Here is a 57671-nt window from a genome sequence, read left to right as displayed (position 1 = left end):
GAAGAGACGACGGCGCGGCGCTGGTACCCGGTGATCGATTTCAGCCGTTGCACCAACTGCATGGAGTGCGTCGACTTTTGCCTGTTCGGCGTCTATGGAGTCGACGCAGCCGAAACGATCCTGGTCGAACAACCCGATAATTGTCGCAAGGGATGCCCTGCGTGCAGCCGCGTTTGTCCCGAAAACGCGATCATCTTTCCCCAGCACAAGGCGCCGGCGATCGCGGGTGCCGAAACGGGCGGAAGCGAAGGGTTTAAGATCGACCTGTCCAAGCTGTTCGGCGCTCCCGACGGCGGAGACGATGCGATCGCGACGGCGGCCCGTGAACGCGACGAACAGTTGCTGTTGGCCGGTCGCACCGCGGTCGGAATCGACGAGCAACTTCAGCGTCGCCAGCAAGACCTGACCGCCCAACCCAAGGACGACCTCGATCGGCTGATCGACTCGCTGGACGAATTGGACCTGTGATGTCGCAGGGCATGTTGTGCCTGCGACCCGTCATGCACGGAACGACCGACGGTCACCCCTTGACCACCAGATTCACCAACCGTCCGGGGACGGCGATCTTCTTGACGACGTTCTTGCCCTCGAGCATCGATTGAACCCGTTCGTCCGCCAGCGCGGCTTCGATCATCTGATCGGGTTTCGCATCCGGCGAGACGTGAATCTTGGTTTTGACTTTGCCGTTGAACTGCACCGGCACTTCGATCGAACTTTGCACCAGCGCCGACTCGTCCCACTTCGGCCAAGTCTGCTGCGCGATCACGCCGTCTTGACCGAGAATTTTCCACAGCTCTTCGCACAAGTGAGGCGCGTAGGGCGACAGCAGAATCAGGAACGACTTCATCGCGCTGATCGGGCGTTTTTCCGCGCGGGTGAAGAAATTCGTGAACTCCATCATCCGCGCGATCGCAGTGTTAAAGCTCATCGAGTCGGTATCCTCGGTGACCTTTTTAATCGTCGCGTGGAGCATCCGGTTCTGTTCTTCGTCGCAGGGCTCTTCGGTGAGCGCCGACTGCAACACGTAGTCATCCTCTTGATCGTCGACGATCATCCGCCAAACGCGATCCAGGAAATTGCGGACGCCGCCGACGCCGGCCATGGACCAAGGCTTGGTCGCTTCCAGTGGCCCCATGAACATCTCGTACAACCGCAGCGAGTCGGCACCGTACTCGCTGACAACGACGTCGGGATTGATCACGTTGCCGCGAGCTTTGGACATCTTGTGGGCGCGGCTGTCGACTTTGATCGCCGGATCGGCTTTCAGCACAAACCCTTCGCCCTTCTTTTCGACGTCCTCTTCGGGAACCGTCTTTGACACCACGACTCGACCGTCTTTCGATTGACGCCCACCATCGGGACTCTTTCGCACCTCGGCGGCGGAGACCGGATTGCCGGCTTCGTCAAAGAAGGCGCTGTATTCGACATCACCCAGGATCATGCCCTGGTTGACCAAACGGACGAAGGGTTCGGGCGTTGACACGTGACCGCGATCGAACAGCACCTTGTGCCAGAACCGCGAGTACAACAAGTGCAACACGGCGTGCTCGGCACCACCGACGTACAAGTCGACCGGCATCCACTCGGCCTGTTTTTGCGGATCGACCAGCGCCGTCTCGTTCTTGGGGTCGATGTAACGCAGGTAATACCAGCAGGACCCGGCCCACTGGGGCATGGTATTGGTTTCGCGACGATAACGTTTGCCGTCGATTTGGACATACAACCAATCGTCATCGGCCTTGCCCAGCGGCGGCTCGGGTTTACCGTGGGGTTTAAAATCTTCCAGTTCGGGCAAACGCACGGGCAGCTCAGCGGGGTCGACGCCGCGCATCCGTCCGGTCGGATTCCCGTCGTCATCGAGTTCGTGCAAGATCGGAAAGGGTTCGCCCCAGAAGCGTTGCCGGCTGAACAACCAGTCGCGCAGTTTGTAATTGACGGCGGCCTTGCCCAATCCGTCCGCTTGCAGCGAGGCGGTGAGTTCCTGTTTGACCTCTGCGGTCGACTTGCCGTTCATCGGTCCGCTGTTGATGGCGATTCCGACCGCGTCGAAACACGCTTTTCCGGCCAGGATGTCGTCGCGATTTTCGGCGTCCGCGGGCGGGTCGACGACGGCGATGACGGGCAATTCGTACTTGACCGCGAATTCAAAGTCGCGTTCGTCGTGCGCCGGGACGGCCATGATCGCACCGGTTCCATAGCCGGCCAACACATAGTCCGCGACCCAGACGGGGATCGGAGTTCCGTTGACGGGATTGATCGCGTGGCTGCCGGTGAACACGCCGGTCTTTTCGCGGTCGCCCTCGGTGCGTTCACGATCGGATTTGAACGACGCCTTCTCGCAGTACGCTTTGACCGCTTCGGATTGTTCTGCGGTGGTCAATCGATCCAACATCGGGTGCTCGGGCGAGACCACCATGTAGGTTGCACCGAACAGCGTATCGGGACGCGTCGTGTAGACGCGCAGCGCGTCGTCACCGGGGCTGGCCGGCAGGGGAGCCCCGGCCCGCTGGGATTTCCAAGCGTCAAATTCCCCGGCGTCGCCGATGAAGAAGTCGACTTCGGCGCCGGTGCTGCGCCCGATCCAATCCGACTGCAACTTTTTGATCCCGACGGGCCAGTCCAACGCGTCCAATCCGTCCAGCAACCGCTCGGAGTAATCGGTGATTCGCAACATCCATTGGCGGAGCGGGATCCGTTTGACGGGATGCCCCCCACGTTCACTCTTGCCGTCGATGACCTCTTCGTTGGCCAGCACGGTCCCCAGTTTGGGACACCAGTTGACCAGGGCGTCGTCCAGGTAGGCCAATCGATGCGCGTCGATGTAGTCGGCGACCGCCGATTCGCCTTGCGTTTGGATCTCATCGGGGATCGGCAGTTCGGCGATCGGACGACCTTTCTGCGCGTCATGGTCAAACCATGTATCAAACAGTATCAAAAAGATAAACTGGGTCCAGCGAAAGTATTCCTCGTCGGTCGTTGCCAACACGCGATCCCAGTCGTAGCTGAAACCGAGCATCTTCAACTGCCGGGTGAAGTTATCGATATTGCGTTGGGTTTGGATTCGCGGGTGTTCGCCGGTTTTGATGGCGTGCTCTTCGGCCGGCAACCCGAAGGCGTCGAATCCCATCGGGTGCAGAACGCTTTCGCCACACAGGCGGGCATAACGACAAACGATGTCCGTCGCGGTGTAGCCCTCCGGGTGGCCGACGTGCAACCCGTCGCCGCTGGGGTAGGGAAACATATCCAAGACGTAGCGTTTTTTGGGGCCCGGTTTCTCGGGCGTGGCGAACGTCTTATGTTCTTCCCAATAGGCTTGCCATCGCGGTTCGATTTCGGCGGGGTTGTATCGCGGCATAGGAGGTCGAGGAAAAAGGGGGAAATCGGCGTATCGGACGCGTGCAGAGCGAAATTCTAAGGATTGACGGGTTTGACGTAAGTCTTGGCCGGAAAATATCTGCGGCCGGCTTCGAAGACGCGGCCGCATTGGATGACAGAGCAACGAGCGAAATCGAGGTCAGGAGTCATGGCGAAACTGTATTTCTACTACTCAACGATGAACGCGGGGAAATCCACAACGCTGTTGCAGTGCAGCTACAACTACCAGGAACGTGGGATGAAGACGTTGATCTTGTTGCCCGAAATCGATACCCGCGATCAGGTCGGCAAAGTCACCAGTCGGATCGGGCTGGCCGCCGACGCCGTCACCTTCAACATCGCCGACAACTTGCTGTCAATGGTGCGTCACCATCATGACAGTGAAACACTGCACTGCGTCCTTGTCGATGAATCGCAATTCTTGACGGCTCGTCAGGTCAAACAATTGAGCGACGTGTGTGACCAGCTCGATGTGCCTGTGATGGCCTACGGACTGAGGACCGATTTCCAAGGCAACTTGTTCCCCGGAAGCGAGGTGCTGCTGGCCTGGGCCGATACCCTGACCGAAATCAAAACGATTTGCCATTGCGGACGAAAGGCAACCATGGTGTTGCGGATCGATGACGCGGGGCATCCGATCAAGGACGGTCGGCAGATTCAAATCGGGGGGAACGAACGTTATGTATCAGTCTGTAGAAGACACTTCAAGGATGGCATGTGTGAGCAAGCCGCCGACGAACTCCCGCTGCTGGACGCGCTGGATTGATCAGCCGGACCGTTCCAGGTGTGATGACGACCAGTGTTCAAATGACAGATCCTTATAGTCTCGACAAAAGAGGGGCGAGATAATAACAGCGAAATATTAACGGGCGTAAGATGCACAATTGCGATGCCGCGCGGCGCTCTGCGATGAAGGCCCTGCCGCAACGCGTGCGGTCACTCCATTATCTTTAATGCAACCGAACTTATTGTGATTGTTCTTTACGCCCCCTTGGCGAACCCGTGCAGACCGGCGCAGGGGGTCGCAGGGCTGACCGGGCCCACACGGCTCACTTTGATGATCGGGCTCGTGCTATTGAGTGCATTCCAGGCCCAAGGGGAGCCCCCACTCTCCTCCGTCTTCGAACTCCCATTAGAGCATCTCCCCGCTGCCGACCCTCTCTCGTTTCCGGAAACCCTTGAGACCGCAACCCTTGAGACCGCAACCCTTGAGACCGCAACCCTTGAGACCGCAACCCTTGAGACCGGAACCCTTGAAGAAGAGGAGTTGGCGACGTGGTTGTTCGAGCCGCGTGAACAAAGGGTTTCAGGATCAGACGACGCCGCGGCTTTCCCTGACTCAGTGACGGAGCATTCACCGGACACCGACTTCCAAACATCGCTTGCGTCGAGCCGACGAATCATCGACGCGACACCGGAGTCGATCAAGTTGATCACTGACATCGATCATCATTCAGGAGACCTGCTACCGAATTGGCCGGCGTTACGATTGGGCGGTTGGTTTGCTCAAGGGTTCACGGGCAACATCAATCGCCCGTCCAACGGACTAAACCGTCCCGTTGTTTTCAACGACTTGGCAAATAAGTTTGCCCTTCATCAAGCTTATCTTCATGCCCGAACAAACCTGTACAACGACGACGACGATTGGAACGTGACCGCGGGTCTCGATGCCAGTTACGGATATGATTCACAGTACTTGACGGTGCCTGGGTTAGAACGCCATCAAGACGGGACGCGCAAATTCAATTCCGAGGACAGCGATTACGGAATCAGTTTTCCGCAACTGTTCTTGGAATTGCGATCTGAACTCTGGGGCCATCCGATTTCCCTGAAACTGGGACGATTTCTTTCACTAACCAGTTCGGAAAGTTTGGCGGCCCCCGCCAACGCCCTGTATTCGCATTCTTACTCGTTTGCTTATGCGAACCCCTTCACCCAAGCGGGCGCACTGGCGTCTTATCAAACGGGGGCAAGGACGACCTGGTTCCTCGGTTACAACCAAGGCTGGGACAATTGGCGCGGCAGCTCAAGCCAGTGGGGGATACTGCCCGGCGTTGCCTTCCGCGACGCGGCCGACAAGCAGGAATTCAGATTCTTCGCACACGTTGGCGAAGACCTTACCAACGCACTGACGAATTCGGCACCGATCACCGGCAGCAGGAAATCGTTCCACGTCACTTATCGTCGATCGCTGCATCGACGACTGCGATATGTTGTTGATGCGGTTACCGGATCGCAACAGGACGCGGTCATTGTTGTTCACCCCGCGACCTCGCAAATCAGCTTTCGGGCGGCACGATGGTATGGACTGGCACAATATTTACATTGGACTGCATCGGATCGTACTCAAGCTTCTCTGCGAGTTGAATGGTTCCGTGACGCGGACCACAGCCGCATCGGGACGCCGGTCGAATTTGATCCGGGCGGCCTGGTTCTTAACGGCGGAGATTATTTTGGTATGACGGCGGGATGCCAAACCGAGCTCTTCTCCAATGTGTTGTTCCGCCCAGAAATCCGCTGGGATTGGTCGAACACACGCGGCAGCGGCACCGTTCCCGGGGGCGATCCAAGCGTACGTGCCTTTGGCGACCGAACCGATGCGGACCAACTCACTTTAGCCGCTGATTTAATCATTCAATATTAAAGTCGTGGGCGCTGACGCCTTCGATCGACCCCGTCGCAAAGCGACTTCTAATTGCAGATCCACTCGAGAAAGGAATCTTGATGCGTAGGAAGAGGAATTGTCGATCTCGACGCAACCGGTTTGAAATGCTTGAAGTGCGACTTCCCTTAGCGATCGACACCTACTTTGTCGATCTCTCCGGGCTCGGGACAACGGATATCTTTGGCCCGACCGCCGGAGGCGAAGTACAAGAAGTATTCGTAGATCATCCGAAGAGCGACGGCGGGGTGATCGGGACAGCACAGGACCTGGTGCGAGACAACGCCCAGGATGCTGCCATTCAGCTGCCCGCTGTCGAAGTGAACCTTCTCGCTGACAATCGCCCGATCGTCAATTCGCCCTCGGAATTGTTTTCGATCGCGTTGGAGATTCACGTCGGGCCGATTTCGGTGATCCCCGGAAACGTGACCAGCGTTCTTGGCGCGACCGTGACCCTGTATGCCGATGGCAGTTATCTCTATGACGCATCGACCAGTGAAATCGTTCTGGCATTGCAATCAGGCGAATTGGCGGATGACCAATTCGATTACGTGGTGGTCGACTCGGAGGGATCGACCACCACGTTCACGGCAAATCTACGAGTAATCGGAAAGAATGACGGGCCGTCACTGAACACGTCCGCTATCGTGACGGTGGGTGAAGGCAGGACAGCATCTTTGGCTGCGGTGGTGCTCGACGGCTCGGACCCGGACACACCGGCCGATCAGCTCGTCTATGAAGTGACCGACACGCCGTCCAACGGCCAACTCGAATTCATCGACGCGATCGGAGTCCAAGTCTCCACGTTCACCCAGGCTGATGTCGACAATCTCCGAATGGTCTACGTTCACAACGGAACCGAAACGATCGTCGATCAGTTTTCCGTCTCGCTCTCTGACGGTGGCGGCGACGGTGCGCCGCCGGCGACGGGGGCCGTGAATATCGTGATCCTGCAATTAAATGATCCCCCGGGGCGAACAGGCGCCTGGCCGGGCACGATTGATGTCCCGGAAGACGGAGCGGCTTACATCGACCTGAGCGCCATTGAACTCTACGATGCCGAAAACAGTGATTTAACGCTGACATTGGAAACGTCGGGCGGCGTCCTGATGTCTGATGCCCAGGCCAACGTCGTCGTCAACGGCAGCGGGACGACTGAGCTATCGATCGCGGGAAGCCCCACCGATGTGAATGAGTTCCTGGATCTCGCCAACGAGATTCTCTACGTGCCGCCAGAAGATGTCTCAGGCCCCGAAGCGGATCGATTGAAGGGTTCGTTATCCGACGGCCAGTCGACCTCGACGTTGGGCACTGCAACGATCAGTATCGCGGACGTCAACGACTTGGCCCAGGTCATCTCGCTCGAAACGACCGAATTAACATTCCAATCAGGTGAGATGCCGATCACGGTGAGCCAAACGATCGACGTCTTCGACCCTGACCACATCAGGATCCAGGGTGCCGCAATCGCGTTCACCTCGCTCTATGTTGGCGGAGAAGACGAACTGACATTCACCGCGCAGAACGGAATTGCAGGAAACTTCGACCCGGTCTCCGGAATACTTACTTTGAACGGGGACGCTTCGATCGAGGACTATGTCGACGCGTTAAGATCCGTTCAATACCAGAACGTAAGCACTTCAACGACGCCCGGAAAACGAACCGTTTCCTTCTCGGTCGATGACGGACAGGGTTTCGGACCGCAAGCAAGCCGAAACATTTCGGTATCGGTCGGGCCCCCTCCGATCCTGACGCTCGACGCGGATAATTCTCAAGGCGCGACGCCGGACGTGCATCTCAATTTTGTAGAAAACTCAGGCGTCCGCTTGCTTTCTGATCAAAGCGGTATTAGCGACGGCGACGACAGCCAACTCCAAGAGGCTGAGATTTTCCTCACCGATCGGCCCGATGGTAGCGACGAAGGATTGACGATCGCCGGAACACTTCCGCCTGGAATCGCGGTGGACTCCGTCTCCAGCGCCCAGCGAATCGTTCTCCGAGGCACCGCATCCCTCTCCGCCTACGAACAAGCCATCGATGCCGTCGGCTACTACAACACCTCCGAAAACCCGTCCACCAACCAGCGCCGCATCGAATTCACGGTCAACGATGGTAGCTCCGACGGTCCGAAAGCCGTTGCCTATCTGACGATCCAGCCCACCAACGATTTGCCTCGCAATGCCGGCGGATTGCCGAGCGAATTTTTTGTCGCGGAAGACGTTCAATCCTTCATTGACTGGAGTAGCCTCACGCTAGTCGACGAAGACGACGACCCACTGACGCTTCGATTATCGGCTTCTTCAGGCACGCTCGCTTCGGTAAACGCCAATAACGTTGTGGTCGGCGGCAGCGAAACCAACATGCTGACTCTCTCTGGAACGGCGAGCAGTTTGAACGCGTTTCTTGACCAGCCCAATCGCATTGAATATCTGGGGGCGGAAAATCTCTTTGGGACAAGAATCGACTCCATCACGGCCGCGGTGTCCGATCCCGACAACCTCGTGGTCATCGGATCAGCCGACGTGACGATCAGTGCCGTCAACGACCCTCCCGTACTGGCAACGAACAACGCGATTACGGTCTCTGAAGGGGAAGGCGTCACATTGAGCCGTGATGAACTTGCCGAGGATGACCCCGATGATGAAGGCGCTGAAATTCGCTACAGCATCGTTTCGGGTCCCGCCAACGGATACTTCGAGGCCACATCCTTTCCGTTCATCCCGATCAACTCATTCACCCAGGACGACATCGACAACGGACGCGTCACGTATCGACACGACGGTTCCGAAACGTCGTCCGATCTCGTTCGTCTCAACCTGGCCGACGGCGGAGAGGACGGGGCGACATCGGTTGATTTTGATTTCATCGTCAACGTCACACCGGTCAACGATGATCCGTACAACGCCGGCAGTACCGTTCCGGATGCTGCGGTCACCGAAGACACATTGAGTCCGATCAACTTAAGTGCCTTAGACATCGCCGACTCAGACGCACCGGTTAGCAATCACCAACTGACTCTTAGTGTCGAAGATGGTTTTCTCCAAGTCTCTGGAGTTCCCACCATCGATGTACTCGGCAACGGCACCGGAACCGTCACCTTGATCGGTTCACTCGATGACCTCAACTCGTATTTGGATAACCCGCTGAACTTGAACTACCTGAGCGGATTAGACTTATTCGGCGACGATGCCGACCTGTTGACCGTTACCATCAACGACGGGGGCAACACCGGCAATGGCGGTGGCAACGACGTCGCCCTTGCATCGGTCAACTTAGATATCTCAGCAGTGAACGACGCACCGACCAATATTGGGACACTGCTCTCCGACCTCAGCGTCACCGAAGACTTGCTCAGCCCACTTGACCTGAGCGGCTTGCAAATCGCCGACGTCGACGTGGGAACGGACGATCTGACCGTCACCGTCAGTGTCGCCAACGGGACACTGCAATTGGTTGTCGATCCGTCGCTGGTCCTGACAGGAAACGGAACTGGAACGGCAACGTTGACCGGAACCCTGACCGAACTCAACAACTACCTCGACATTCCGACCAACATCAGTTTCGTGGGAGCATTAAACGCCGCGGGCAACGATGCAACCCTGCTCAGCGTGACCGTCAACGACAACGGAAACACGGGCAGCGGGGGAGGCAGCGACGTCACCCTCGCATCGGTCAACCTGGACATCGCTGCAATCAACGACGCCCCCACTAACATCGGATCTTCACTCACCGACCTCAGCGTCATCGAAGACTTAGCCAGCCCGCTTAACTTGAGCGGCTTGCAAATCGCTGACGTCGACGCAGCGACGAACGACCTGACCGTCACCCTCAGCGTCGCCAGCGGAACGCTGCAATTGACCGTCGATCCGTCGGTGGTCCTGAGCGGCAACGGAACCGCTCTGGCAACGTTGACCGGCACCCTAACCGAACTCAACAGTTACCTCGACAACCCGAATAACATCCGCTTCTTAGGACCGCTAAACGTCTCAGGCAACGATGCAACCCTGCTCAGCGTGACCGTCAACGACAACGGAAACGGCGGCAGCGGAGGAGGCAACGACGTCACCTTCGCATCGGTCAACCTGGACATTGCCGCTGTCAATGACGCGCCCTTCAACGCCGGGGCAATCATTTCCGACCTCAACGTTACCGAAGATTTTCTCAGTTCACTCAATCTCAGCGGACTCGAAATCGCAGACAACGATGCCGGGACGGACGACCTGACTGTCACCGTCAGCGTCGCCAGCGGAACACTGCAACTGATCGCCGACCCGTCGGTAGACCTGACCGGCAACGGAACTGCAACGGCAACATTGATCGGAACGCTGTCCGAACTCAACAACTACCTCGACAATTCAACCAACATCCGTTTTTTGGGGACGCTCAACGCAAACGGGAATGACGCGACCGTATTAAGTGTGACGGCCGACGATGGTGCAGGCGACGTCACCCTCGCATCGGTCAACCTGGACATCTCGGCCGTCAACGATGCCCCCACCAACATCGGATCCGCACTTTCGGACTTGAGCGTCACCGAAGATCTGCTCAGTTCGCTCAACCTGAGCGGCCTTGAAATCGCGGACGTCGACGCCGGGACCAACGATTTGACCGTCACTGTCAACGTCGCCAGCGGAACGTTGCAATTGGTCGTCGATCCCTCGGTCGTCCTGACCGGTAACGGAACCGGCACAGCGACGTTGACCGGAACATTGACCGAGCTAAACAACTACCTCGACGTCCCGACCAACATCAATTTCCTCGGCGCACTCAACGCCGCCGGCAACGATGCGACGCTACTGAGCGTGACCGTCAACGACAACGGAAACACCGGCAGCGGTGCCGGCAGCGACGTCACCCTCGCATCAGTCAACGTGGACATCTCGGCGGTCAACGATGATCCCACCAACATCGGATCCGCACTTTCGGATCTGAGCGTCACCGAAGATCTGCTCAGTTCGCTCAACCTGAGCGGCCTTGAAATCGCGGACGTCGACGCCGGGACCAACGATTTGACCGTCACTGTCAGCGTCGCCAGCGGAACGTTGCAATTGGTCGTCGATCCCTCGGTCGTCCTGACTGGTAACGGAACCGGCACAGCGACGTTGACCGGAACATTGACCGAGCTAAACAACTACCTCGACGTCCCCACCAACATCAGTTTCCTGGGCGCACTCAACGCCGCCGGCAACGACGCGACGCTACTGAGCGTGACCGTCAACGACAACGGAAACACCGGTAGCGGCAGCGGCAGCGACGTCACCCTCGCATCGGTCAACCTGGACATCTCGGCCGTCAACGATGCCCCCACCAACATCGGATCCGCACTTTCGGATCTGAGCGTCACCGAAGATCTGCTCAGTTCGCTCAACCTGAGCGGCCTTGAAATCGCGGACGTCGACGCCGGGACCAACGATTTGACCGTCACTGTCAACGTCGCCAGCGGAACGTTGCAATTGGTCGTCGATCCCTCGGTCGTCCTGACCGGTAATGGGACCTCAGCGGCGACGTTGACCGGAACATTGACCGAGCTAAACAACTACCTCGACGTCCCCACCAACATCAATTTCCTCGGCGCACTCAACGCCGCCGGCAACGATGCGACGCTACTGAGCGTGACCGTCAACGACAACGGAAACACCGGTAGCGGCAGCGGCAGCGACGTCACCCTCGCATCAGTCAACCTGGACATCTCGGCGGTCAACGATGATCCCACCAACATCGGATCCGCACTTTCGGATCTGAGCGTCACCGAAGACCTGCTCAGTTCGCTCAACCTGAGCGGCCTTGAAATTGCGGATGTCGACGCCGGGACCAACGATTTGACCGTCACTGTCAGCGTCGCCAGCGGAACGTTGCAATTGGTCGTCGATCCCTCCGTCGTCCTGACCGGTAACGGAACCGGCACAGCGACGTTGACCGGAACATTGACCGAGCTAAACAACTACCTCGACGTCCCCACCAACATCAGTTTCCTGGGCGCACTCAACGCCGCCGGCAACGATGCGACGCTACTGAGCGTGACCGTCAACGACAACGGAAACACCGGTAGCGGCAGCGGCAGCGACGTCACCCTCGCATCAGTCAACCTGGACATCTCGGCGGTCAACGATGATCCCACCAACATCGGATCCGCACTTTCGGATCTGAGCGTCACCGAAGACCTGCTCAGTTCGCTCAACCTGAGCGGCCTTGAAATTGCGGATGTCGACGCCGGGACCAACGATTTGACCGTCACTGTCAGCGTCGCCAGCGGAACGTTGCAATTGGTCGTCGATCCCTCCGTCGTCCTGACCGGTAACGGAACCGGCACAGCGACGTTGACCGGAACATTGACCGAGCTAAACAACTACCTCGACGTCCCCACCAACATCAGTTTCCTGGGCGCACTCAACGCCGCCGGCAACGATGCGACGCTACTGAGCGTGACCGTCAACGACAACGGAAACACCGGTAGCGGCACCGGCAGCGACGTCACCCTCGCATCAGTCAACGTGGACATCTCGGCGGTCAACGATGATCCCACCAACATCGGATCCGCACTTTCGGATCTGAGCGTCACCGAAGATCTGCTCAGTTCGCTCAACCTGAGCGGCCTTGAAATCGCGGACGTCGACGCCGGGACCAACGATTTGACCGTCACTGTCAGCGTCGCCAGCGGAACGTTGCAATTGGTCGTCGATCCCTCGGTCGTCCTGACTGGTAACGGAACCGGCACAGCGACGTTGACCGGAACATTGACCGAGCTAAACAACTACCTCGACGTCCCCACCAACATCAGTTTCCTGGGCGCACTCAACGCCGCCGGCAACGACGCGACGCTACTGAGCGTGACCGTCAACGACAACGGAAACACCGGTAGCGGCAGCGGCAGCGACGTCACCCTCGCATCGGTCAACCTGGACATCTCGGCCGTCAACGATGCCCCCACCAACATCGGATCCGCACTTTCGGATCTGAGCGTCACCGAAGATCTGCTCAGTTCGCTCAACCTGAGCGGCCTTGAAATCGCGGACGTCGACGCCGGGACCAACGATTTGACCGTCACTGTCAACGTCGCCAGCGGAACGTTGCAATTGGTCGTCGATCCCTCGGTCGTCCTGACCGGTAATGGGACCTCAGCGGCGACGTTGACCGGAACATTGACCGAGCTAAACAACTACCTCGACGTCCCGACCAACATCAGTTTTCTCGGCGCACTCAACGCCGCCGGCAACGATGCGACGCTGCTGAGCGTGACCGTCAACGACAACGGAAACACCGGCAGCGGTGCCGGCAGCGACGTCACCCTCGCATCGGTCAACCTGGACATCTCGGCGGTCAACGATGATCCGGTCAACGTCGGTACGCTCCCTTCAGACTTGAACGTGGTGAGCGGTTTGCTCTCGGGCCTTGATATCGGGACGATCGAACTGGTTGATGTGGACGCCGCAGGTGGAACATTGAGTGTCACCATCGAATCGTCGCTGAGCCCGCTGACGGTGTTGACTGGCGGAGGGGTGACGGCAACGGGAAGCGGGACAAATGCGGTTTCATTGACAGGCACGGTGGATGCACTGAATACCTACTTCGATACGCCGACCAACATTTTACTGTTGCCGCTGTTCGGACTGCTCGGCGACAACCAAGACTTGCTTACGATCAAGGTCAACGACGGCGGCAACACAGGCACCGGCGGTGGATCGGACCTCACCCTCGGCACCATCAACATTGATGTAGTACTCAGCCCTCCCCCGATCGCCGCACTTTCCTCATTCCCAGACCAGGAGGTGGACGACGGCGAATCGTCGTTGCCGACTGCGGCGAAAAACACGATCGAAGCAGCAACTTCTCGAACGAACCAAAATGCCTCAGGCATTCCCAACACGGCTGCGATCGACCGCGATGCGTCCACTTCGGACTGGATTTTTGCGGCTTCACTTCCGGACCGTACAGTCTCGGAATCGCTCATTTCGCTACTTGCGGACAGTCGTCTTGCCGCTGAAAGCCTGGGCGAGACATAAAAGATCGTTGGAGCTCGAGTGCGAGTTCCGGCAATTTACTGGATCGGCCGGAGCTGTGGACACCTTCGCCGCCACAAGGTGATAGCGACGAAGCGTGCAGCCAGAGGATAGAACGCGTGAACGAAGCCCGAACGAGTGGAAAACCAGGCAATTGCCACAATTTAGAGGGCTCAGACGGGTGGCGACCGGCGTCCGATCAGGCCCCCAATTGCGGCCTTTGGAGAGATCCAACCGCCTCGCGAAAGTCGGCGAGAAATGGTAGAATTCTGCACTCTGCCGCAGGCGGTTCTGGGATGACCAGGATTGGGAACCATCCCTCGAAATGCGGCCTACTTTTACGCCCCGTTTCAGGTCTCAATGAGCGACGCCCCCTCTTCGGATCTCCCGGAATCTGACGCCCCAGACTCGCCCGATGAGGGCGCACAGGAAAAAGGCTCCCAGGAAGAAATGGACGCCCAGGAACTCGGCCCCGACGCGCCGGTTTCCTCGATTCCCGCCGCGAACCAGAAATACACCGACGAAGACCTGAAGCATCTTTCGGACTTGGATCACGTCCGAAAGCGCCCGGGGATGTATATCGGCGACACCGCGACGCGAGGGCTGCACCACCTGGTCTACGAAGTCGTCGACAATTCGATCGATGAAGCGATGGCGGGCTTTGCCAGCAAGGTCTCCGTGATCGTCCACACCGACGGCAGCGTGACGGTCGAAGACGACGGTCGCGGCATCCCGGTGACCAAGCACCAAGAGCTTTCGGCCGAACTGGATCGCGAAGTCAGCACGCTCGAGGGGGTGATGACGGTCCTCAAGTTCGGCGGCAAGTTTGAAAAAGGCGCCTACCAAACCTCCGGCGGCCTGCACGGCGTCGGCGTCACCGTCGTCAACTTCCTCAGCCAGTGGGCCGAAGCCGAAGTCAGCCGAGACGGATTCACCTGGAGCCAAGAATACGAACGAGGCGTCGCGACCGGGCCGGTCAAAAAGGGCCGCACGACCAGCAAGACGGGCACCAGAACCACCTTCAAGGCCGATGCGCAGATCTTTTCGGTCACCAAATTCAACTTCGACACGCTCTACAAACGCCTGCAAGAACTCGCGTTCCTCAACAGCGGTGTGCGGATCACGTTCCTGGACGAACGCAACGGCGAGGGCGGCGATTTTAAATACGAACGCGGGATCACCGAATTCGTCGAACACCTCAACCGAGCCAGCGACCCGCTGCACAGCGATGTGATTTCGATCGTCGGTGAAAAAGACGGCTGCCAATTCGAAATCGCACTGCAGTACAGCACCGAATACACCGAAAACGTCCAGTCCTACGTCAACAACATTCACACGATCGAAGGCGGAACGCACGTCTCCGGATTTCGCTCGGCACTGACGCGGACACTGAACAATTACGGCAAAAAAGAAAACCTGCTCAAGAACACCGCGCTGGGAGGGGACGACATCCGCGAAGGCATCACGGCGGTGATCAGCGTTCGCGTGCCACATCCCCAGTTCGAAGGCCAAACGAAAACCAAACTCGGCAACAGCGAAGTCGAAGGCATCATCAACGGCGGCGTCGGCGAGCAGCTGTCGAAGTACCTGGAAGAAAACCCGCGCATCGCCAAGTCCATCGTCCGCAAGGGACTGCTGGCCTCCGAAGCTCGCGAAGCGGCTCGCAAGGCCAAGGACTTGCTGCGGAAACGAAAAGACGCGCTCGGCGGTGGCGGATTGCCCGGCAAATTGCGGGATTGCATCAGCAAGCAGATGGAACGCTGCGAAGTGTACCTGGTCGAAGGTGATTCGGCAGGCGGTTCGGCCGAAGGCGGGCGAATGCGCGACTTCCAAGCGATTCTGCCGCTGCGTGGTAAGATCATCAACGCCTACAAGAGCCGCGAAGACAAGGTGCTGGCCAACGAAGAAGTCCGTTCGATGATCCAAGCGATCGGAACGGGCATCGGCGCCGACCAAGACATCTCCAAACGTCGCTACAACAAGATCGTGATCATGACTGACGCCGACGTCGACGGCAGCCATATCCGCACCTTGCTGCTGTGCTTTTTCTATCGCCAAATGTACCAATTGGTTGCCGACGGGCACGTCTATGTCGCACAGCCGCCGCTGTTCCGCGTCACCCACGGACGCAGCCGCTACTACGTCCAAACCGACGAAGAAATGAAGGGCCAGTTGCTCGATCGCGGTCTCAACGACACCGTCTTCGAAGCCGAAGACGGGCGACGGATCGAAGGCGAGGACATGCGAAAGCTATGCGGTTCGCTGGCCTCGATGGAAGATGCGATCGTGGCCCTGGAGCGTCGCGGCGTCAGCCTCCGCGTCCACGCCGTGCGGATCGACCCGGTCAAGAACAAGTTGCCGTCGTGGTTGCTGACCTACGGCAACGAAGAACACTGGTTCCACAGCACCGATGAAGTCGAGACGCATCTCAACGAGCACAACTTGGTCCTGGATGACGAGGCGGCCGCCGAAGAAACCGAGGCGGCGGCCGATGCCGCGGCCGATGCCGCCGGCGGCGAGGCCGAGTCAGCCCCAGAGGCCAGCACCGAGCCGACCAAGACGATTGCCCACCTGGCTGAACTGCACGAAGTCCGAACGATCAACAGCGGGCTGAAAGAACTCTCCGAACTCGGGTTCTCCCTGGAAGACCTGATCCCGGCCGACCGAACCGGTATGACCACGCCACGCTTCGAATTGGTCCGCGGCGAAGACACGCGGCGGCCGATGGTCGACCTGCGCGACCTGTTGCCCGAAGTCCGGGCGGCCGGCGAAAAGGGGCTGCAAGTGACTCGCTTTAAGGGGCTGGGCGAAATGAACGCCGAAGAGCTTCGCGAGACGACGCTCGACCCGGCCAACCGAACGCTGATCAAGGTCAACATGAAAGACGCCGGGGCGGCCGATGAAATGTTCCGGCTGCTGATGGGCGACAAAGTCGAACCACGACGCGAGTTCATCGAAAAACACGCCCTCGACGTCCGGAACCTGGACGTTTAATTGCCCCTCTCGTTCCCGGTCTTCGCCCTACGCCGTGAACGATTTTTTGGCATTGGGCTTGCGTCCAATGTCACGTCCTCTGGCTCTAAAGGTGTTAGCGGAACGGCGCGAGCCGTCCGGTTGCGCTTCAAAAATACCGTGAAAGACCGGAGGGCTCGCGCCCTTCCGCTAACAATTCGTTCACGGCGTAGGGCTCCACCTGGGAACGGTCTTCGCGCGAGGCTCCGCCTCGCCATCGCCGTGAACGAAGTGATAGCGCTACGCCGCCGCCTCCTCGGCCTCGATCTCACGCTTGGCGATCAAGAACTGCGCCGCGTCGTAGACCGCGTGTGCGACGATCGGGACGAGCAAGCTGTCGGTGGCGATCATCAGCGCCGCAAAGTAAACGCCCATCAAGGACGCGATGAAGACGTAGAGCTTGGTGATCGGATGCAGCAGGCCGAAGCCGATCGAAGAGACCAGGACCGCCGCGGCGAGCAGCCCCGGCACGGCCACGCTAAAACTATCCCCGACCTGGAAGGGGTTGTCGATCTGGCCGGTCGCGTCCTGCACCGCGGTCAACCACGGCAACAGGCAGCCGCGAAAGGCGAGCTCTTCACCGATGCCCGCACAGATGCTGACCGTCAACAACTCTGCCGGAGACAGCGACAACAGCGCCTTCATCGTCGGTGCATCGCTGAGTCGCTTGAGGGCGTCGATCGATTCGTGCCGAATTTTCATCAGCAGCGAAATCGCGACCAACATCGGGATCGATGCCAGTGCGCCGATCCCCAAGTCGATGGCGACGCTCTTCCACGCCAGTTTGTCGATCCGCCCCAAGTACGCACGCGCGTCGACCCCGAGCAACCAGGCGAGCAACAGTCCGGCCAGACCGATGGCGAGCTCGAAACCGCAGGCCCAGACGAACAACAGATCGTCCGGCGCTTCTTCGTGGGGAGGCGTTTCTTCGTTCAAGTCAATCCAGCTCGACGAATTCCAGCGGCTGTTCTTTGCGAACGTCCGCGACACGGATCGCCGCGTGACCGCTGAGTAGCTTTCGAAAGGTCTTTCCAACAATCTCGCCGCGCCATCCGGTCAACAACGAGGGTATCTTGTCGCCTTCTTTGGGATCCAGTTCAAAACCGAGCACTTCCTTGACGTCGTCGGCGTTGCCGACGATCGACGGGGCGAGCTTATTCTGACGACTGATGCAGGCCATCGAGGTCGACAGGAACTGGCTGAGCATCGGGGAGATGACGCCGCGTGATTTCCTGGTTCGCCGTGGCAGTTGGTCGTCGGGAACCTCAAGCGCCGCCTGGATCGCGGCCGAGATGTCGTCATAGTGTGCGCTATACCCGCGCCAATCCATGCCCCGGATGTTGCGGATCTTTTTGATCTCGGCCGATCCGCGTTTGGCGAGTTCGACCATCAGATCGTCACGCATCACGCGTCGCACCGGCCGATCGAGCGTCGCGGCGCGCTGGTCACGCCAGCGCCAAAGGTGGCGGATGATCTCCAGTTGTCGCGGCGTCATCCCGGCGCATCCGCTGACGCGCCGCCAGTTTTCGCTCGTTTCGTGTTGAATGACTTTTTGTTGACGGATCTCGGTTTCTTCTTCCAACCAAGCGTGGCGGTTCAGCTTTTCGATCGCCTCACGCTGCATCCAATACATCGCTTCCAGGTCCGTCACGTCTTGCAACGCATAGTTCAGTTGGTCGCGTGAGAGCGGACGATGCCGCCAATTGGTGCGTGACTCTCCCTTGGCAAGGGTTTTGCCCGTCAGCCGATTGACCAGATTGCCGAGCGATATGGGGAACTCCATGCCGCTGAATCCGGCTGCCAGTTGCGTATCGAACAGCCCGGCGATCGGCTGATTGGTGAACTGGTAACAGAACCGACACTCCTCCCGCGCCGCGTGGGCGATCACCGTGCGGCCGGGTTGGACCAACAGATCCCAGAACGGGGCGGTGCTGTGCATCGCCAAGGGATCAATGATCGCCAATCGATCTCCGGCGGCGACTTGAATCAAACACAACTGGGGTCGATAACGGTCTTCGGAAACAAACTCGGTGTCGAAGGCAATGATCGGCGCATCAGCCAGTTCATCACAGAATTGACGAAGATCGTCGATCGCACTGATCGATTCGTATTCCAAGGGTCGTTAGACTCTCTGCATGAAAAATGGGAGGGACGGTCACCCCGGGTTGCCCACTGGCCACCCCCGACGTTCTTTCTTTTCGGCCATCACTCTAACCGCCCGGCCCCCGCGCGACCATCCTGCATGCCCACGAACGCACCATCAAGCCGATTCCGGCAGGCCGCGAAAACGCCCCTCGCACCCGTGAAACCTGAATGGCTGGTCAGCGTGCGCGATCTGGCCGAGGCGAAGCGGGCGGTCGAATTTGACGTCGCGATCTTGGACTTCAAAGAACCACGCCGCGGCGCGTTGGCGCCCGTCGCCGTCCAAATCTGGCGCCAGGTCGCGTCCTGGGCGAGCGCCGGCAAGGACGGCCCCCTGCTTTCGGCCGCGTTGGGGGAATCCGATCAGGCGGTGGGGCTTGCCGATCAGCTGCCGCCGGAGTTCGCGTTTGCCAAGGCCGGCCCGAGTGGGTGCAACGATCCGGACCAGACCAGGGGCATGTGGGACGCCGTCCGGGCACGGTTGCCCGACCGGGTTGAATTGGTTGCGGTCGCCTATGCGGACCACCGATCGGCCGACTGCCTGCCGGCCGAACAGATCCTGGACTTGGCCGCCCGCCATGGTTTTCGACGCATCCTGCTGGATACCTGCGAAAAGAACGGCCGGTCATCGATCGACCTGCTGGGTTCCTCGCGACTGTTGAACCTTGGCCGCCAAGCCCACCAACAGCTCCTTTGGTGGTCGCTGGCCGGTTCGATCACACGAGACCAGGTCGCAGGGATGGCAAAGCTGATCCCGCCCCCCGAGTTTCGGCCCGATTGCTTCGCCGTCCGCGGAGATGTCTGTGACGGCGATCGAATCGGAACGCTGTGCCCGGACAAGATGCGGCAGTGGATGCAGATGCTGCACTAGTATTCCGTGTCAGCTCAAGTTTCGGGTAGAGCAAACTGGCGTAGGTCACGCTGTGCGTGACAATAAGGACGTCATGCACAGCATGACCTACCCGAAAACCAAGGTGACACGGAATACTAGACCCAATCGAGCCCGGTCAGTTTCTGAAGACGCTCCTCAAAGTTGCCGATCAGCCCCCCCACGAGAGTCCATTCGCCTTGCTTGCGCAGTTCGATTTCACCGAATCGGTTGATCCGAATGATCGAGTCGCTGGTCACGCCCGCTTGACGCAGTTCGTTGAAATCGACTTCCCCCTCGTTGATCACATCAAGCAACGTTTTTCCGGTTAATTCAATGAATTCCATGACTTCCTTCTCAGCCGGTGGCTGGACTACATTCGATCGACGCCCGCACCATTTCTAAGCGGTGGACGAATCTTCGACAACCAGAGTCAACGAAGCGACCGGGGACGCGATTGGGTCGCCAAGAAAGGGCCGCGCACGCCGAATCACTTCTGCTCCACCGGCCAGTCTGCTTGGAACGGTGGTGCAGTTCAAGTTGCCGCGATCCGGATCGAGCGCTATGCTACGGTAGGTTCGTTTGTGCTCAACGAGCTTGTCGATTGTAGGAATCGAGCTACCTATTCGCCTCCAACCCAGGCACCCTCCCATGCGTTTGCTCCTGTTCGCCCTGTTCGTCGTCCTCACGCTGGTCAACCTGTTCCTCGGGGCCGCCGCCAGTGTCGCCCAATCTGCAACGGCAGAGTCCCAACCGAAGGCCCAAGCAGACGCTGCGGAAAAGGAAGCGTCGGAAGCACCCGAAGCGTCTTATCTGCGGATCAAGAAAGACGACAAGGGCCGGAAAGTCGCGTTGCAGACCGCGATCGTCCGCTATCACGGCAAGCCCGGCACCCGTTACGACGGCGCCATCGTCGATCTGGTGGGTGTCGTTCACATCGGCGAAAAAGACTATTACAAGGATCTGAATGAACGGCTGTCGAAATACGATTCGGTGCTGTACGAACTGGTCGCCCCGGACGGCACCCGGATTCGCCCCGAAGATCTGAAGGAACGCCGATCGCTGGTCGCTTCGATGCAAACCGGCATGAAGGACATGCTGAAACTGGAATACCAGCTGGAATTGATCGACTACATGTCCGCCAATTTTCGACATGCCGACATGAGCCCCGAAGAGTTCAGCGAGGATCTGCAACGACGCGGCGACAGCGTGCTGAAGATGATCGCCAGGATGATGGGAGCCGGCTTGGCGACCCAGTCCAAAAGCGGTGGCGACCTCGGCGTGCTGATGGCATTGTTCAGCCAAGACCGTTCGACCGCGATGAAAAACGCGATGGCCAATCAGTTGATCGACATGGAAGCGGTGACGGCCGGAATCAACGATGCCAATGGTGAGAACACGCTGATCAAGGGACGCAATGCCAAGGCGTTTCAAGTCCTGCGCGAAGAATTAGCCGCCGGCAAGCAATCCCTGGCCGTGTTCTACGGCGCCGGACACCTCCCCGACATGGCCGAACGGCTGGAAAAAGACTTCGGCATGAAAGCCGGAAAGACGACCTGGCTCGACGCCTGGGACCTGGACGGCAAGTAGAGGCCTCTCGTTCCCGTCCGCTCTCGTTCCAAGGCTCCGCCCTACGCCTGGGCTGCGCGATGCAACGACGTGGGATAGGCTTCCAGATTGTCGATGCCGAAAGGAATGGCGGGACGCCGATCCCTCTCTGATCGATTCGATACTTAACTTACTTTCCACTCGATCCTACGCCGCCCGCTTCTTCGACCCGCCTTTGTCATTGAACAACGGCTTCATCGCGGCGTGAGTCTTTGCGGCTTCTTTCGGATCGTAGGTTGCCTCCAAACGCAACAACTCGTCCTGGATCCGCTGGGTAAACTCCCCGACGGACTCTCCATCACGCGGGTACATCAGGTCGCCGAACACGCCGTCAATGCGACAAAACGGAAGCGGAATCTGCGTGCGATCCCAGGTCCGCGACAAGACGATCCGTTTGGTGGGAATCAGGGACATCGGCAGGACAGGAGCGCCGGTTTTTTGCGACAACATCGCGATACCGGGACTGGCGATCCCACGTGGCCCCTTTGGTCCGTCCACGGCCAGACAAGCCGGTCTGCCGCCGGAGACATGGGCGACCAGCCCCCGTAGCGCCGCGACGCCGCCTTTTCGGCTCGCACCGCTGCTGCCTCGAATCGGAGTCACCCCCGTCTTCTCAAGCGTCCGGGCGATCAAGTCACCGTCTTTACTGCGCGACACCAAGGCGCCCGCCCCCTTTTCGGCGTGGACCACCATGGCAATTTGCTGTCCGTGCAAGCCGGCATAGAGATACGGCTGTCCGGCCGCGCGAAGCCGATCCCGAGAATCATTGATCGCGCGGACGCGACAGGTGGTTCGCAACAGCCAGATAAACCCCGTCACCAAGAAGGGCAGCACTCGATTCATTCCCAGATTCCATTCTGTTTGCTGTCAAAACGTTTCGCGTGTCGTGAAACCCGCAGCTCATTAGATAAGCTTGCCAGCCCCGGACGGCAAGATCGATTGCGATCTCCACCGGCCGCTCATTCGCCGCCGGCAGGGTTTTCGATCCAGACCTGAAAGCAGGGCGAACAAAGCAGCAGCCGCCGCCGACAGTGCACTTGGTTTTCTGCATCGACTTGAGGCGTCGATTCGAGTTGCTCGATGACTTTGCCCCATTGAGCATCCATTTCATCACGGTCCAGCGTTGCCGGGGAGTCCAGGATGGGAGGCGACGAATCGACGGTGGCCTGGATGTCAATTTCGTAAAACTCGCCCCGACCGCCGACCAGCTCTCTCAAACAGCGATCGCACAGACTGGGAGTATCCGATTCAAAGACATCCATCACGCTGACTCAACGAAAGAAAAGGAGACAAGAGACCCGCGGCGGAATCACCAGTATAACGCATCGCAATCACCGCCGCCGCCGCGTGAAAAAGGTGTCCGACACCTTTTTGGCAAGAGACGTATTTTTGGCAAGCGAGGGCAAATGGCGTTCATGGCGGATTTTTCAGCCAAGGGTGACACGATGGCGGATATCATGACAGCTGAGACGGCGTCGTGTTGCGTGATGGGGAGGAAACAGTTGATGGAATACCCTTGGATCACTGCCCCAGATTTTGATGCTTCAGGGACCGACGAATCGCCGACGGATTGGCGTCCGGGCGTGCGGGTAGCGGTCGTCCGGACCAGTGCGTTGCCGTGGGGCGCCATGACGGTGCTGGTCGCGGTTTTGCTGTTGGGCCTGATCGCCTGTGGCGGCGCGCTGGGGGCGATCAACGACGCGGCCATGACGGGGCTGAAAGTCAGCGTGGTGGTCGCCGGCCTTCTGGCGGGATGCTACGCCGCCTTGGTGCTGGCCTGCCATCTGCTGCTGGCCGACGGTGAGACCGTGATCGACTGGAACGAAGGCACGATTCTGCATCGTCGAAACCGATCCCAAAACACCTATCCGCTGGATCAATTGACGGAAATCCGCATCGCGCCGCAGCCCGATCCGAACCCGGAGATCGCCGAAGTCCAATTGGTTGTCGGCGGCCCATTGGTCCCCTTGCTGACGACGTATCGCTGTGATTCGACCGAGCAGGCCTGTCGATCGGTCGCAGTCGCAGCTCGACATCTCGCGACAACGCTCAACGTGCCTCTGGTCGCTCCACCGAACATCCCGCTGGACGACGTGACCAAAGACGATCGCGCGTGGTCGGATGAATATGTCGACACCGGGAACTGGACACTGATGAGCATGCGGGCGGCGGAAAGGAACGGGGATTCCGACGCGGCGGCCCGCCATCGACGCGAAGCGATCGATTACTTTGACATCGCCAACCGCATTGACCCCAGCAATCCCGCGCCCCTGCTGGAACTCGGCAAGCTGTCCGACGATGGCGATGCCAACAAACAAGCCGTCGAGATGGCGTTGGCCGCAGCGCCCGATTCGCCGGAGGCCTTGATCGAATTGGCAAAGATTCAGGATCGTGACGGCGAATTCGAATTGGCCCAACAGAGTTACGATCGTGCGGTAAGCATCGACCGCTGTGTCGATACATTGCAGGCGCGTGCGTTGTTCTTCCAGTTCAACGAACGCTTCCACGAGGCAGTGAACGATTTCGATGATGCGATGGAGCGGGCCGGCGACGATGACGAGCGGGCCCACTTGCTCGGGCTGCGATCGGACTGTTATCGCGACTGGTTTGAATCGTCCGGCAATCAACGCTACCTCAAACGGGCCATCGATGACGCGCGCGAAAACGTCGCCTTGGACCCCGAACAGTCCAACAGTCTGGCCAACCTGCTGATCGACGCGGAGGAATACACCGAAGCCATCGCGATTCTCGATGATTGGATCATGAACGAAGGGGAGGACACCTATGTGTTCGGCTTGCTGGGGCGGGCATTTCTGCAGCAAGGCATCGACATGGATTCCGCCATCTTTCATCTCACCCGCGCCATCGAAATCGAAGAGGCCGCTCCACCAATCAGCGACCCCGGATGGCAAGACATTCAACGTCGAAGCCTGTCGCATCTGTATTCGCTTCGAAGCGAAGCCCACCAAAAAAACAAAGACTCCGAAGCCTCACGCCGCGACATCGAAACGTCGCGAAAACTGGACCCGCGATAGCCGTTGTCGGTGCCCTTCGTCAAGCCGGGGATCGCACGAGGATCTGGGCTTGCGGAATGGTGGGCCGGAAGGGGTCAAAAAATGGGTTGGCCAGGTCGTCGCGGAAACAGTCTCTCGTCCTACGTGCCGGCGTTCCACCGATCCAGTTTGGTCGCGATAAAGTCGATCACGGCTTGTTGCTGCCGGTCGCCACGGCCTTCGATGGCGATCGGTTCCCCGAACGCAAATCGAACCGTCTTGCGCGGGTCGATCGGACCGAGATCCTTGATCCACTTGCCGTTCCCCCACGCATCGGTCTGCAGCGCGATCGGCACCACCGGGACCTTGGCCCGAGCCGCCAGTTTGACACCGATCGAGTTGAACGTGCCCGGATCAAAGCTGTCGCTGCGGGTGGTCTGGGGAAACACGACGATCGAGACGCCCTTGGCGAGACGCTCGGCTCCCTCCGTCATCACCCGCTTGAAGTCTTCACGCGGATTTTCGCGTGAGACGGCGATGGGGTCGCGTGTTCGCAAGATGTGACGAAACACCGGATAGTCCATCAAACTCTGCTTGACCACAAACGTCACGTCGCGAATCGGCTGGATGATGGCGGGCAGGACGATCGTCTCCAGCATGCTCATGTGGTTGCCGATCAACACGCAAGGTGTTGTCAGATCGCCCAAGTGCCGCAGACCGGTGACTTCGAATCGAACGCCGACCGATTCGAGAGACTGCATGACTTCGAAGCTGGTTTCGCTCCAGCGTTGGTTTCCATACTTTCCCTGCCGGGCGATCCGACTGGATCGATACACATTCCACGCGAACTGGCGATAGAAGCTGACGGTCGGAAAACTCCGCGCCATCCAGCGTTTCGGACCATCGGCGGTGCGGTAATCACCGTCCTGATCGGACAACAGTTCATTGCAGTGTCGAGAATCAATTCCAGTCATGGTCATCAACGCGGGCGGCTATCGATCATCCTGTGAAGCCGGGGTCGATGATGCGGGCTGGTGAACGCGGTCGTCGGTCGGTCGATCACACGATGAATCAGCATCCTGCGTCGTCGGTTCCCCCGGCTGCACCAGTTGAACCGTTCGCCGCTGACTTGGCAACGCCGCCGACTGCGATGTCGTTCCCGCCCGGTTGCCAAACAACTGTCGCGTCAAACCGGCCTTGGCTTCCAACAGCAAGCTGAACAGTGTCGGCACCAACACCAGCGTGAAGATGGTGGACACCAACAAACCGCCGAGCACGACGCTCCCCAATCCGCGGTACAGTTCGCTGCCTGCACCGGGGAACAGAACCAACGGGAACAACCCCAGCACCGTGGTCAACGTCGTCATGAAGATCGGGCGAATCCGGGTCCGCACGCTCTCCAGAATCGCCCCCCGCGGCGACATGCCGTCCTCGCGCATATGATTGAGCGACTGGTGCACGATCAGAATCGGATTATTGACCACCGTACCGACCAGGATCACGAAACCGAGCATCGTCAAAATGTCCAGTTGTTGCGTCAACTGTCCGGTCATCGACAGATAGACATTCAACAGGTTCAGCCCCAGAATGCCCCCGACCGCCCCCAGCGGCACCGTCAAAATAATCACCAACGGGTACAGCCACGATTCGAACAATGCCGCCATCAGCAGGTACGTGATCAGGATCACCAACACAAACTGGCTGGTCAACACGCTGAGCAAGCTGTCAAGATTCCAGCCCGACCATTGGCCCAAGAACGTCGTCTGCATCTTGCTCAATTTGTCCGCCGTCCCGGCCAAATTGACTTGATAGCCGCCCCCGAGTTGGCCGCTTTCGGTCAGTGGATCGACGATCTCGCGTTTGATTTGTGCCATCGCATCTTCCAACGCGACTTCGGGTGGTGGAGAGACTTCGATCGTGATCGCGCGGACGCGTTCGCGGTGATTGACCTGTTCGGGGCCGCTGGCCAAATCGACGTCGGCGAGGGCCGCGAGCGGAATCAGCTGTCCACCCGGCGTCGCGATCGGCAACGCTTGAATCTCTTGCGTCGTGTCGGCGTATTCCAGTTCACCCACGATCGTCAGGTCAATCTTCTTTCCGTCCAGGTAATAATCGCCGGCATACGCACCGTCGATCAGACAGTTGGCCGAAAACCCGAGGTCACGACTGCTGACACCCATCTCGGCCGCCTGGACCAATTTGGGCGTGATGTGGATTTCCGGGCTGGACAAATCCAGGCTCGGAATCGGCCGTGCCTGAGCGGTCGGCATGATCTGTTTGACCTTGCCGATCGTTTGTCCCCCCAACGCGACCAACTTGATCAAGTCCGGTCCGGTGATCTCGATCTCGATCGTTCGGCCGGCGGTCAACCCTTGTTCGAACAGACTTGATTGTTTGGCGACGGCAAAGGTTCCCGGCATCGAAGCGCCGACCTGCTGCACCAGCGGAACGAGTTCACCGGCACGCTGTCCATCGTAGGCCCGAATGCCCATGAACACCTGCCGTCCACGGGCGACAAAGAAAAAGTCGCCGATGGCGGGAAAGTCCAAGGCGGCGGCTTCGGCGCTTTCGGGATCCACATCCCAGTAGGGGCGCAGTGCGGTTTCCACAGTCTTGCCGGCCGCGGTCAACTGATCCAGGTTGTATCCCGGCGGCGGCAACAGGATCCCGAACACCAGGTTGCGGTTTCCGGTCGGCAGATACTCGACCTTGGGCCAAAACGACCAACTGATTCCGAGTGCCATCAGGACCAACGCAGCGGCCACACCAAGCCGCCGCAACGTGCCGCGTTGGATCCAGTCGTTGAATCCGACCGTGCCGCGAACAAAGGTTTCGCCAAACGCATTGACCGGCCACAGAATGAATTGCGTGATGCGATTGGTGTTTTGCGGCGGCGGCGTCTGCCCCGACGGGGCGTCTCGATCGGGCTGGGATTGAAACAGCCGCGATGCCGCGGTCGGAATCACCGACATCGAGATCACCAACGACAGCGCGACCGCGGCGCTGATCGCCAGCGCGATATCGCGAAACAACTGCCCGGCTTCTTCCTGAACGAAGACGATGGGCAAGAACACGGCAATCGTCGTGATCGTCGAAGCGGCGATCGCGCCCCAGACCTCTTGGGTTCCCCGCACGGCGGCGGTGACCGCGGATTCGCCCGATTTAAAATGCCGGTACACGTTCTCCAGCACCACCACCGCGTTGTCGACCAACATGCCCACCGCGAACGCCAACCCGGCCAAGCTGATCACGTTCAACGATCGGCCCAGCACGCCCAGCACCAGGAACGAAGCGATGATACTGGTCGGGATCGCCAACGCGACCACCAACGCGCCGCGGGCGAACCAAAACCCGGCGACCAGAATGATCGCGATACAGATCAAAAAGAACAGTGGCGACAGATAGGCCGCCGCCAACGAGCTTGCGACGATCAGCGGGATCGTTACGATCGTCCGCACACCCAAGTGCAAAAACAGCATCAACACGATCATCGTCAACGCACCGCCGATGAAGATGTTTTGTTGCACCAACTCGATCGACGAATAAATGTACTCCGTTTCGTCGTAGACCTGAGTCAGCTGCAGCCCCCGCGGCTCCAAGATGTTTTCGTCGATGTCTTGATTGGCGGCGCGCAAACCCTCCATCACGTCCAACACGTTGGCATCGGTTTCGCGCAAACAGTTGATCGCGATGCTGGACTCGCCGAATCGCCGCACCAATCCGTCGGGCTTTTTGTAACCCAATTCAACTTTGGCGACATCGCGGACAAAGACGGGTGCCCCGGCCGTGACCGACAACAACTGTTGCTCGACCTGTTCGGGGCTGCGGAATTGGCCCATCGCGCGGACGACCCAACGCCGTTTGCCCTCCCAAAAATCTCCCGCCGACGTGTCTTTGTTTTGCCCCTGCAAGACGTTGCGGACATCGGCCAACGTCAATTGTCTGGCGGCCAGTTTTTCGGGATCGACGATCACCTGCAATTCGTCTTCCAAACCGCCGATCACGTTGGATTGGGAAACGCCGGGAACCCGTTCAAAACGGGCTTCGATTTCGTCTTCGGCAAACCGTCTCAGCTTGGTCACGTCCAGATCATCCGGCGGCAACAGTTCCTTAACCTCGGGGTGTTCCTGGGCCAACAACCGCAGCCGCAACATGACCAGCCCCACGTTGTGGGCGTGGCGTGCCGGCGCGAGTTTTTCGACCAGTTCGGGATGCCGGGCTTCAAATGCCTGGAACTGTTCGTCGGTCGGTCGACGCGTGCTCAAGATGAACCAGGCGATCGGCCGGTCGGAGGCATTGGCCGTCGTGATCACCGGTTCGTCGGAATCCTCGGGATACTCGGGCACCTGTTGCAGCCGGCTGTTGACCTTCAACAAGGCCTCCTCCATGTTGGTGCCGACCAAGAACTCGAGCGTGATGGTGCCTTTGGAATCCGCGCTCTCGGACGTCATCTTCGTGACACCTTCGACGCTCTTGAGCTGTTCCTCCTGCTCCATCGTGATCTCTTGCTCCACCTCCTGCGGGCTCGCTCCGGGCCAAGTGGTCTCGATGGTGATCGTGGGGATCTGGACTTCGGGCGTCAATTGCATCGGCATCCGCGTCAGTGCGACGACACCGAATAGGGAGACCAATAAAACGGCGACGCTGACTTTGACCGGATTTTTGACGAAGGCTTCAATCAGTGCCATGCTCGTTGCCTCTGTTTGATTCGTTCGGGGCGGGCTGAGATTGAGGCTCCACGACGCGTGAGATCACGACACGTTGTCCCGGCCGCAAACGTTCATTCCCTTCCACGACGACCCGCTGTCCCGCTTCGAGCGGCCCGATGGCTTGGATCAGATTCGGCATCGCGACGCCGACCTCGATCGGGACCGGACGCACGCTGCCGCCACCCTGATCGCCGCCGTCGACGACGTAGACCAGCGGTCGAGGGCCTCCCAAGACCAACGCGTTCTTGGGCACCATGATCGCACTCTGTTTCGGGCCGATCGGCAATTCGACGCGGGCATACATCCCCGCCTTGAGCAGCGGCCCGTCGTCGGTGATCGTGTTCTTGACGCGAATTTTGACGGGAAAGGTCCTGGACTTTGCATCGGCTTGCGGAATGACGGTGGTGATCTCGCCGGTGACGATTTCTCCCGGCAGCGCGGGCACATCGACGCGGACGGTCGTCCCCGGTTTGATGTGTGCGGCATGCTGCTCGACGACATAGGCGTAGACTTCGACTTCGTCCAACGCCACCACCTCCATCACCGGGTCGCCACTTTGTACCCACGTCCCTTCGTCGACGTGCTCGGCGACCACGTAACCGTCAAACCGCGACATGACGGTGTACTTTTTGATCCGGTCCTTGATGCGGTCCACCATCGCTTGCTGAAAAGCGACCTGTGCCCGCGCCTGGGCGATTCGCTCCGGACGCGGCCCTTCGACGATCAGATCGTGCGCCGCCTTGAGCTCCTGGTAGACCTGCTCGGACTGACTGGCCCGAGCCTTGACCTGTTCAAATTCTTCCGGCGATGCGGAATTCGATGTCCGCAATTGTTGCAAACGCGTCAGCTGCGCCCGGCCGAAATCCATGTCGGCCTTGGCTCCCAACATCTTGGCCTTGGCTTGTTCAATTTCGTTGCGCCGCGACCCTGCCTCCAGTTCGGCGAGTTCTTGATTTCGCAGATCCAATTCGGCTTCGGCGGCGGCGAGTTCCAATTCGATCGTCGCGGTCAGCAACTTGGCCAGTGGCGCGCCCTTGGCGACGCGTTCCCCTTCGTGAACGACCAATTCGACCACCCGTCCGTCCACGGCACTGCCCACGATGGCACGTTTGAGCGGCATCACGGTGGCCACAAACGCTTGGCCGGCAGAGACATCCATCTGCACCACGTCGGCGACGGCCACCGGCGCAGGCGGCGGCTGTTGGGCGTGCGCGTCGTGAACGCCGGCAGTCACCGCCATCAAGAATGGGGCGAGCAAGAACAGGGCGAGACGAAAGACACAAGAGGGTTTCATATTCATCAGCTCGGACAATTCGGATGCGTCATACAACAGGCAACATGCCGACGTCGACGGTGGCGGGGAAGGTGTCGTCGGCTATCGGTCGGACAGCTCCGCCGGCGGTTGCAGCAACAGATTTTCATGGACCCGGCCGAGCAGCTTCTTGAGCGTGGCTTGCTGTCGATCGGTCAATCCAGCGGTGGCCTGTGCGCGAATCCCTTTGGCACAGTCGACGATCTTGGCCCAAACCGGCTTCGATTTCGCCGTCGCGCCGATCAACTTGCGGCGACGATCGGCCGGGCAGGGGCGACGTCGGATCAATCCGTCGCGTTCCATCCGATCGAGAATGCGGACCAAGGTCGGCGGCTCGATCATCATTTTGCCGGCCAACTCGGCTTGCGAAAGCTCGCCCTCCAAGGCCAGCCAACCGAGCACTTGACTCTGGCGGAACGTGATCCCGTAGGGCACCAGGGCGTCGTTGAAGGCGCGGTGGTAACGCTGCGTCGTCACGGTCAGCCAGTAACCGATGCTCTCGTCAAAATCATAGTCCAACACGGGCCGAACTCCGGAGCCGAGACAATTCGTTAGCCTGCTAACTATTAGCGTTGCGGCACAATCGCCTGTCAAGTCTTTGCGCCCCGCTTTGGCGGTTTTCGCGAGGATCCGACCCAGCCCTGATTCCATCGTTGCCCAAGCCTTGAAACCCGAGCCTTGAAACCCGAACTGTGAACGGGATGATCGCGGTGAGCTACAATCCGGCCCCGAACGACACCCCTTTCGTCAACCAGGAGCGATGGTGATGAGCGACCGCATGAAAGTTGTTGGAATCAATTTTGATCATTTTCACATGGGGGATCTGTTGCGGATGGCGCACGAGCATCCGGAGGTGGAACTGGTGGGGATCTGTGATGAACATCCCGAACGGATGCGGGATGCGATCAACACGTTCCAGATTCCGCAGGACCGGGTGCACAGTGATCCGCAAACGTTGTTTGATGCGACCTCGGCTGACTTGGCGATCTTGTGTCCGGCGGCGTCCAAACATGGTGACTGGGTCGAACGGATCGCGCCGTTCGGCTGTGACCTGTTGGTCGAAAAGCCGTTCGCCGGATCACTGGCCGAAGCCGACAGGATGATCGCCGCCTGCCGGGCTGCCGACGTCCGCTTGGCGATCAATTGGCCCTTGGCCTGGGTCGCGTCTCACCGGATGGCCAAACGCTTGATCGACGAGGGACGCATCGGGCAGTGCATTGAGGTGCACTACTATGGCGGCAACCGCGGTCCGCTCTGGCACGTGGCCGACAAAGTCGAACGGACGGCCGAGCAGGTCGACCAAGCCAAACCGACCAGCTGGTTTTACAAGCAAAGTCACGGCGGGGGATCGTTGCTCGATTACCTCGGTTACGGAACAACGCTGGGAACCTGGTACATGGATGGGCGGCGACCGATCGAAGTCACCGCGATGGTCGATCGCCCCGCCGGATTGGAGGTCGACGAACACAGCGTCGTCGTGGCTCGCTATGAAACCGGGCTCTCCAAGTTCGAGACCCGTTGGGGCACCTTCACCGACCCCTGGACGCATCAACCGCAACCCAAGTGCGGCTTTGTCCTGGTCGGCACCGAAGGAACGATTTCCAGCTACGACTATGACACGTCGATGCGGGTACAGACACGTGATTGCCCGGCAGGCCAGTTGATTGAACCGGCCCCGTTGGCGGCACCGCTGCAAAATCCGATTCAATACATGGTGGACGTGATTCGAACGAACCGCCAAATCGACGGTCCGTTGTCCACCCGGATCAGCCGTATCGGCCAGCAGATCGTCGACTCCGCCGTGCTCAGCGCCCGAGAACAACGCACGGTTCCTTTGGTGGACACTTTGGAATCGGAGCCGATTTGAACGCGAAATCTTCATATCTGGCGAGATCGCAAGTTCGGCATCAGCCCACGACCCGCAACAGGAGAACGACGGCGTTTATTCCGCCGATCCCTGAAACGACCTGATTCACGCATTGTTTTGATCGGCGAACGCGTTTTAAATCGTTCTGAACGCAAACAAATCGATTGACCGTGGCGGCGTCAATTCTCAAACATAAGAGTAGACCGAAGCAATGGAATTACTCATGCCGAAACGTCGGCAGATTAGCCGACTGCCTGTGAAATCCGGTTCGTGGCCCCGAATGGTGACGTCGCTTTTTTGGCGATCGCTTGAATCCGGTCCCTTCTCACTGGGGGTCTGTTGCCTGTTAATCGCGTTTGTCTCGGTGCACGACGCGGCATTGATCGTCACGAATCATGAAGTGATCTATGAGATGGAACAGAACCCAATCGGGGTCTGGCTGCTCGATCTGCAAGACGGCCAGGTGTGGTTGTTTGTGACGGTCAAGTTGATCTGCACGGCGCTCGTTTGCGCCGTGCTGATCACGCTGTACAAACACCAGCGGCGAATGGCGATGACCGTTGCCGCAAGCCTGGTTTGTTTTCAGCTCTCCCTGCTCTGTTATTTATCGGTTGCCTGAGCGTGTTAAAACTGATGCGATTTCAGAGACTGTGGACGAGCTGGAAACAGGTGATCGACTTCTTCGCGCTGTGGGGTCTGCTGCTCGGCGGCGTCCTCGTGCTCGCCGGCGCCGAAGCGGTCGTGATTTGGGGGACCGGTTTTCGCTATCAACCCGTCACCGAAACTCGCTCGGTGTGGTTCGAGGACCTGTCATTCAACCGATCGACCGGCATGGCCGCGGTCGTTGTCCGTTCTAAACTGAACGCACAGACCGAGGGGATCAAGTCGGATATCGTCTTGGTGAACCTCAAAACGCACGAAGCCATTTCGCTTGACGCGCATCATCTGCAACCGCTCACGGTGGCGCTCTCCCCCGACGCATCAACGATCGCTGTGGTTGGTGCCGATGGCGCCGTTCGGTTGATGACCGGCGTGACGCCGATGGCCGATGCCAAGATGATGGCGGAAATCAAAACCATCGACGGTGCAACGTTTCACGATCCGATCCAACTGCGGTTTTCACCCGACGGCGAAAAACTGGCGGCCATCAACGACGATCACGTCTGGGTTTGGAGCTTGTCCGAAAACCGCTTGCTTCATCAGCACCAACATTATCGCTCGCGGGAGGTCGGAACCCAAAAGGCACTGGCCTTCTCCGCCGACTCCCGGCGCATCATTTCGGGAAACGTCGACGGAGGCATTTCGATTCGAGATCTCCAGTCGGGAAACATCTTGAAACGGATCGCATCGAACGAACGATCGATTTTTGACGCCGAGTACTTTGAACCAGGCCGATTGCTGGTGGTCATGAACAATGGCGCGCCGCACGAAATTTCACTCTACCCCGTTGATTCCGGGCCCGGCAATGCCGACGCACGCCGCTGGACCTGCAAAGCATCGGCGCCGATTGTGGCGATCGGCGAGCGGGGCGACTGGGCGGCAATTGCCTCGCACCGCCACGGAAAGCACTTGATCGGCGTCCTTGATCTCCAGAGGGGAACCGAACAATGCGTTCTGCCCGGGCACACCGCCCCGATCATGGGACTCGCGACCAGCGGCACAACCCTGTATTCCTGGGACTCCTCTGGCACCATCATCGAATGGGACATGGCTGCAAAGACGCGGACACGCTCGTTCTCGATGCTCGAATGGATGCTAAATCCGGTCGAAAACGTCTCGGCAATTCAGTAGCCCCGCAGGTCAGTAACCCGGCGCCCGCGGGCCGTCGATTGACTCGGGATCTGCTGATTCAATGGTGAGCCGCTGGCCGTGAGGCCTCGGGCGGGCGCTGGAATGCCCGGCCGTTTACGTGGCCGCGACTCACTCAATCGACAGCCCGCCCCCTCGATGGGCACTAACCGCTGCGCGGTCACCGGATGAGACTCCGTTGGATTACAATCGTCATCCAATGACTTCGTCTATCAAGAGGAGATTGGAGATGGCGCAGAAGGATCGTAGCGAAAGGAAATGTCTGATCAACGGACGGACAAGCGGTTGCCACACGCAATCATCGGAACGGTCCCTCGCAGCGAGACCGCGACCGACACGACGACGTCGGTTGGTCGGCGAAACATTGGAACCGCGACATCTGCTTGCAACCCTGGCCGACGCACCTGGCGGCGCCGCCGTGCCGAGTCCGGAATTCGCACCGGCCTGCGACGCAGCGCCGATCAACGCCAGCCAAATCGCAGCGACAGCGAACGCGACGACTCCACTGGTGGAATACTTTTTGACCGCGCGGGATTTCGAGGACCAATTGCTTCCCGTGGTCAACGGCGAAGTCGAAGTGGGCGTCGGGATCGAGAATTCATTTTTCCTGGAAGTCGCCTACTCGGACCTGCGCACCTTCGGCGATGACTTGGGAGCCTTTGGCGTTCACGTGAATCTGGATGTCAGCCAACCCGGGTTGCTGCAACCTGTCCTCCGCGAAACCCAACGCATCATTTTCGGCGAAGAGATCTACAGCGCTTCTTCGGGCTCTGCCGCATTCACGATGGAAGGAGCTTCGCAAACCTACGTCGCCGACTTTGCGGACATTTCCAACGAACCGTTTGCAGAAGTCAAAGCGGCTCTCAATTTTCTGGGGTATCAACCGTCGCAGTACGAGGTGATCGGGCTGCCGTCGAGCGATTTGTTGATCGAAGTTCGATTCGTCGACCCCGCCTTTGCGAACATCGACCTGCCCAACTTGATCGTCACCAGTAACTTCGACGTCACGGTCCCGACGTCCGTTGACGAATTCAGCCCCCTGCTGGCCGACGGCGTCACGCCCAACCCTGACGCGTTACGTTTTAATCTGGACACCCGCAGCCGGACATTCAACAACAATCAACGCTTCTTCTACCTGCTCAATCGCGGCACCATTGACATGGCGTCGGGGTTCATCGACGTCGGCGGAACGGGATTGATTCCGGCCGCGGGCGGCGGGGTTCGTGGGCTGACCCAAGACGGACAGTTCATCGAACCGTTTGACGTCTTTCGCCTGGAAGTTTTCCTGACCGAACCGCTCCGTTCACCGCTGATCATCAACACAACGCCCAGCGCAGGATTCGAACCGCTGCTGCTCTTTGGCGAGAACCAGGTGGTTCCTGCAGAAGCCGTCTTGGTGGACGCCGATGCCAGTGTCACGTTGGTGACGGCCGAGCCGACGGTTCAACAGATCGTCATCAATGAGGGTGCAAGCAGTCGATCGCAGGTCACCTCCGTCACCGTGACCTTTGGCGAAACGCTGCAAACGGAACCCTTGCAATCCGCCTTCACGCTCGTCAACACTTCGACGTCCACTCCCGTCGGTCTGATTGATGTGGCAGCCAGCTTGAATGACGGGATGACCACCGTCACGCTGACGTTTGACGGCGAGAGCACCGTCAACCGGAACGGAATCGGGGCACAGGGGAATTCGCTGGCCGACGGAAATTACCGGCTTCACATCGACGCATCCGACATCCGCTCGGTGCGCGGCTTCGAAATGTTCCGCGACGTTGTTTTCGGCGAACAAGCCGTCGATGGCCTGTTCCGTCTCTACGGCGATAGCGATGGAGACCGTGATGTCGATGGCCAGGACTACGGCCGCTTCGGATTGACTTTTTTAGCGACCGCTGGCCAAGCCCGCTTCAACGCTCAACTCGATTCCGACGGCGACGGCGATGTCGACGGCCAAGACTATGGCAGGTTCGGATTGAATTTCCTAAAACGAATCTGATCCACTCTCTCCAGCAAGTACTTTGTCAACGTTCTACGATGGGACAGCTTCACTCGCGGATCGGAGCGGCCTTGCGGAGCTTGCCATTTCGATTGACTCCCGTTTCCTCGTTGGGGTCGAATAGCGGGTTTCTCATTGGCCTCTGAGCCCCGACCGAGTTTTTCCAGGCAACCAGTTTGGCATGGAGTTGTTGTGCCAGTTCCTGTCGCTCATTGACCAGGTTATGATTCTCGCCGAGATCGTTTTCGAGGTCGTAGAGTTCCAACGGCTGCTGCCCGAATACTTCGATCAGTTTCCAGTTCCCCGAGCGGATCGCGCTGTAGGGTTGAGCGCCCATCGAATGGTAATGGGGATAATGCCAATACAGATCTTCGCGAACGGAAGGGGCCGACGGATCTTTCAGGTAGGGCAATAGCGAAAAGCCGTCTTGCACCCTTGCGGCCTGATTCGGCAATTCGATCTCAAGCACGTCACAGATCGTCGGCAGAATATCCATCGTGATGGCCGGTCGATGGCAAAGCGCGCCGGCAACTCCCTCCCGCGGCAATCGTATGATGAGTGGGACGCGAACGCCGCCTTCATAGATACCGCCCTTGCCTTGACGCAGCGGGGCATTGTCCGTTGCCACCGGCTTGAGCCCGCCATTGTCGCTGGTGAAGATGACCAACGTGTCCTCCCACAGGTGGTGTGCTTGCAGCTTCTCGACGACCCGTCCGACGGCTTCATCGACGCTTTCAACCATCGCCGCGTATCGAACGTTAGAATGCCTTCGCTGCGGATCCTTCTTGAGCTTCGCTTCGTATTTCTTCACCAGGTCGGGTCGCCCCATCAGCGGCGTGTGGACGTTGTAAAACGACAAATTCATGAAGAACGGCTTGTCCCGGGCCGCGAATTGATCGATCAGACGCTCCGCTTCCGCGGCCAGTCGATCGGTCAAATATTCGCCTTCTCGTTCCTGATCCGAAAGGTCGCCTCGGGGCAGCGTGGCGAAAATCGTGTTGTCCTTCTTTTTGTCTTTGCTGCGGCCTTTTCCGTAGGGCCAGAAATAACTCGGGGGCGCCCCTTTTTCACAGCCACCGATATTGATGTCGAATCCGTGTGCTTGCGGATAAAAATCAGGATCCGCACTATCCTCTCGCCCCGTGACGTATCCGTCGCGATGTGCAAGGTGCCACTTTCCCAGGTGCACACTGGTGTAACCATGTGGCTTCAGTATCTCGGGCAGAGTGAGATGCCGTTTCTCCAAGACCTGAGTCCACTGCGGAATGGTCATCGGCGTGTTGACAAAGGGGTGACCGGGAATGAAATCCGTCACGTGCAGACGGGCGGGTGACTGGCCTGTCATCAGTGCGGCACGGCTCGGAGAACAAACGGTGCAGGCAGAATAACCGTTGGTGAATCGGACTCCGTTTTCGGCAAGCGCATCGATGTTCGGCGTTTCGTAGAAATCGCTACCGGTGCAACCGAGATCGGTCCATCCCATGTCGTCGACGAAAAACACCACCACATTTTTCGGTGCGGCTTCCGCGGAAACGGGGACCAGAAACGCAGCGACGAAGAACAGAAGGCACGCTCGGCGTGTGGGTTTCATGATGATGTCCTTTGAACGGCAATCGATTGGCAGTACGATCGGAAAGCTGAAACGAAAAACGCCGCGTAGTATAATCGACTCGTCCGCGTCGCGACTTCCCCGCCAATGCCAAGCCTGCCGCTCGAAATAGGGTTTTTGAATTGAATGTCTTCGCTCATGCGTTTTGTATCGCACTTGCCGTCCTCGTCACGTTGTCCTGCACGGGGAACACGAACGCATCGCCGCCCCCTCCCAACATCCTGCTGCTCCTTGCCGATGATCTCGGCTACGAAGCGCTCGGCTGCTACGGCGGCAAAGATTTCAACACGCCGCACCTTGACCGACTTGCCGCACAGGGGATGCGTTTCAGCCGCGCGTACACCAGTCCCGTCTGCACTCCGTCGCGGATGAGCCTCTACACAGGCAGGTACGTGTCGCGCCACGGTTATTTTGATGTGCTGCCGGTTCATCAAGGCACGAAGAAGGCCGTCGATTTCCGCCGACGCTGGACAACGTCTCCGCAACGGCTGCGAAACGCCGGTTACCTGACGTCCGTGACCGGCAAGTGGCAATTGGCGGCATTGGAATTTCATCCCGAGCACTGTCGCGATGCCGGTTTCAAGTCATGGTGCGTTTGGCAGATCTGGCGTCAAGGAGCCAAAACGACCCGCTACTGGAACCCGTGTTTCAATCACGACGGACGCGTTCGTGAAGACATCGCCGACCGTTTCGGCCCCGACGTGTTGGCCGATTACGTGATCGACCAGATGCGTACGGCGGTCCAGGCAAAACGTCCGTTCTACATTCATCACAACATGCTGCTGCCGCACTGGCCGATCATCGAAACTCCCGACGACAAGGCCGGTGGCACGCAAGCATCACTGGGCGGCATGGTCGCCTACATGGACAAAATTTGCGGCCGCATCCTGGACGAGGTCGACCGGTTGGGAATTGCGGAAAACACGATCGTGATCTTCATGGGTGACAACGGCACCGACTCGAAGACGCCGCGCAGCACGGTTGCCGGCAACGTCCATGGCGGAAAAACGGATCTCAACGACGCTGGCACCCACGTTCCGTTGATCGTCCGGCAGCCGGGAAAGATCGAGGCCGGGGCGGTGGCCGACGACCTGATCGACATGGCCGACTTGTTTCCGACCCTGTGCGAACTCGCCGGCGTTGAAGTTCCCGCAGATAGTACGCTGGACGGAGTGTCCTTTGCGAGTCGACTCCATCGCGGACAGCCCTCGCCGCGCCGTTGGGTGACCAGCGGTATTCGCGGCACCGTCAGCCTGTTCGACGGCCAATGGCGAGTGACCGCCGGCTCCCAACGCATCCTCGACGCCCGCGACCTTCCCCGCGAGACGAACGTGGAAACCGCACCCAGTGATGCCGCCGACCCCATTTCACGACTGCGCGCCGCTGCCGCGTCGATTTCAAAGTAAACTCAGACCGAAAAGCCCCCCCGGGTGAAACCACTCCGCGGATCCGGGTCGCAGGTGTGCATGATCCAGATCGATACCAGCGCGACGAAAATGTTTTTCGATGTGGTCCAACACCTTGGGGCCGTGTAAATCATTCGTTTGATTAGCGAGAAGCAACGCCTCGGCCAGCAGCCGGCTGACTTTTTGGCCAAAGCTTTGACCGTCGCCGGGATCTTCCGCGATCCCGATTCCGGGACGGATCGCTTTGGTGAACAGCGGGATCCCCGGCGAAAGGCGAACCGCGGAGCGATCGACCAGATCTTCGACGCAGCGCATCACCAAATCGACGTCGCGCTTTTCAACAAACAACACCAACGCATCGCGTCGGCCGAACAACCGGGAATGATTCATGCATTTGATGCAGAACGGAACGCACGAGCGATTGAGACAGAGCGTCAGTGCTTTCATGACGTCGAACACCGAATGCTGATCGCAATGGAAATAGAACCGAACATGGTCCGCGTCCTCGCGATCATTCGGCAACGTTTCACTCAGCGCGAAATAATAGTACGGCAGACAGGTGCGGTCTTCGCGGTTGATCCGCATCACATCCAACCGCTGCATCGTCCATCCATGTAAGCCCGACCGGACCGGCGACCATCCCGGCTCCAACGCTCCGCGGGTCTGATTGGCCCTCGAGAGTCGCTCGACGAACCACGGGTCAGGCACCAAATCGGCTGGGACGACATACGGTGCTTCGTCTGGGTCGCGGCAATAGGCGGAAAAGTAAACCACCAGCGTCAAGGCATCGATCAGTTTCTCGCGCGGCGTTGCCGGGGAACCATTAAACTTCAAGTCACACGCCTGATCGACGTGATGGACCTTTCCAGAAAAAACGAACGTGGAGTCCGAAATGATCTCAAGACGCTTCGCGATCGTCAACAATTGATCGCGCAAGGAATCCGGGGCCACTTCATCATGACTCTGTGATCGGGCCGTTGACCTGTGAAGCACAGGTCTGGCAGAAGGCTGGCACAGCATCTTGCGACTCGTTTCGATCAACCGGATCGAAAAGACCCCGGGGGTGCTTGAATGGAAATCGTGTTCCAAGGCGGTCTGAATCAATCGTGACGCACAGAAGCGATTGACCCGATCGACAAAGCCGGTGTCACACGGGACACGACTGTGTTGTGAATACGATTCAAAAAAACAGTCGGCTGCTTCGCGTCGATCGATTGCGTGGTCGGATGCCGGCGCGAGTGATCTCTGGATCGAATCTGCGATGTACGATTGCAGTACGCCGGCGATATCCCAGGCGGGATCTCCCGATGCGGCGAGTTCCCAATCGACAATCGTGACGCGGGATTCCGAATCTGGTTTCACCATCACGTTGTCCCACTTCAGATCACCATGGATGATCGAGGTGTCGCACCAGAGACTTTGATTGCGCTGCAACTCCTTGAACAATGGGGTGTCTTGTTGAACCATCCGGATGATTGCAGCGAAGGCGGATCCGGCTTGAGCCGCATAGCCCTCGGGAGCCTGCAGACGAATCGCAACCGGCAGGCTCGCGCGCAGACTCCTTCGTTGTTCGTCATTGGCCGGATCGCGTCCGCCGTTGTGGAACTGGGCGACTGTCTTGCCCAAGGTCGCTGACCAAGCAAGCCATCGTTGCGCACGGGTCTCGATCGGCAGCGTCGCGGACCAGTCAAGCAACGTTATCCCGTCGATGTACTCCAGGATCAACACATGGCACGACCGATCGAAGTCGACCAACCGTGGAACGCATTCCCGTTGTGACGACCAGCCGTAGTGCCGATGAAACGAATCGAGGATGGACGCTTCGATCTCTTGGTCGGCGATCAGGGTTGGGTCGAGCGAACGAATCTGCTTGACGAACAACCCCGATCCATCTTTGTTTCGAACGAGAAAGTTGCGATTTCGCCCGACCGTTGGTGAGATGACGTCAACCGCTTCGAACCCGTCGTGTTCTTCCAGATGCCCCCGGCTGTGCAGGTACGCCGGAAGGGTGGAGGGCGAAAGCAACAAGCGATCACCAAACGGTCATCGGGTGCGGGCCCGGTTGCTGCTGCATGTAGGGGTTTTGCCCCGGATATTGATAGCCCATGGGCGCTCCCTGCATCTGCCCGGGTCCGCCTCCGGTCCCTTGCTGCGGTGCCCCGGCGGCAATTGCCGCACATTGGGCGGCCATGGCGGCGTGATGAGCGGCCATCGCGGCGTGTTGCGCCGCATGTAACGCCGCCTGGGCTCGTTCGTCGGTCATAACTCACTCTCTCGAATTAATGGAAGGAAATGGAAACCGATCAAAAACAGTTTCGATCAACCATGAGGCCGCTGTATTCTAGTTCGGCCATCGCCACCTTGGGGGGGAGAGTGGAGAAATTGCAAATTGAGCAAAGTGGGCTGCTTGCTGGGCGAGACGGGCAGATTGCTGGGCTTGTCCGGCGATATCGATTGTGTCCTCGGGGGGATCCTTTGGATGACGATCCGGCCGCTTGGCCATCTCTCTTTTCACTCCCTCGAACAACGCTCGGCCGACGGGAACGCCATGACCGGTGCAGGCATCCCAACCGATGCCGGATTTAAAATAACCGTTGCTGCCTTCGGTGATGTCGCGGAATGCGTCTGTGCCGGCCAGACGATACAAGATCGGATGAATGAATCCGACGCGTCGTCCCAGACCTTGATTGATTCTCGCAATCAACGCCGCCCAAAGCGGCGCCGCGGCGCTCGTGCCGCCGCTGTAGTCCCACCTGCCGCCAAGCAGCGTGTGGTAACCACTGGCCAGCGACGCATTGGCAGCAACATCGGGCAAGCCTCGACCATCAAAGTCGCTGTGCTGACTGGGCATCGCGGGAAGCTTGAGATCGCGTTGATAGTCGGGGCGTTCGAATTTTCGACTGCGACCACCGGCGGTGGCAAGACGGCATTGGTCCAGATCATTCCAGGCGCATTCACTGACAATTTTGCCATCGGCTGTTTCGATCTCCGTCCCCCCACAAGCCAGCACGTACGGTGAACTGGCGGGGAAGTTGACGTGGGGGCTGGTCGGCCGTGTTCGGATCACGTCAAAGTCACGCGACGCGGAACCGGCATCACCCGATGCCGCACAGATTGAGATCCCCATCAACGAAGCCCGCGCAAACAGTGCATTGGCCAACTGCATGGTGCGAGACGCCAAGGTGGCTTCTGCCGAACCATAGCTGATCGAAACCACGGACGGACGATTTCGTGAATGCAGCGCATGGGTCAACGCCGTCAGATAGGGTTGCCTGGCGTTCGGGTGCAAGCGAAAGACGACCAGTTTCGCCCCCGGAGCAATGCTACCGGCGACCTGCAGATCGAGCGTCAATTCGAGATCGTTGGCGTACTCCGCAATTTGTTGATCGCTCCAAGTCTTGTCCGGCGGGCCAGGTGGAGACGCGACGCGTGGGTACTGGGGCCCGATCGGCTCGACAATGATCTCCGGAGGCTTGATGCCCTGGACCCGAAAGTACGTGTCCATGTCGGAGGGATGGAATTGTCCGCCCAGCGAGATGATCCCGATCGTCTCGCCGGATCCATCAAGCGTTTCGGGGAAGTCATACAACCGCGCGATCTTGGACGGAAAACTGATCTGATAACCCGGCGGAATCGGTTCGTCGTTTGACCTGCGTGGTGGAGAATAGTCGGGGCCGAAGTTGTCAGAACCGGATTGTTTCTCCGAACGGTATCGCGGAGACGCTTCGGCGCAGACCATCGGGGCATCGTCGCCTTCCTCGGCCCCCCTCCACGCCGTGTCGGAATCAACGTCCGTACTTCGGCTCGCGACCGGCGGAACGTCCTGCGATTCGCCCCACGCCAACGCCTCGGAGCGAACGATTGCCGACGGCGCGTCCTCGGGTTCGGGCCACGCCGCTGGCAGTGCTTCCGGCGGCAGGTCCGGCTCCTCGAGTTCGACCTCCTTGATGTTCTCTTCGATGCGAATTCGCCCAAGGGTTCCAAAACTGTCCAGCCCACCGACAGCCTCGATGATCCCTTCCAACGCACCGGGGACGTACACTTCGTCGTGATGCCCGAAAAATTTTCCGCGGCGACAATCGAACCGCTTCAACGTGACATGAAAGGCCTGGCTGCATTGCTCGACCGTGCCCTGGCCATGAACCACACAGCGTCCGGCATTGGGTTCGATCGAATCAAAACCGACGCTTTCACAAAAGCCCACCACGGCATCGATGTCTTCGTCGCTGGCTCCGAATTGCTCTTCAAACTGCTCCAACGACAGCACTTCGTCGGCGAACGTTTCAGCGCGGTCCTCGCTCAACGATGGTGCATCCGTTCGTGGGCGGACATACAGGGTGATCACCAGGCAGCGACTCGGGTCGGCGTCACCCAATTCTCGCACGTCCTGCGGCATCGGCACGGCGCTTCCTTCCAGCGGCACCGGATCCGATTCGGAGAAAGTCGAATTTGGACGCTCGTCGTCGGTGGTCACAATGAATGTCCTCGTCTTGGAGGTGAGACGCTGATGAAGGCGACGTGAAAACCAATTCCGCAAGACCGTCCGCCGTGGGGAACGATTTGACGCACTATAGTAGAGCGAGACTCTGAATACGAACGTTTTACCGAGCACGCCAACGCTTCCAGAAAGGTTTTCCAGCGTGAACGAATCCACCGATGCTGCTGTCGCTGCCTGGCGCGAGGCACTGGGACAGCAGAACGTCGTGACGTCGGCCGAATCGCTCGACCGGGCATCCACCGCCACGTTTCCGACCAACGCGTCGGTTGTTGCGATTCTTCGCCCGGACAATCATGCCGAAGTTCAATCGTCGTTGCGGATCGCAAACCGATTTGAGCTGCCGGTCTACCCCACCAGTCGCGGTTGCAATTGGGGACTCGGCTCCTCTGTCCCCACTCGCGATGCCGTGCTCTTGGATCTGTCCCGGATGAACCGGATCGTTGACTTCGATCCGCGGTTGGGATTCCTGGTGGTCGAACCCGGCGTGACGTTCCAACAGGCAAGTGAATTCCTGCGTGATCAGAAATCAACCTTCTTCCTGCCCGTGCCCGGCGGCCCGCCCCAAGGAAGTCTGATCGGGAACATCGCCGAGCGGGGAGAAGCCGCCGGACCCTATGGCCAGCGAGCCGACTTCGTTGCCAACTTCCAAGCGGTGCTTCCCAACGGGGACTGCATTCACACCGGTTTCGGACGCTTTCCCAACGCCAGTGCAACACACCTTCATCGCCACGGCGTCGGCCCCAACCTGGAAGGGCTGTTCACGCAATCGAACCTGGGCGTGATCACTCAACTGACCGTTTGGTTGACGCCCTATCCCCAGGTTCTCAAACCCTTCATGGCACGCATCGGACGACGGGAGGAACTGAACCAGGCCGTCGACACCGCTCGCGAATTGCTGCTCCATCGCGTCGTCGAAACCAACGGAATCGGCTTGTGGAACAGCCATAAAATGGCGTCGACGATGGGTGGCTATCCGTGGCAGGCCATGGACGGACAAACCCCCGTGGACATCGAGAGGTTCCCGAGTGAACCCTGGCTGATCGGCGGCGCGATTTATGCCGCCAGCGGTGAAATCGCCGATGCGAACGCGGCGTTTCTGCAACACAGGCTCAAACCGCTGACATCCGATTGGCAATGGGGAGATTCGGACGACTCGCAGAACGTCTATCTGGGCGTGCCCACCGAACACAACATTCGTGCGGCGTACTGGCGAAAAAAAGGAGGCTTGCCGCCGAGCATCAACCCGGATCGTGACCGTTGCGGTTTGATCTGGATGTGCTTTGCCATCCCACTGGTCGGCCAAGACCTGGTCGATGTCGTCAACGCCGTGGACCCCGTCGTCTTGGGACATGGATTTGAACCCAATGTCGGAATCAACTGCGTCAACGGACGATGCGCCCACTTGTACCTGTCCATCATTTACGATCGAGAAATCGCGGGCGAAGATGAACGTGCGGTCGCTTGCCACGACAAGGTGATGACGCTGCTGCGCGAGCTGGGGCATTTCCCCTATCGCTTGACGCTCTTGTCCATGGATTCCCTGCCCCCGCCCGGCGATGACCATGACCGCTACCTGAGGTCGATCAAGCGGGCGTTCGACCCCAAATCAATTCTCGCCCCGGGACGCTACGACGCGATTCAAGACTAAATCACGTCGACGTCGAATCGGTTTTGCGAGAAATCAATAGCGACCCCAAGATCTCGGGATCTTGTTCGTCGCGAAATTGCACGTGACGAGGCGGCTGGAATCCGGCGTTGACCAACAGTCCCGTCGTTTGAGGCACCGAGTAGGCATCGCCTTCGTTCCACATGTGGAATGCGACCAGCGATCCCAACGCCGGTTGCGTGCGGCCACCGTCGGTGAACAGGTCACGAACCACCAAGCGTCCGTCCACACCGAGCGCCGTGTGGCACGCAGAAAAAATTCTTTGCACGGTCCGTTCGTCGAACAAATGGATCGTGTGGGACAGCAAGATCACGTCATAGGGTCCGCCGTAAGATCCATCGGTGACCGAACCGGGCCGCAACCGGATTCGATCGGCCAGCCGAGCGTCGCTGATGTTCTGATGGGCGAAGTGCAACGCATCGTCCAGATCCAAAATCGTTGCGTTCACATGCGGGTATCGATTGCATGCCGCGATCGCATACAGCCCGGGCCCGCCGCCCAAATCGAGCAGCGTCTGATCTCGATCCAGTTGCATGGCTTGGGCAATTCGGTCGGCCGACAGATGGGCCATTCGATCCATGGCCGCCATGTAGTGGCGCCATTGGTCCGGCGTGGTCGCCGGTCGCACAGGCCCACCAATCCGCAAATGGTTCAATAGCAATGAAATCGGTTTGCTTTCGAATTGATCGGTGAAAAAATCGACAAATTCCCCGAAGGATTGAGCATTTCTCCCGATTAAGCTGTGACGTGCGATCTCAGTCAACTCGTAACCGTCGCCGCTGCGACCGACCAATTCCATCGTCTCCAAGGTGGCGAGCAGCTTTCGCAGCCCGGTCACGTGCACGCCGAGCGTGTTTGACAATTCGGTCACCTCACACGTCCTGTCAGCCAGTGCGGCAAACAGTCCCAACCGGTGAGCGATCGCCAAGCTTCGTGCACGCATCTGACCGGCAAGCAGGTCTTCGATGTAGCGGCTTGGCGAAGGGGACTTGTCAACCATCATCATTCCGGCGTGATGAAAAAGGATCGCGTGACTGGCCAACGGCAACGTAGAATCATAGGTCCTCCAGCGACGTTTCCGTGGCTATTTACAAAACTTCCGCCCTCCTTTCGAGATTCGGTGCATGTTGAATCCTCGCGTCGTGCTGGTGTCGATGCCGTGGCACAGCACCAACATGCCGTCGATTCAATTGGGGATCAACCAGGCGCTGCTGTCGGCCCACGGCATCGAGACGACGAGTTGCTCGTTTTATCTGGAATGGTCGCGGTTCCTCGCCCAGCGTGTCTTTCATCCTGAAGAAGTACTGGCCGGAATCGAGTCGGTCAGTGACACGTTTCACGGTGTCGGTTTAGGCGAATGGATCTTTGGCGTTCCGCCACTGTTTCCCCCCGACGCGCGGTTGGACGCCGAGTACTATCGTTTTCTTGTCCAGAAACGCATCCCGGCACGCGTCATCGACAGCGCTTTTGCCGTGCGGAATTGGGTGCCGGAATTTCTGAGTCAATGCGTCTCAGAGATTCTGGAACACTCGCCGGATGTCGTGGGCTTCACCACGATGTTCAGCCAGAACATCGCGTCTCTCGTTTTGGCCAAACAACTCAAGCTGCAAGACAGCGATTTGAAAGTTGTCTTGGGAGGGGCCAATTGCCAGGGCGAGATGGGCGCGGCGCTGTTTCGACGCTTTCCCTTCATCGATGCCGTCGTCCGAGGCGAATCGGAAGGCGTTTTCCCCGAACTGATCAAACAATGGCAATCCGGCAACAGCCCATCGGAGCTGCCGGGAATCTGCCTGCGGGAAGCGGATGCCCAGCGGATCAACCCCGCCGCTTCGATCGCGTCCTTCACCATGGCCGATGTGCCTGGGCCGGACTACGACGAATACTTTCAGCGACTGAGCCGACACCCGCTCCGTCCGGTCATCGACCCCCAGATTCAGTTGCCGGTCGAATCGTCGCGTGGATGTTGGTGGGGCGAAAAATCCCACTGCACCTTTTGCGGGCTCAACGGCGCCACGATGTCCTTTCGATCCAAGCCGGCGGAGCAATTCCATGACCAGCTGATGGATCTATCGCAGCGTTATCGTCGCCTGCGATTCTTCTCCGTCGACAATATCTTGGACATGAACTACCACCGTGAATTGCTGCCACGGCTGGCGGAGTCGCCGATCGATTTCCAATTATTCTTCGAAGTCAAAGCGAACCTCCGCAAGTCACAACTGCGGTTGATGCGTGACGCGGGAATCCGAACCATTCAACCGGGAATCGAAAGCTTCAGCACTCCCATTTTGAAACTGATCCGCAAGGGAACGACGGCACTGCAAAACATCCGGCTGCTGAAGTACGCTGCCGAACTGGGAGTCGACGTGGTTTGGAATGTGATCTACGGATTCCCGAACGAACCGATCGCCGAATACGAATCGATGGCCGCCGCCGCACCCTCGCTTGTGCATTTGCAGCCGCCGCGTCTGGTGCGATTGGTGATTGATCGCTACAGCCCTTATCATGCGGACCCAAGTGCGCACGGTCTGCGAATCATCGGCCCGGCGGAGTTCTACGCGTACATCTATCGTGAGCGGGCGAGCGACGTGTCCGATCTTGCGTATCATTTCGAAGCCGTTCATGCGGACGGCCGTGATCCCGATCAATACACGCATTCGTTGAAGGCTGCGATCGAAAATTGGAACCACCGATATGCGAGGCGTCCTGATCGATTGACCTATCAACTCGGCCCCGGATTCGTTCGGATCCACGACCATCGCTTCGAACGACCATCGGAAATCATCTTGGAGGGAATCGAGGCGGCCGTCTATCAGGCCATCCAGCACGGCGGCAACGCCGAATCGGTGCGTCGACAGCTTCATGAACACCACGACTTGCACGTTCCCGCATCACAACTGCGGGATGTGCTGGAACGATTCAAGGATCAGTCACTCGCCTTTGAGGACGACAATCGATTCCTCGCGTTGGCCGTCAACGTTCATGACAAGGGCGACGACCAAACCGATGCCAACCCAGCCCAGCAACCGCTTCCTGTCTACGCGGAGTAGGGCATGCTGTGCATGCCAGCTGCGTAGTGGTCCGTCTATCGTTAAATGTCACCCATGGCTCAAGACTTGTTCCCAGGCTCCGCCCTACGCCTGGGCTGCGCAGAATGACCGCTATTTCATGCATTGTGGCGGATGAGACTTTCGTCGTTCTTGTTCCGTGGTGGATCAAGGATCACTCGGCTTGGTTCGCCAAAGGCGATCAACAACATAGCCTGGGGTGAGACCGGATGAGCCCCAGCGAATCCGGGCGTAACCCCAGGTCCACGATCCATCGTAAACCCTCCCCGTTTCGATCGGCCGGCGGCAGAGCCGCCGGCCGATCGAAACGGGGAGAGAGCGGGTTTGGCATTCTTTCCCTGGGGTGGCGGTCACTCCGCTGCGCTCGTTCCCTGACCCCAGGCTATGTTGTTGATGCCCGTTGGGCAAATGCTGCGGAACGGTTTCCGCCTAAGATTGTCCGTCAGGCACAGCCTGACCTACACCGCAGCTCAAGTGGGACAGGCTTCCAGCCTATCATTCCGGCATCGACGCGTCTGGATGCCTATTCGACTGATTCGCCGCCCATTTCCTAGTACCTGAACTCCGTCGCGAGATAGAAGTTTGCCCCGGGTTGGTTCACGCTGCCAAACGAGGCTGCCGTGCTCGGTGGGGCCCCTGGCAGGAATGTCAATTCTCGTCCGGCCGGATCGAGATGGCTCCGGTACTGGTTGTCCCCAAAGTTTTCCACCCCCGCGTGGACCGTGACCGCGTCGGTCGGTCGCCAGTAGCCACGCAGGTCAAAAATGCTGTAGCCGGGGGTTCGCACCTCGCCGAGCGAGTTGGCGACGAGATCTTGACCGGCGACGAACAACGCGGAGACTTCGAGGCCCCACGGAGAATGCTGGTCGCAGCCGTTGTTCAGGCGCAGACCGACGCGGGCTTGCAAGGGCAGCATGTTCGGCAACGCTTCACTTTCGGTGCCGGCCAACAAACTGCGCAATTCAGACCCCGGAGGATCAAAGCCACTAGGCGCCGGATTCGACGTCCGCGTCCGATCACGGCCTTGGGTATAGCTGGCCGTGACAAACCCGTTGGTTCGCTTGGTCAAATCCATTTCTCCTTCGTAGTCAAACCCGACCAGCGTGGCCAGATCCGTGTTGACGGTTTGAAAGGCATAGAAATCAGGCGACAGAGCATCGTAGGTGATGTAATTCTCGATCCAAGCGGCAAACCCACTGACCCGGGCGCGATACCAGCCTTTGTCGGTCGCCAAGGACGCATTGATCTGGTAACGGCGTTCCGGCTCCAGGTTGGGATTGCCGAACAAGATGGAGAACGTTTGCTGGGGGAAGATCGTGGAAATGTGCTGGAACGAATACAGTTCCGTCATGGTCGGTGCACGCATGCCATAACCGAACCCGATGCCGGTGGTCCACTCGGAATTGAGCTGGTAGTCGGCGTCCACATAAAGCGATCCCAGCCCGAAAGAACGATCAAAGTCTCCCAGCAATAAATCGTCCAATTCCGCCTGCACGCCCGGAAACGTCAGGACATTGCCGGTGCCGGGGTCGATCACGTTGACGGGATCACCGTTGGGGTTGTAAACGAACGGAAATTCTCCGTTGGGCCCGTTTAGAATTAACGGGCCTGTCAATCCGCCGACCTGATCGACGACGGTCTTGGCATTCGTCTCGACCACGTCGACACGGCCGCCGACACTGACGGTCAATCGATCCGTCACACGGCGAATCCGTTCCATGAACAACCCCGGGTTCGCCCAATACGCTTCGGGAACGGGGCCGTTCACCTCCGCTGAGGCGTCATTGCCGTTGATAAACGGTGGAGACAGAAGCGGCAGTTCCGAAAACTGATTGACTTCCTGCGTCAGATAGCGAAGGTCACTGCCCACGGTGGTGACACTGTCATCGGAAACCCAATCGCCCGAGAGCGAGTATCCGGTGGACATGTTGCGGGCGTTGGATCGGATCATCCCAATGTTGGTCCCGAGAAACGGAATCGCCTCTCGCTTGGCCTGGGAATTGGCGTTTCCGTTCAAACTGGTTTCGTTGTACCAGGTATTGAACGTCAAGACATCGAAGATCCCCGAATCCTCCACCACGTAGTTGGCGTCGATCCCGTGAGTCCGCAGGTGGTCGATGTCCAACAGTTGTGTCGGCACCTCGACGTCGTTGAGTTCCAACCAGATGTAGCTTATTTCCAGGTGCCGATACGGTGTCAGGTCACAACCGAACGCGACGTCGACGTCCTGTGATTGATAGCTGGAAAGGTATTCGTCGCCGTTTCCGTCGTGGTAATCGCTCCCCGAACGCTTGCCGTAGCCGATGCGAAACCCATAGTCTTGATTGCCGCCCCAAACGGACTGACGTCCGTACCATTGTTCGCCATTGCTCTTGTATTCAGCCGTCGAACTGCCGTGCGATTCGAATCCGTTCTCATAGCGTGGCGACTGCATCACTTGAAAGTCGATGAAATCAAATCCGGGGCCGTATCGAGCCGCAAACGGCCCCTTGATGATGATCACGTCCTCCAGAATGCGTGAATCAATCTTATTCAACACCGTGTCCAAGTCTTGACGGGCGGGAAACCAATACGATCCCGATGCGATCAGTTGACCGACCGTGCTGCCGTGCACCTTGGTGTCGGTGATGATCGGTGAACGACTTTTGGCTTGGACACCGGGCGCCGTGATCGACTTGCCAAGCAGGTTGCCCGCGTCCGTGGAGACACGGAATTTGGCTTCGGACCCGAACACCACGTCCGATCGCGAACGCGAGTAGCGGCGTCGACGTGAGGAGAGCAAACTGGTGTCACGCGACGCAAGAATCGTGTCGGCAAATTCCCTCGCCTGAGGCGTCAGCCGGATCGGACTTTCAAAGGTCTGGGGCGCCGGCACCAACGGAGTCGTCTGGTCGACTTGAAACAGGACCTGGTCAACCGCCGGGTCCCCATCTTCGACGGACTTTTGCGAAGGCGCGGAGAATGCTGCAGCGATCCCGGACTCCTTCCCATCCGCTCGATGCAACCCGGCGTCGCTCTCAACATCAGCGTCGCCCAACTCGCCCACGATCACGTCGACGAGTTCTCCGTGCGGTTCTTGGGGCGTGACCGGACGCGGCGATCCGGCCACCGCGGTGGTGCCTGCAATGGCCCCGCCAAAGGTGACGGGCAACAGCAGCAAACCTGAGGCAATCCAATTGCGGCAGAAAATACGTTGTCTCGGCATCAGGTTTCTTCGAGATAAGTCGGCAGGTCGTGCGTCGTCTTCGCGCTCCAACCACTACCTGCCGCGCACGGTGGTAACGGTTACGACGCTTGTCCCTCATCTTCGGCCTGGGGAACAACAAATGCGACTCTTTCCCGTGCAGTCGCTTTTAACGTGCTAGCTTGCCTGGATTCTCAGTTGCTAGCAATCTTTAGAAGTGAGGTAAGCTTCCAGCTTGCCGTCTCGTTTCACTCGTGAAACGCAAGCTGGAAGCTTACGCCACTCTGTTGCCGGCCGTCAAAGCTTCGATCGTCCACCTGCCAGCAGGGCAACGCATTGCTCAGCGCGACGAATCGGCTTGGTCATCGGAATCGGCGATCGCTTGTTCGGCGCGCCGACGCAGCGTCAACAACTCGCTGCGTCCCGGGCACTGCGACTCCATCAATTCGATGGCTTTGCCGAGCGTCACCGATGCCCTTTCCGGATTGCCGGTTTGCTGAAGCGCGATGGCCAGTACAAACAGGTCGAAGGGGGACGGCTGGTTTCGCAACTGGGCGGCCGCTTCGGCCTCTTCCAGGGCCTGGTTGCCATCGCCACCGGCCAGATAGGCCGCGGCCAACGAATAACGGAAATCGGGATTCAGTTCATCCTGATCGCGCAGCTCACGGGCCAATCCAATGGCACGTTGGGCGTCGCGAATTTGGTCGGCGGCACACTCCGTGAGGACGCGGATCAACGCACGTCGGTACTTTGGCGAATCGGGCATGGCCTCTCGAAGACGCAGCGTCTGTTGATAATGTGGCATTGCCGCAATCAGTTTGTCTTCGGCGGCGAGCAATTCGGCGAGATAAAAATGGCACCATGCGAGTGCGTCGCGGTAGCGAACCTGTGTATTCCCGGCGTCGACGACATCCGTCAACTCGTCGATGACGTCGCCCAGCAGCGAACGAGCTTCTGTCGTTTTGCCCTGCAAGCTCTTCGTCCTGGCCAGTCCCATGCGACTGATTGCAACGTCACCCCGATATCGAATCAGATCGGGGAAGTCTTCGCTCAGCCAGGTGAATTCTTCGATCCCGCCGGCGAACGCCATTTCCGCCATGCCGTGCTCGTTGAGATCCCTCAGAACCATCGCCAACATCACCAGACATTGCGCCTTGGCTTCGCGATAGACCGCGACTTGGGGATAGGTTTCCGACAGCGAGATCAGTTCCGACACCGCTTGGTCCAAATGAACTTTCGCATCGCGACTGCGAGAGGACAGGTGAAGCATTTGGGCGATGTTCACCCGCCCGGTAGCCACACTTTGCCGATACTTGGGCATTCCCGGACGCTGATTGAGCAGAGAAAGGTAATCCTCGACCGACGCCTGATAGGCGTCGAGCGGCCCGTCCTCATCGCCCGACAACCGCAATGAATTTCCCAACAGCACGCGAGTGAGCGCCAAACCTTCTCGGTAGGAAATCTGTTCGGGGGCTTCGGCGATCAGTCGTTTGAATTCCGATTCGGCATCGCGCAGCCGCTTGGCCGCTTGTTGATCGTCGCCGGTGACTTGCAAGAGTTGTCCGATTTCGCGTTCGCACATCGCCAGCCCTTCACGAGCCCGAAGATCGCCGGGTGCTTCGGCACGAATCCGAGCAAAGCCTGTTTCCGCGGCGCCAAACATCTCGGCGGCTTCACCGATTCGATCGACCTGAACCAACAGTTCGGCGTAGTTGTACTGTGCACCGGCCAGATCGATCTGGGCGTTGCGTTGAACACTCGGATCGGCATGCGGTCGATCGAAAGCGTCGACCGCTTGCTGGAAGAACTGTTCGGCGTTCGTTGCCTTTCCGATCGACATGGACAACAGCGCTCGACGAACCCAAACGTTTGCCAAGTCGATGTCCCAACTCGTGTCGTCGGGATGTTGTTGTTTCAGCACCTCCAAGTTTTTCTCGGCAATCTGATAATGCCGGTCGGCTGCATCATGTTCGTGCATCGTGCGGCGCAGATCAGCCAATCGGATCCGCGTGCGCGCCGCCTCGCGACGCAATTGCGGATCGTCTCCATCGATTTGCAACAGCTCTTCGTAATCCTCCGCCGCGGACTGCAATAGGCCTGCCCGCACCGCGCTGGTGGCCGGAAAGACGGCCAGCACCTCGCTCACGCCGGACAGCGAACGGTCGATCGCGTCTTGGGCACGCCGGAATTGTTGCAGCGCGAGTTTTTTGGCGGCTTGCTCTGCCTGGAAGGACTCGGTCGCCAGCACGCGTGCTTGTTGTTCCTTTCGCAACGACTCGGCGACATGATTCTTGGCGTTCGTTGTCACCGCAGCGATCGTGAACCCGGCCACGGACGCGACCAGCAAGACGCCTGCCATCGCAAGGCTCAAGGTTCGATGATGACGGAACCACCGCGACGCTTTTTCGAGTGTCGTGTCTTGATAAGCCGAAACAGGTTCATCGGCCAGCCAACATTGGATGTCGCCGGCAAGTGCTTCGGCGGATTGGTAGCGTTCACTTCGCGATCGAGCCATCGCTTTGGCGCAGATCGCATCGAGCGCCCGGGGCGCGGTCGGAACGACCGAACGGACCGTTGGCGTGGGAAACACACGAATGCGACGCAACAAGTCGTGGGCGGTGTCTTTGGTATCGGCCGGGCGCGTTGTTTCGTGCGGCGATTTCCCGGTCAGCATCGCGAACAGGATCGCCCCTAATCCATAGATGTCCGTCAACTCGTCATTCAAACTCACCCGCCCGGCGGCCTGCTCGGGCGACATGTAGGCGGGTGTTCCCAGCGCTTGTCCTTCCCGCGTGAAGCTGACGGAATCCTCGTCGTCGAACTCAACCTGGCCCATGTCCACGTCGTCTCGGGGTGCTTCATCAAGCTTCTTGGCCAACCCCCAATCGACCACAATCACTTCGCCAAAGTCGCCCAACATGATGTTGCTGGGTTTGAGGTCGCGGTGGATGATGCGACGCGAGTGGGCGTAACCGATCCCATGACAAATCGACACAAAGATGCCCAGCAAGGTCCGCAACTCCAGGGCATCGATTTCCGCGGGCGGCCGGCGACGGTTGGCACTCCGCAGGTGGTCGCCGAGTGTTTTGCCACGCAGAAAACGCATGGTGTAAAACGGCTGGTCTTCCTGAGCGGGCGAAAGTTCGTAGACCGGAACAATGTTCGGGTGCTCGAGTTGACCGGTGATTTGAGCTTCGCGAATCAGTTTCTTGTATCGAGCCTTTGTCTGACGTTTGCCCGGCAAGACCTCTTTCAACGCGACTTCCCGATTGAGGATCGAATCGCGCGCCAGCCAGACACACCCCAGGCCACCGCGACCGTGCTCGCGCGTCAACCTGTATCGGTTGAGCGTGCGGGGCTTCAACTCGATCGTCTCGAACAAGTCAGAATCTCCGCCTTCATCGCCTGTGGCTCCCTCGGAGGATCGAGTCGCATCGTCGGAATGATCGATGGTGCCCGGCGAGGGAGTGTCGATCGTTTCCTCGTGACTGCCTCTGGCGGTCTTGGAATGGACCGCCGTGTCTTTGCCGAGGGATGTCGATGGGGTGCCCAAGAGTCGATCAATTTCGCATTCGATCTCCGCTTGCTGCTCCGCCGTCAGGATCGACTGCTCACGCAACATCTCGACCAACCGCTGGCCGGAACTCTCCTCCAGTTGCCGGCCCAGTTCCTCAAGATGCTCCGTGTCGATCACCCCCATTCGCACGGCAAGGACAACGAACAAGAACTCACGTTTCACGTTCACGAGGACACCAAACCGTACGAAAATTTCGACGAAACCGGGGCTGGGAGTATAGCGGCAGTTCCCCCCAATGGGTATCCGCTGCCCGACTCAGAAAGCTCGTTGTGGCGACTGACGTGTCATCGCCTTAAAACCCTGGGGAGGATGGCAGAAAAATGAGGGGCAGAAACACAACAGCGCAGCGGTCAGCTTCCTCCGATCACCCGGCGCATTTTCTTGTCACCCATTTTCTTGTCTTTCATCTCCAATCACCATTTTTTTGCCCGCCATTTTTCTGCCACCTCCGCTGTTTGATCGCCCAAATCGATGAGTTCCGAAGGCGCAGAGATGCCACGCGCTACATGCCCCCTGCGGATCTGCAATTAATTACCGCTGGAAGCTGAAAGTTTGATTTAGATGGAGGATGCTCTACGAATGATCTTGAGGACTTAGAACAAACTGCCTGGCTCGTCCCACTCCGGCTCTTCGTCGTCATCCCCGCCCGCCAAAGCTTGGTCGACACTGCCGATCCAAGCCGCATCAACCGCAAGCTGTTTTGCGGACGGTGTTGCTCGGGATGAATTGCCATAGGCGATTCGATTGATGACCATCAGGGCATCGCTAGGAGTAATGAGACCGTCTCCGTTGACGTCGAATTGATCGTCACCGTCGATCCCCGTCCACTCGGCGTCGCGTCCGATCAGGCTGAGGCGGTTGATGATCATTAAAGCATCAAGCGCCGATCCGCTGCCGTCACCGTTGACATCGATCCACCACACCCATTGGGGCTGGTAACCTCCTTCGATGAACTCATTTTCCCCTTTCTTGTCGAGAAGCTTGTCTTGCTCGTTGTCATCTTTGATGCCTTCGAGTGCGAGAATCGTCTCCGGTAGAGCTTTGTCGTTCCACGACGACAGCGCGTCATCCACTTTGTCGACGATGGAGACGAGGGACTCATCGGCAGCCATGTGATCGCCGATCAACAAATCGTCATCGAGACCTCCATGGATCACATCACGGTCAAATCCGCCGATCAACAGGTCGTTGCCCGCACGTCCCTGAACGTTGTCCATTCCTTCGCCTCCGATCAACGCATCGCCTGCGTCGCCGCCGTGGATTTGATCGCGCCCCGCACCTGCAAAGACGATCTGCCGGATCGCAATCGAGGTCTCAGAGTTCCTGTTTCCACTTCCACCAAACTCGCCTTGATAGTGGTCGTTTCCGTCACACAAGAAGGCGACGATTCGATCAATCGAGGACACGGTAAAGGTCTCCTTGATTCTCGATTTGTCGGATGAATCTTGATTCAGTTTGACGTCGACGGTCAATGCATCGGTGCGATCGTCGTATTTGAATGCGACCTTGTCTCGTCCATCGGTCCCGATGATGAACAGCGTTCCGTCGACCAGCCCAACGCCTTGGATGACCGCGGCGGTGGTTGCCACTTCCGACTCGCCGGTGTCGTCGTCCGTCACCGTCACGGTGATTTCGTAGATTCCGCCGCTGGCGTATTCGTGGCGGCTTTCAAACGTACGATCACTTGGGTCAACATCGACGATTTCAGAATCGCTTCCGTCTCCCCAGTCGATGACGGCTCTGTGCGTGTCTTCGGTGCCAACATCGGCGACCGTTCCAGAGACCGAAACAACGTTGTCATCGCTCTTGGCTTTCAGCGAGCTTGCGTCGCTGGTGAAAGCGGCCACTTCGGGGTTGACGTTAAAGACGTCGACGCCAGTCTCTGCGCTGTCATCGGCCGCGGAGTTGGCAACGGTGACAGAGATGTTGTAGGGATCCAGGGGTGTATGGGTGGGATTGTCATCGAGATACGTGTGTGGGATCTCAACCTCTCTTTCACCACCCGTCAAGAACACCTCGCTGGAGTTTCCGTCGCCCCAGAGTACGTTGACCTTGTGGGTCTGATTCGGGTCAACATCTTCGAAAAGCACCGTCAGTGTGAACTCCTGATTCTCCAGGATCGGGTCGGTTGTCAGGACGATGTCGGTGATCTCGGGAATGGACAGATACCGAACGGTGGTGGAAACCACCTCGCTGACGCCACCATCATCATCGGTGACGCGAAGTGCGACGTCGAAAATTTGTCCGGGGAATGCACCGGCCGCGCCAAAGATCGGCGTCGGTCCAGTCGCGTCGTCGAATACGCCGTCATCGTTGAAA

The 57671-nt window shown here is 58.8% G+C and carries 33 protein-coding genes (2 of these 33 only partly in view); 15 read left to right on the top strand and 18 right to left on the bottom strand.

Features of this window, described 5'->3' with window-relative positions; genetic code table 11:
* Window positions 1-468: the 3' portion of a 4Fe-4S dicluster domain-containing protein gene (locus Enr13x_RS05795; protein ID WP_145385138.1), read on the top strand. Its footprint begins 585 nt before the window's first position; the window shows 468 of its 1053 coding nt (coding positions 586-1053); the start codon falls outside the window, past its left edge; it ends in the stop codon at window positions 466-468.
* Window positions 469-520: 52 nt separating this feature from the next.
* On the opposite strand, the gene leuS is transcribed toward Enr13x_RS05795, so the two are convergent.
* Complete coding sequence (gene leuS, locus Enr13x_RS05790; RefSeq protein ID WP_145385137.1) at window positions 521-3355, bottom strand: leucine--tRNA ligase; 2835 nt, start codon at window positions 3353-3355, stop codon at window positions 521-523.
* A gap of 168 nt (window positions 3356-3523) precedes the next feature.
* On the opposite strand from leuS, the gene Enr13x_RS05785 reads away from it, so the two are divergent.
* From Enr13x_RS05785 to Enr13x_RS05770, 4 genes are all read left to right on the top strand, one after another.
* Complete coding sequence (locus Enr13x_RS05785; protein ID WP_145385136.1) at window positions 3524-4141, top strand: thymidine kinase; 618 nt, start codon at window positions 3524-3526, stop codon at window positions 4139-4141.
* Between the two features lie 576 nt (window positions 4142-4717).
* Window positions 4718-6019 (top strand): outer membrane beta-barrel protein, encoded by a 1302-nt coding sequence (locus Enr13x_RS05780; RefSeq protein WP_197455822.1) that lies wholly within the window; start codon window positions 4718-4720, stop codon window positions 6017-6019.
* Between the two features lie 134 nt (window positions 6020-6153).
* Window positions 6154-14037, top strand: coding sequence for a cadherin-like domain-containing protein (locus Enr13x_RS05775; RefSeq protein WP_197455821.1), 7884 nt, complete (start codon window positions 6154-6156; stop codon window positions 14035-14037).
* Window positions 14038-14394: 357 nt separating this feature from the next.
* Window positions 14395-17028 carry a DNA gyrase subunit B gene (locus tag Enr13x_RS05770; RefSeq protein WP_145392137.1) on the top strand — a complete coding sequence of 878 codons (2634 nt, stop codon included), beginning with the start codon at window positions 14395-14397 and terminating at the stop codon, window positions 17026-17028.
* A 258-nt stretch (window positions 17029-17286) separates the two neighbouring features.
* On the opposite strand, the gene Enr13x_RS05765 is transcribed toward Enr13x_RS05770, so the two are convergent.
* Window positions 17287-17982, bottom strand: a complete 696-nt coding sequence (locus Enr13x_RS05765; RefSeq protein WP_145385133.1) for a CPBP family intramembrane glutamic endopeptidase — start codon at window positions 17980-17982, stop codon at window positions 17287-17289.
* 1 nt (window position 17983) lies between these two features.
* Window positions 17984-19162 carry a ribonuclease D gene (locus Enr13x_RS05760; RefSeq protein WP_145385132.1) on the bottom strand — a complete coding sequence of 393 codons (1179 nt, stop codon included), beginning with the start codon at window positions 19160-19162 and terminating at the stop codon, window positions 17984-17986.
* 186 nt (window positions 19163-19348) lie between these two features.
* Here Enr13x_RS05760 and Enr13x_RS05755 point away from each other — a divergent pair, with 186 nt between their 5' ends.
* Entirely contained in the window at window positions 19349-20059 is a 711-nt protein-coding gene (locus Enr13x_RS05755; RefSeq protein WP_197455820.1) for a (5-formylfuran-3-yl)methyl phosphate synthase, read from the top strand.
* Window positions 20060-20175: 116 nt separating this feature from the next.
* Here the strand turns inward: Enr13x_RS05755 and Enr13x_RS05750 are convergent, their stop codons facing one another.
* Window positions 20176-20403, bottom strand: a complete 228-nt coding sequence (locus tag Enr13x_RS05750; protein WP_145385130.1) for a hypothetical protein — start codon at window positions 20401-20403, stop codon at window positions 20176-20178.
* A 304-nt stretch (window positions 20404-20707) separates the two neighbouring features.
* On the opposite strand from Enr13x_RS05750, the gene Enr13x_RS05745 reads away from it, so the two are divergent.
* Window positions 20708-21646: a TraB/GumN family protein gene (locus Enr13x_RS05745; protein ID WP_231744116.1), complete on the top strand. Its 939-nt coding sequence runs from the start codon at window positions 20708-20710 to the stop codon at window positions 21644-21646.
* Between the two features lie 165 nt (window positions 21647-21811).
* On the opposite strand, the gene Enr13x_RS05740 is transcribed toward Enr13x_RS05745, so the two are convergent.
* Entirely contained in the window at window positions 21812-22507 is a 696-nt protein-coding gene (locus Enr13x_RS05740) for a lysophospholipid acyltransferase family protein (protein ID WP_145385129.1), read from the bottom strand.
* A 116-nt stretch (window positions 22508-22623) separates the two neighbouring features.
* Complete coding sequence (locus tag Enr13x_RS05735) at window positions 22624-22926, bottom strand: hypothetical protein (RefSeq protein ID WP_145385128.1); 303 nt, start codon at window positions 22924-22926, stop codon at window positions 22624-22626.
* Between the two features lie 153 nt (window positions 22927-23079).
* Between Enr13x_RS05735 and Enr13x_RS05730 the strand changes: the two genes are divergently transcribed.
* Window positions 23080-24699: a tetratricopeptide repeat protein gene (locus Enr13x_RS05730; RefSeq protein WP_197455819.1), complete on the top strand. Its 1620-nt coding sequence runs from the start codon at window positions 23080-23082 to the stop codon at window positions 24697-24699.
* Between the two features lie 119 nt (window positions 24700-24818).
* Here the strand turns inward: Enr13x_RS05730 and Enr13x_RS05725 are convergent, their stop codons facing one another.
* From Enr13x_RS05725 to Enr13x_RS05710, 4 genes are all read right to left on the bottom strand, one after another.
* Entirely contained in the window at window positions 24819-25631 is an 813-nt protein-coding gene (locus Enr13x_RS05725; protein WP_145385126.1) for a lysophospholipid acyltransferase family protein, read from the bottom strand.
* Window positions 25632-25649: 18 nt separating this feature from the next.
* Window positions 25650-29345, bottom strand: a complete 3696-nt coding sequence (locus Enr13x_RS05720; protein ID WP_145385125.1) for an efflux RND transporter permease subunit — start codon at window positions 29343-29345, stop codon at window positions 25650-25652.
* A complete protein-coding gene (locus tag Enr13x_RS05715; RefSeq protein ID WP_197455818.1) occupies window positions 29332-30666 on the bottom strand; it encodes an efflux RND transporter periplasmic adaptor subunit in 1335 nt (444 codons plus the stop codon). Before Enr13x_RS05715 ends, Enr13x_RS05720 begins: the two co-directional genes overlap by 14 nt.
* 75 nt (window positions 30667-30741) lie before the next feature.
* The gene (locus tag Enr13x_RS05710; protein ID WP_145385124.1) at window positions 30742-31200 is read right to left on the bottom strand and encodes a MarR family winged helix-turn-helix transcriptional regulator; all 459 of its coding nucleotides are present in this window, start codon (window positions 31198-31200) and stop codon (window positions 30742-30744) included.
* 244 nt (window positions 31201-31444) lie between these two features.
* Between Enr13x_RS05710 and Enr13x_RS05705 the strand changes: the two genes are divergently transcribed.
* From Enr13x_RS05705 to Enr13x_RS05690, 4 genes are all read left to right on the top strand, one after another.
* The gene (locus Enr13x_RS05705; RefSeq protein ID WP_145385123.1) at window positions 31445-32545 is read left to right on the top strand and encodes a Gfo/Idh/MocA family protein; all 1101 of its coding nucleotides are present in this window, start codon (window positions 31445-31447) and stop codon (window positions 32543-32545) included.
* Between the two features lie 280 nt (window positions 32546-32825).
* Window positions 32826-33164, top strand: coding sequence for a hypothetical protein (locus Enr13x_RS05700; protein ID WP_145385122.1), 339 nt, complete (start codon window positions 32826-32828; stop codon window positions 33162-33164).
* A gap of 14 nt (window positions 33165-33178) precedes the next feature.
* Window positions 33179-34336, top strand: a complete 1158-nt coding sequence (locus Enr13x_RS05695; protein WP_145385121.1) for a WD40 repeat domain-containing protein — start codon at window positions 33179-33181, stop codon at window positions 34334-34336.
* 247 nt (window positions 34337-34583) lie between these two features.
* Complete coding sequence (locus Enr13x_RS05690) at window positions 34584-36347, top strand: hypothetical protein (RefSeq protein WP_145385120.1); 1764 nt, start codon at window positions 34584-34586, stop codon at window positions 36345-36347.
* A 49-nt stretch (window positions 36348-36396) separates the two neighbouring features.
* On the opposite strand, the gene Enr13x_RS05685 is transcribed toward Enr13x_RS05690, so the two are convergent.
* Window positions 36397-37938 (bottom strand): sulfatase, encoded by a 1542-nt coding sequence (locus Enr13x_RS05685; RefSeq protein ID WP_145385119.1) that lies wholly within the window; start codon window positions 37936-37938, stop codon window positions 36397-36399.
* A 140-nt stretch (window positions 37939-38078) separates the two neighbouring features.
* On the opposite strand from Enr13x_RS05685, the gene Enr13x_RS05680 reads away from it, so the two are divergent.
* A complete protein-coding gene (locus tag Enr13x_RS05680; protein ID WP_231744115.1) occupies window positions 38079-39362 on the top strand; it encodes a sulfatase-like hydrolase/transferase in 1284 nt (427 codons plus the stop codon).
* Here the strand turns inward: Enr13x_RS05680 and Enr13x_RS05675 are convergent.
* The 3 genes from Enr13x_RS05675 to Enr13x_RS05665 form a co-directional block, all read right to left on the bottom strand.
* Window positions 39354-41387: a T3SS effector HopA1 family protein gene (locus tag Enr13x_RS05675; RefSeq protein WP_197455817.1), complete on the bottom strand. Its 2034-nt coding sequence runs from the start codon at window positions 41385-41387 to the stop codon at window positions 39354-39356. The two genes, Enr13x_RS05680 and Enr13x_RS05675, sit on opposite strands and share 9 nt — an antisense overlap.
* Window positions 41388-41394: 7 nt before the next feature.
* Window positions 41395-41625 carry a hypothetical protein gene (locus tag Enr13x_RS05670; protein WP_145385117.1) on the bottom strand — a complete coding sequence of 77 codons (231 nt, stop codon included), beginning with the start codon at window positions 41623-41625 and terminating at the stop codon, window positions 41395-41397.
* A gap of 78 nt (window positions 41626-41703) precedes the next feature.
* Entirely contained in the window at window positions 41704-43836 is a 2133-nt protein-coding gene (locus tag Enr13x_RS05665; protein WP_145385116.1) for a S53 family peptidase, read from the bottom strand.
* Between the two features lie 166 nt (window positions 43837-44002).
* On the opposite strand from Enr13x_RS05665, the gene Enr13x_RS05660 reads away from it, so the two are divergent.
* Entirely contained in the window at window positions 44003-45508 is a 1506-nt protein-coding gene (locus tag Enr13x_RS05660; RefSeq protein WP_197455816.1) for an FAD-binding oxidoreductase, read from the top strand.
* Window position 45509: 1 nt separating this feature from the next.
* Here Enr13x_RS05660 and Enr13x_RS05655 read toward each other — a convergent pair whose 3' ends face one another.
* Window positions 45510-46532 carry a methyltransferase gene (locus Enr13x_RS05655; RefSeq protein WP_145385114.1) on the bottom strand — a complete coding sequence of 341 codons (1023 nt, stop codon included), beginning with the start codon at window positions 46530-46532 and terminating at the stop codon, window positions 45510-45512.
* Window positions 46533-46650: 118 nt separating this feature from the next.
* Here Enr13x_RS05655 and Enr13x_RS05650 point away from each other — a divergent pair, with 118 nt between their 5' ends.
* On the top strand, window positions 46651-48573 hold the full coding sequence (locus Enr13x_RS05650; protein WP_145385113.1) for a RiPP maturation radical SAM C-methyltransferase: 1923 nt from the start codon (window positions 46651-46653) through the stop codon (window positions 48571-48573).
* A gap of 568 nt (window positions 48574-49141) precedes the next feature.
* Here Enr13x_RS05650 and Enr13x_RS05645 read toward each other — a convergent pair.
* From Enr13x_RS05645 to Enr13x_RS05635, 3 genes are all read right to left on the bottom strand, one after another.
* On the bottom strand, window positions 49142-51796 hold the full coding sequence (locus Enr13x_RS05645; RefSeq protein ID WP_145385112.1) for a TonB-dependent receptor domain-containing protein: 2655 nt from the start codon (window positions 51794-51796) through the stop codon (window positions 49142-49144).
* A 319-nt stretch (window positions 51797-52115) separates the two neighbouring features.
* A complete protein-coding gene (locus tag Enr13x_RS05640) occupies window positions 52116-55514 on the bottom strand; it encodes a serine/threonine-protein kinase (RefSeq protein ID WP_145385111.1) in 3399 nt (1132 codons plus the stop codon).
* A gap of 431 nt (window positions 55515-55945) precedes the next feature.
* Window positions 55946-57671, bottom strand: partial view of a PKD domain-containing protein gene (locus Enr13x_RS05635; RefSeq protein WP_197455814.1) — the end only. It continues 10376 nt past the right edge of the window; only the last 1726 of its 12102 coding nucleotides appear in the window; its start codon lies off the right edge, out of view; it ends in the stop codon at window positions 55946-55948.

It is taken from the genome of Stieleria neptunia (assembly GCF_007754155.1).
GTDB lineage: Bacteria > Planctomycetota > Planctomycetia > Pirellulales > Pirellulaceae > Stieleria > Stieleria neptunia.
Note: the sequence above shows the minus strand (reverse complement) of the source record. Positions and strands in the feature narration are given on the sequence as shown.

What these genes read in the sequence shown, in the direction of transcription:
- leuS (WP_145385137.1), bottom strand. Translation starts at nt 3,355, where the DNA reads ATGCCGCGATACAACCCCGCCGAAATCGAACCGCGATGGCAAGCCTAT.
- Enr13x_RS05785 (WP_145385136.1), top strand. Translation starts at nt 3,524, where the DNA reads ATGGCGAAACTGTATTTCTACTACTCAACGATGAACGCGGGGAAATCC.
- Enr13x_RS05770 (WP_145392137.1), top strand. Translation starts at nt 14,395, where the DNA reads ATGAGCGACGCCCCCTCTTCGGATCTCCCGGAATCTGACGCCCCAGAC.
- Enr13x_RS05750 (WP_145385130.1), bottom strand. Translation starts at nt 20,403, where the DNA reads ATGGAATTCATTGAATTAACCGGAAAAACGTTGCTTGATGTGATCAAC.
- Enr13x_RS05745 (WP_231744116.1), top strand. Translation starts at nt 20,708, where the DNA reads ATGCGTTTGCTCCTGTTCGCCCTGTTCGTCGTCCTCACGCTGGTCAAC.
- Enr13x_RS05740 (WP_145385129.1), bottom strand. Translation starts at nt 22,507, where the DNA reads ATGAATCGAGTGCTGCCCTTCTTGGTGACGGGGTTTATCTGGCTGTTG.
- Enr13x_RS05735 (WP_145385128.1), bottom strand. Translation starts at nt 22,926, where the DNA reads ATGGATGTCTTTGAATCGGATACTCCCAGTCTGTGCGATCGCTGTTTG.
- Enr13x_RS05730 (WP_197455819.1), top strand. Translation starts at nt 23,080, where the DNA reads ATGGCGGATTTTTCAGCCAAGGGTGACACGATGGCGGATATCATGACA.
- Enr13x_RS05725 (WP_145385126.1), bottom strand. Translation starts at nt 25,631, where the DNA reads ATGACTGGAATTGATTCTCGACACTGCAATGAACTGTTGTCCGATCAG.
- Enr13x_RS05720 (WP_145385125.1), bottom strand. Translation starts at nt 29,345, where the DNA reads ATGGCACTGATTGAAGCCTTCGTCAAAAATCCGGTCAAAGTCAGCGTC.
- Enr13x_RS05715 (WP_197455818.1), bottom strand. Translation starts at nt 30,666, where the DNA reads ATGAATATGAAACCCTCTTGTGTCTTTCGTCTCGCCCTGTTCTTGCTC.
- Enr13x_RS05705 (WP_145385123.1), top strand. Translation starts at nt 31,445, where the DNA reads ATGAGCGACCGCATGAAAGTTGTTGGAATCAATTTTGATCATTTTCAC.
- Enr13x_RS05700 (WP_145385122.1), top strand. Translation starts at nt 32,826, where the DNA reads ATGGTGACGTCGCTTTTTTGGCGATCGCTTGAATCCGGTCCCTTCTCA.
- Enr13x_RS05695 (WP_145385121.1), top strand. Translation starts at nt 33,179, where the DNA reads ATGCGATTTCAGAGACTGTGGACGAGCTGGAAACAGGTGATCGACTTC.
- Enr13x_RS05690 (WP_145385120.1), top strand. Translation starts at nt 34,584, where the DNA reads ATGGCGCAGAAGGATCGTAGCGAAAGGAAATGTCTGATCAACGGACGG.
- Enr13x_RS05685 (WP_145385119.1), bottom strand. Translation starts at nt 37,938, where the DNA reads ATGAAACCCACACGCCGAGCGTGCCTTCTGTTCTTCGTCGCTGCGTTT.
- Enr13x_RS05670 (WP_145385117.1), bottom strand. Translation starts at nt 41,625, where the DNA reads ATGACCGACGAACGAGCCCAGGCGGCGTTACATGCGGCGCAACACGCC.
- Enr13x_RS05655 (WP_145385114.1), bottom strand. Translation starts at nt 46,532, where the DNA reads ATGATGATGGTTGACAAGTCCCCTTCGCCAAGCCGCTACATCGAAGAC.
- Enr13x_RS05650 (WP_145385113.1), top strand. Translation starts at nt 46,651, where the DNA reads ATGTTGAATCCTCGCGTCGTGCTGGTGTCGATGCCGTGGCACAGCACC.
- Enr13x_RS05645 (WP_145385112.1), bottom strand. Translation starts at nt 51,796, where the DNA reads ATGCCGAGACAACGTATTTTCTGCCGCAATTGGATTGCCTCAGGTTTG.